Annotated in this window: 53 protein-coding genes, 1 tRNA gene and 1 pseudogene (1 of these 55 running past the window's edge); 11 read left to right on the top strand and 44 right to left on the bottom strand. The window is 27.2% G+C overall.

Annotation, left to right across the window (positions count from 1 at the left end; translation table 11 throughout):
* The 4 genes from H8923_RS14150 to H8923_RS14135 form a co-directional block, all read right to left on the bottom strand.
* On the bottom strand, positions 1-271 hold the beginning of the coding sequence (locus H8923_RS14150; protein WP_153972662.1) for an ABC transporter ATP-binding protein. The gene continues 494 nt to the left of window position 1, outside the view; 271 of the gene's 765 nt are visible here — the first part of the coding sequence; it begins with the start codon at positions 269-271; the stop codon falls past the left edge of the window.
* A gap of 206 nt (positions 272-477) precedes the next feature.
* The gene (locus H8923_RS14145) at positions 478-1,368 is read right to left on the bottom strand and encodes a sensor histidine kinase (RefSeq protein WP_330596678.1); all 891 of its coding nucleotides are present in this window, start codon (positions 1,366-1,368) and stop codon (positions 478-480) included.
* Positions 1,369-1,490: 122 nt separating this feature from the next.
* Positions 1,491-2,162, bottom strand: coding sequence for a response regulator transcription factor (locus H8923_RS14140; RefSeq protein ID WP_153972584.1), 672 nt, complete (start codon positions 2,160-2,162; stop codon positions 1,491-1,493).
* Between the two features lie 112 nt (positions 2,163-2,274).
* Entirely contained in the window at positions 2,275-4,527 is a 2,253-nt protein-coding gene (locus H8923_RS14135) for a glycoside hydrolase family 3 protein (protein ID WP_153972583.1), read from the bottom strand.
* Between the two features lie 147 nt (positions 4,528-4,674).
* On the opposite strand from H8923_RS14135, the gene H8923_RS14130 reads away from it, so the two are divergent.
* Positions 4,675-5,910, top strand: a complete 1,236-nt coding sequence (locus H8923_RS14130; RefSeq protein WP_153972582.1) for a helix-turn-helix domain-containing protein — start codon at positions 4,675-4,677, stop codon at positions 5,908-5,910.
* A gap of 58 nt (positions 5,911-5,968) precedes the next feature.
* Here the strand turns inward: H8923_RS14130 and H8923_RS14125 are convergent, their stop codons facing one another.
* The gene (locus tag H8923_RS14125) at positions 5,969-7,051 is read right to left on the bottom strand and encodes a tetratricopeptide repeat-containing glycosyltransferase family 2 protein (RefSeq protein WP_243139985.1); all 1,083 of its coding nucleotides are present in this window, start codon (positions 7,049-7,051) and stop codon (positions 5,969-5,971) included.
* Positions 7,052-7,274: 223 nt separating this feature from the next.
* On the opposite strand from H8923_RS14125, the gene H8923_RS17550 reads away from it, so the two are divergent.
* Both H8923_RS17550 and H8923_RS17545 read left to right on the top strand, forming a co-directional pair.
* Positions 7,275-7,790, top strand: a complete 516-nt coding sequence (locus H8923_RS17550; protein ID WP_263457713.1) for a type III PLP-dependent enzyme domain-containing protein — start codon at positions 7,275-7,277, stop codon at positions 7,788-7,790.
* Positions 7,778-8,503, top strand: a complete 726-nt coding sequence (locus H8923_RS17545; protein WP_263457712.1) for a type III PLP-dependent enzyme domain-containing protein — start codon at positions 7,778-7,780, stop codon at positions 8,501-8,503. The genes H8923_RS17550 and H8923_RS17545 overlap by 13 nt, the downstream gene beginning before the upstream one ends.
* Positions 8,504-8,574: 71 nt before the next feature.
* On the opposite strand, the gene H8923_RS14115 is transcribed toward H8923_RS17545, so the two are convergent.
* The gene (locus tag H8923_RS14115) at positions 8,575-10,200 is read right to left on the bottom strand and encodes a glycoside hydrolase family 13 protein (RefSeq protein WP_153972581.1); all 1,626 of its coding nucleotides are present in this window, start codon (positions 10,198-10,200) and stop codon (positions 8,575-8,577) included.
* Between the two features lie 193 nt (positions 10,201-10,393).
* Between H8923_RS14115 and H8923_RS14110 the strand changes: the two genes are divergently transcribed.
* Positions 10,394-11,293, top strand: a complete 900-nt coding sequence (locus H8923_RS14110; protein WP_153972580.1) for a helix-turn-helix domain-containing protein — start codon at positions 10,394-10,396, stop codon at positions 11,291-11,293.
* A gap of 61 nt (positions 11,294-11,354) precedes the next feature.
* Here H8923_RS14110 and H8923_RS14105 read toward each other — a convergent pair whose 3' ends face one another.
* Positions 11,355-12,575, bottom strand: coding sequence for a patatin-like phospholipase family protein (locus H8923_RS14105; RefSeq protein ID WP_153972579.1), 1,221 nt, complete (start codon positions 12,573-12,575; stop codon positions 11,355-11,357).
* A gap of 189 nt (positions 12,576-12,764) precedes the next feature.
* On the opposite strand from H8923_RS14105, the gene H8923_RS14100 reads away from it, so the two are divergent.
* Positions 12,765-13,301, top strand: coding sequence for a flavodoxin domain-containing protein (locus H8923_RS14100; RefSeq protein WP_317982882.1), 537 nt, complete (start codon positions 12,765-12,767; stop codon positions 13,299-13,301).
* Positions 13,302-13,381: 80 nt separating this feature from the next.
* Here H8923_RS14100 and H8923_RS14095 read toward each other — a convergent pair whose 3' ends face one another.
* Positions 13,382-14,746, bottom strand: a complete 1,365-nt coding sequence (locus H8923_RS14095; RefSeq protein WP_153972578.1) for an MATE family efflux transporter — start codon at positions 14,744-14,746, stop codon at positions 13,382-13,384.
* Between the two features lie 330 nt (positions 14,747-15,076).
* On the opposite strand from H8923_RS14095, the gene ftsH reads away from it, so the two are divergent.
* Positions 15,077-16,912: an ATP-dependent zinc metalloprotease FtsH gene (ftsH, locus tag H8923_RS14090; protein WP_153972577.1), complete on the top strand. Its 1,836-nt coding sequence runs from the start codon at positions 15,077-15,079 to the stop codon at positions 16,910-16,912.
* Between the two features lie 119 nt (positions 16,913-17,031).
* Here the strand turns inward: ftsH and H8923_RS14085 are convergent, their stop codons facing one another.
* Positions 17,032-17,442, bottom strand: coding sequence for a hypothetical protein (locus tag H8923_RS14085; protein WP_153972576.1), 411 nt, complete (start codon positions 17,440-17,442; stop codon positions 17,032-17,034).
* Positions 17,443-17,744: 302 nt separating this feature from the next.
* Between H8923_RS14085 and H8923_RS14080 the strand changes: the two genes are divergently transcribed.
* A complete protein-coding gene (locus H8923_RS14080) occupies positions 17,745-18,128 on the top strand; it encodes a hypothetical protein (protein ID WP_153972575.1) in 384 nt (127 codons plus the stop codon).
* 62 nt (positions 18,129-18,190) lie between these two features.
* Here the strand turns inward: H8923_RS14080 and H8923_RS14075 are convergent, their stop codons facing one another.
* The 20 genes from H8923_RS14075 to H8923_RS13980 all read right to left on the bottom strand — a co-directional run bounded on the left by H8923_RS14075 (position 18,191) and on the right by H8923_RS13980 (position 37,294).
* Positions 18,191-18,583, bottom strand: coding sequence for a DUF3887 domain-containing protein (locus tag H8923_RS14075; protein WP_153972574.1), 393 nt, complete (start codon positions 18,581-18,583; stop codon positions 18,191-18,193).
* 18 nt (positions 18,584-18,601) lie between these two features.
* Positions 18,602-19,399, bottom strand: coding sequence for a YhfC family intramembrane metalloprotease (locus tag H8923_RS14070; protein WP_153972573.1), 798 nt, complete (start codon positions 19,397-19,399; stop codon positions 18,602-18,604).
* Positions 19,400-19,419: 20 nt separating this feature from the next.
* Positions 19,420-20,532 carry a sensor histidine kinase gene (locus H8923_RS14065; protein ID WP_187127961.1) on the bottom strand — a complete coding sequence of 371 codons (1,113 nt, stop codon included), beginning with the start codon at positions 20,530-20,532 and terminating at the stop codon, positions 19,420-19,422.
* Positions 20,533-20,729: 197 nt separating this feature from the next.
* Positions 20,730-21,446, bottom strand: a complete 717-nt coding sequence (locus H8923_RS14060) for a LytR/AlgR family response regulator transcription factor (RefSeq protein WP_153972571.1) — start codon at positions 21,444-21,446, stop codon at positions 20,730-20,732.
* A gap of 217 nt (positions 21,447-21,663) precedes the next feature.
* Entirely contained in the window at positions 21,664-22,938 is a 1,275-nt protein-coding gene (locus H8923_RS14055; RefSeq protein WP_153972570.1) for an aminotransferase class V-fold PLP-dependent enzyme, read from the bottom strand.
* A 144-nt stretch (positions 22,939-23,082) separates the two neighbouring features.
* A complete protein-coding gene (locus H8923_RS14050; RefSeq protein ID WP_153972569.1) occupies positions 23,083-23,901 on the bottom strand; it encodes an ABC transporter permease in 819 nt (272 codons plus the stop codon).
* Positions 23,895-24,593: an ABC transporter ATP-binding protein gene (locus tag H8923_RS14045; protein ID WP_187127960.1), complete on the bottom strand. Its 699-nt coding sequence runs from the start codon at positions 24,591-24,593 to the stop codon at positions 23,895-23,897. Before H8923_RS14045 ends, H8923_RS14050 begins: the two co-directional genes overlap by 7 nt.
* A 2-nt stretch (positions 24,594-24,595) precedes the next feature.
* The gene (locus H8923_RS14040) at positions 24,596-24,970 is read right to left on the bottom strand and encodes a GntR family transcriptional regulator (protein WP_330596677.1); all 375 of its coding nucleotides are present in this window, start codon (positions 24,968-24,970) and stop codon (positions 24,596-24,598) included.
* Between the two features lie 193 nt (positions 24,971-25,163).
* Complete coding sequence (locus H8923_RS14035; protein WP_153972568.1) at positions 25,164-25,607, bottom strand: hypothetical protein; 444 nt, start codon at positions 25,605-25,607, stop codon at positions 25,164-25,166.
* Between the two features lie 103 nt (positions 25,608-25,710).
* Positions 25,711-27,732, bottom strand: a complete 2,022-nt coding sequence (locus H8923_RS14030; RefSeq protein WP_243139984.1) for an ABC transporter permease subunit/CPBP intramembrane protease — start codon at positions 27,730-27,732, stop codon at positions 25,711-25,713.
* A gap of 1 nt (position 27,733) precedes the next feature.
* Positions 27,734-28,537, bottom strand: coding sequence for an ABC transporter ATP-binding protein (locus H8923_RS14025; RefSeq protein ID WP_153972566.1), 804 nt, complete (start codon positions 28,535-28,537; stop codon positions 27,734-27,736).
* 134 nt (positions 28,538-28,671) lie between these two features.
* On the bottom strand, positions 28,672-28,836 hold the full coding sequence (locus H8923_RS14020) for a hypothetical protein (protein ID WP_153972565.1): 165 nt from the start codon (positions 28,834-28,836) through the stop codon (positions 28,672-28,674).
* Positions 28,837-29,060: 224 nt separating this feature from the next.
* Positions 29,061-30,443, bottom strand: a complete 1,383-nt coding sequence (locus tag H8923_RS14015) for an MATE family efflux transporter (RefSeq protein WP_153972564.1) — start codon at positions 30,441-30,443, stop codon at positions 29,061-29,063.
* Positions 30,444-30,454: 11 nt separating this feature from the next.
* Entirely contained in the window at positions 30,455-30,892 is a 438-nt protein-coding gene (locus tag H8923_RS14010) for a MarR family winged helix-turn-helix transcriptional regulator (RefSeq protein WP_153972563.1), read from the bottom strand.
* A 139-nt stretch (positions 30,893-31,031) separates the two neighbouring features.
* The gene (locus H8923_RS14005; protein WP_153972562.1) at positions 31,032-31,931 is read right to left on the bottom strand and encodes an NAD(P)/FAD-dependent oxidoreductase; all 900 of its coding nucleotides are present in this window, start codon (positions 31,929-31,931) and stop codon (positions 31,032-31,034) included.
* Positions 31,932-31,933: 2 nt separating this feature from the next.
* Positions 31,934-33,355, bottom strand: a complete 1,422-nt coding sequence (locus H8923_RS14000; RefSeq protein ID WP_153972561.1) for an NAD(P)/FAD-dependent oxidoreductase — start codon at positions 33,353-33,355, stop codon at positions 31,934-31,936.
* 227 nt (positions 33,356-33,582) lie between these two features.
* Positions 33,583-34,743, bottom strand: a complete 1,161-nt coding sequence (locus H8923_RS13995) for a M20 family metallopeptidase (protein ID WP_153972560.1) — start codon at positions 34,741-34,743, stop codon at positions 33,583-33,585.
* A gap of 125 nt (positions 34,744-34,868) precedes the next feature.
* Complete coding sequence (locus tag H8923_RS13990; RefSeq protein WP_153972559.1) at positions 34,869-35,681, bottom strand: hypothetical protein; 813 nt, start codon at positions 35,679-35,681, stop codon at positions 34,869-34,871.
* A gap of 33 nt (positions 35,682-35,714) precedes the next feature.
* Entirely contained in the window at positions 35,715-36,389 is a 675-nt protein-coding gene (locus H8923_RS13985; protein WP_153972558.1) for a hypothetical protein, read from the bottom strand.
* A gap of 86 nt (positions 36,390-36,475) precedes the next feature.
* Positions 36,476-37,294 carry a hypothetical protein gene (locus H8923_RS13980; protein ID WP_153972557.1) on the bottom strand — a complete coding sequence of 273 codons (819 nt, stop codon included), beginning with the start codon at positions 37,292-37,294 and terminating at the stop codon, positions 36,476-36,478.
* 174 nt (positions 37,295-37,468) lie between these two features.
* Here H8923_RS13980 and H8923_RS13975 point away from each other — a divergent pair, with 174 nt between their 5' ends.
* Positions 37,469-38,197, top strand: a complete 729-nt coding sequence (locus H8923_RS13975) for a hypothetical protein (protein ID WP_153972556.1) — start codon at positions 37,469-37,471, stop codon at positions 38,195-38,197.
* A 58-nt stretch (positions 38,198-38,255) separates the two neighbouring features.
* On the opposite strand, the gene H8923_RS13970 is transcribed toward H8923_RS13975, so the two are convergent.
* Positions 38,256-39,518 carry a cytosine deaminase gene (locus H8923_RS13970; RefSeq protein ID WP_153972555.1) on the bottom strand — a complete coding sequence of 421 codons (1,263 nt, stop codon included), beginning with the start codon at positions 39,516-39,518 and terminating at the stop codon, positions 38,256-38,258.
* Positions 39,519-39,572: 54 nt separating this feature from the next.
* Complete coding sequence (codB, locus tag H8923_RS13965) at positions 39,573-40,832, bottom strand: cytosine permease (protein WP_153972554.1); 1,260 nt, start codon at positions 40,830-40,832, stop codon at positions 39,573-39,575.
* 529 nt (positions 40,833-41,361) lie between these two features.
* Here codB and H8923_RS13960 point away from each other — a divergent pair.
* Entirely contained in the window at positions 41,362-41,661 is a 300-nt protein-coding gene (locus tag H8923_RS13960; RefSeq protein WP_153972553.1) for a (2Fe-2S)-binding protein, read from the top strand.
* 63 nt (positions 41,662-41,724) lie between these two features.
* On the opposite strand, the gene H8923_RS17405 is transcribed toward H8923_RS13960, so the two are convergent.
* Positions 41,725-42,537 (bottom strand): GH25 family lysozyme, encoded by an 813-nt coding sequence (locus H8923_RS17405; RefSeq protein WP_153972552.1) that lies wholly within the window; start codon positions 42,535-42,537, stop codon positions 41,725-41,727.
* 115 nt (positions 42,538-42,652) lie between these two features.
* Complete coding sequence (locus tag H8923_RS13950) at positions 42,653-43,738, bottom strand: putative NPN-dependent ornithine cyclodeaminase (protein WP_153972551.1); 1,086 nt, start codon at positions 43,736-43,738, stop codon at positions 42,653-42,655.
* A 261-nt stretch (positions 43,739-43,999) separates the two neighbouring features.
* On the opposite strand from H8923_RS13950, the gene H8923_RS13945 reads away from it, so the two are divergent.
* The gene (locus H8923_RS13945; RefSeq protein ID WP_172976744.1) at positions 44,000-45,703 is read left to right on the top strand and encodes an ABC transporter ATP-binding protein; all 1,704 of its coding nucleotides are present in this window, start codon (positions 44,000-44,002) and stop codon (positions 45,701-45,703) included.
* Positions 45,704-45,812: 109 nt separating this feature from the next.
* Here the strand turns inward: H8923_RS13945 and H8923_RS13940 are convergent, their stop codons facing one another.
* The 5 genes from H8923_RS13940 to H8923_RS13920 all read right to left on the bottom strand — a co-directional run bounded on the left by H8923_RS13940 (position 45,813) and on the right by H8923_RS13920 (position 50,876).
* Positions 45,813-47,573: a hypothetical protein gene (locus H8923_RS13940; RefSeq protein WP_243139983.1), complete on the bottom strand. Its 1,761-nt coding sequence runs from the start codon at positions 47,571-47,573 to the stop codon at positions 45,813-45,815.
* A gap of 126 nt (positions 47,574-47,699) precedes the next feature.
* Entirely contained in the window at positions 47,700-48,356 is a 657-nt protein-coding gene (locus H8923_RS13935; protein ID WP_153972549.1) for a pentapeptide repeat-containing protein, read from the bottom strand.
* Between the two features lie 66 nt (positions 48,357-48,422).
* A tRNA-Met gene (locus tag H8923_RS13930) sits at positions 48,423-48,498 on the bottom strand.
* A 116-nt stretch (positions 48,499-48,614) separates the two neighbouring features.
* On the bottom strand, positions 48,615-49,751 hold the full coding sequence (locus H8923_RS13925) for a deaminase domain-containing protein (protein WP_153972548.1): 1,137 nt from the start codon (positions 49,749-49,751) through the stop codon (positions 48,615-48,617).
* Positions 49,752-49,979: 228 nt separating this feature from the next.
* Positions 49,980-50,876 (bottom strand): 3'-5' exoribonuclease YhaM family protein, encoded by an 897-nt coding sequence (locus H8923_RS13920; RefSeq protein WP_153972547.1) that lies wholly within the window; start codon positions 50,874-50,876, stop codon positions 49,980-49,982.
* A 236-nt stretch (positions 50,877-51,112) separates the two neighbouring features.
* Here H8923_RS13920 and H8923_RS13915 point away from each other — a divergent pair, with 236 nt between their 5' ends.
* Positions 51,113-51,952, top strand: a complete 840-nt coding sequence (locus tag H8923_RS13915) for a polysaccharide deacetylase family protein (RefSeq protein WP_153972546.1) — start codon at positions 51,113-51,115, stop codon at positions 51,950-51,952.
* Between the two features lie 186 nt (positions 51,953-52,138).
* Here the strand turns inward: H8923_RS13915 and H8923_RS13910 are convergent, their stop codons facing one another.
* From H8923_RS13910 to H8923_RS17770, 6 genes and pseudogenes are all read right to left on the bottom strand, one after another.
* Positions 52,139-53,047, bottom strand: a complete 909-nt coding sequence (locus H8923_RS13910; RefSeq protein WP_153972545.1) for an SDR family oxidoreductase — start codon at positions 53,045-53,047, stop codon at positions 52,139-52,141.
* A gap of 193 nt (positions 53,048-53,240) precedes the next feature.
* Complete coding sequence (locus H8923_RS13905) at positions 53,241-54,410, bottom strand: cyclically-permuted mutarotase family protein (protein ID WP_243139982.1); 1,170 nt, start codon at positions 54,408-54,410, stop codon at positions 53,241-53,243.
* A gap of 278 nt (positions 54,411-54,688) precedes the next feature.
* Positions 54,689-55,243 (bottom strand): ferritin family protein, encoded by a 555-nt coding sequence (locus tag H8923_RS13900; RefSeq protein ID WP_187127959.1) that lies wholly within the window; start codon positions 55,241-55,243, stop codon positions 54,689-54,691.
* A gap of 317 nt (positions 55,244-55,560) precedes the next feature.
* Complete coding sequence (locus tag H8923_RS13895; RefSeq protein ID WP_317982881.1) at positions 55,561-56,718, bottom strand: ComEC/Rec2 family competence protein; 1,158 nt, start codon at positions 56,716-56,718, stop codon at positions 55,561-55,563.
* A gap of 169 nt (positions 56,719-56,887) precedes the next feature.
* A complete protein-coding gene (bcp, locus tag H8923_RS13890; RefSeq protein WP_153973199.1) occupies positions 56,888-57,343 on the bottom strand; it encodes a thioredoxin-dependent thiol peroxidase in 456 nt (151 codons plus the stop codon).
* Between the two features lie 193 nt (positions 57,344-57,536).
* A pseudogene (locus H8923_RS17770) lies at positions 57,537-57,671 on the bottom strand (NADH peroxidase); the annotation flags it as partial.

The following is a 57,671-nucleotide window of genomic DNA, read 5'->3' as shown; positions in this document are numbered from 1 at the left end:
TGAATCCTAACTCATTACGTCTAAAATTATCTAAGTTTTTTGACTTTAATTTTGTTATATCTTGATTATTTATGATTATATTTCCGTTTGATACTTTATCTATTGTAGATATGCAGTTAAGTAATGTTGTTTTACCACTACCACTTGGTCCCATTATTCCAACAAATTCACCTTCATCTACTTTAAAAGTTATATTATCTATAGCTTTTGTTATATTTTCTTTATTACCATAATATTTTTCTATATTTTCTACACTTAGTATATTTCTCATTATTCTCATTATTTTTCTCCTCACTTCATATTAAAGTTTGTTTTCTATAAACATATTTTATACCTTTTTCATAAAAAAAAAATTACATAATATATAATCTAAGCTTACACTTTCGTAAGAATAGTAAAATTAAATATTAATAATTTATCCAAATATAAAAAGAGCTGTATATATAACTTTTATATACAGCTCAATCTAATAATTATTTATTTTACTAACGTCCTATTCTTATCATATGGAAATGCTAAACTAATTTTAGTGCCTTCATTCTCTTTTGATATTAGATTAATCCCTATTCCAAGCTTATCGCATAGTTTTTTACATATATATAGTCCCATGCCAGTTGATCTCCCAAACTTTCTTCCATTATTTCCTGTAAATCCTTTTTCAAATACTTTCCTTATATCCTTATCCGTTATTCCTACTCCATTGTCTTCAATTGTTAATATTGTATTATTTTCATTTTTTATTAAATTTATGCTTATCTTAGGGGATATTTTTACCGAATACTTTATTGAATTTGATATTATTTGATTAATTATAAACTCAATCCACTTTGAATCAGTATAAACATTTTCATTTATATCATCTAAATTAATACTAATTTTTTTATTTATAAAATCACTAGCATTTTTCCTTATTACATTTTTTACTACTAATTCTAAGTTAACACTCTTTACTATATAATCTTTATTTACATCATTTATTTTTGAATAGTACAATACCTGCTCCACATAATTTTCTATGTTCTTTATCTGTTCCTTTATACCTAAAGGCATAATATCAATGTTGTTTTCAATAAGCAACAATGTAGAAGCTATAGGTGTTTTTATTTCATGTATCCACATCTCTATATATTCTTCATATTCCTTTTGGATATTTTTATAATAATTAATACTTTCTCTCATAGAACGATTTGTTTCACTTAACAAGTCATATAATATCTTTCCTTCTGCAAAATCTGGCTCTTCTATTATTTCTGATAATAGATACTTTTTATCTAAACTATCACATATACTAACTACATTTTTATAGTACTTATTAAATTTTATAAACTCTAAAATAATATAAGATATAAGCGGTAAAAACCATAACATAAAAATTACTATTATAAATTGAATACTAATATTCGTATATATAGAAATGATAAAAACTATAAAAAATAGTATAAGGTTTATTATTAAAAATAGTGACTTATCCTTTATATATTGTAATATTGTCATTTAATCATATACCCCAATCCTCTTTTAGTTTCTATATAATCCTCTAGACCTATTTCACTTAGCTTTTTTCTTAATCTATTAATATTTACAGATAATGTATTATCATCTATGTATATATCTGAATTCCACATATAATTCATTAAAGAATCTCTTGATACTATTTTTTCTTTGTTTTTTATAAGATAAGATAAGATCTTAAGCTCATTTTTGCTAATTTCTAATGTATTATCAAAAGCTTTTATTATACCTCTTGATAAATCTAATTCTAAATCCCTTATACTAAGTATATCTGAGTTTTCCATATCTGCGTAAGCTCTTTTTAATACAGCATTTATATGAGCTAATAATATTTGAGTGTTATATGGTTTTGTAATAAAGTCATCTGCACCCAAATTCATGCTCATTAATTCATCAATTTCACTATTTCTACTTGTTACAATTATTATAGGAGTGCTTATATCTTTTCTTATTTCCCTACAAATATAAAATCCATCAAATACAGGTAAATTGATATCTAATAATATCAAATCTGGTTTTGCTGATTTAATATCATGAATTATATTTTCAAAATTATCTGGTGCTATAACTTCATATCCATATTTTATAAGCAAAGAAGTTAACTCTTCTCTTATCATCTGAGTATCTTCTATTATCATCAATTTCTTCATGTTATATCTCCTTGTGAATTCTTTTTTATAAGTTTATCATTAATATCTATATTATTAAATACTAAAAAAAAATCAAGGTATAATATTCAATTACACCTTGATTTTTATTTAATTATCTCTTTTTATATTTTTTAACTCTATCATCATTAATTACTCCATTAAAATCAAGCCCATATGCAAAATCATATGTATTTCCTAATTCATCTTTATAGCACATCATATCATGCGCTACATCTTCATACTGATTTTCAACGGTTTCCATATTTAAAGGCATATTAAATGGTAATAACCCACTTGGATTAACAGCCCCAGAAATAACATCCATAATTGCTTGAGTTTGAGCACCAAAATCTACAATTATCCCATCAACATACTTTTCAAACTCGGCTACTATTGTAGGGTTTGTTAAGTTTAAGGATATAATCAAAGGCTTATCTCCTATGGCTTTTTTAGTTTCTAATATTATATCTAAGTCTGCTTCATTGCTTGCATAATTTGTTTTTCCTAAGTAAGTTCTATTGTTAGACTTTTCTAATGGGTCTCCTCCTGCTATACTTTCTTTTCTTGAATTTGTAGCAGTATACGGCCTATACTGTAAACTAATTGGTAAGTAACCTTCTTCTTTCGTATAGCCCACAGTCTTTGGAGATTCTATAAATACTATTGAAAAATCTGCTTTGTTTATATCTTCTACTACATTAAAATACTTTTCCACTATGTACTTATTTACTGGTTCTACTTCACTAGATGGGATTATATTTCCAAACCAATCTTTACTTTCCTTTACTCTTCTTTTTGGTATATATACATTTTTTCTTTCTTTTATTGGTAAAAATCTATTTTTATTCTTTAACATTATCAAAGATTTTAGCTGCGCATCATATCCTGCTTCCATGAATTTTGGATTACCTACTATCTCTTGAGATTTATCTGGTTCTACATAAGGGTTTTCAAATAGTCCAGTTCTAAAGATATTAAGAAGTAACCTTATTGCAGACTTTTCAAATCTCTTACGCATAAATTCTTCCCCAAACTCTTTAACTCCCATTTCATAAGCCTTAATAATAGGTAGAACTTCATTATTTCCTCCAAATTGATCCACACCCGCTAATAAAGCCTTGTAATGCCTCTCTTCTTCAGAAAGATTTTCAACACCCCAACATTTACCTGATATAAATGCATCCACTACGTGATTATCCTTAGTTATCATCCAATCTGTACAAACAACACCATCATACTTATACTCTTCTCTTAATAAGTCACTAATTATATATTTATTGAATGAATTCCCTACATTCTCTCCATTTTTCTTATCTTGATTGTAAGAAATTGTGTAATAAGGCATTACTGCAGAAGCTTTTTTAGTTTTTCCTCTTAGTTTGAATGCTCCTTCCGTAAATGGTATTAAATGTTCATCAAAATTATTACCTGGATATACTGCATATTTCCCATAAGCATAATGTGCATCTCTTCCACCTTCGCCGCTACCGCCACCTGGCCAATGTTTAACCATTGCGTTTACACTTTCATATCCCCATCCATCTTTTATTTCATAACCGCTTGATGAGTTTTGGAATCCATCACAGTATGCCTCTGCTAAGTCTCTTGATAAAATTGGATCTTCTCCAAAAGTACCGTTAAATCTCATCCACCTTGGCTCAGTTGCTATATCTACTTGTGGTGATAGTGCAGTAGCTATACCTAAGGCTCTGTATTCTTTTGATGCTATATCTCCAAATCTTCTAACTAGCTCACTGTCAAAAGTTGCTGCAAGTCCAAGGGATTCTGGCCATTTTGAAATGTCCCCCCCAGACCCTGCATTAAATTCGGTATCTGCACTTGTACCATGCCTTGGGTCAGTACTAATATTTACAGGTATGCCTAATCCAATGCCTTCTACAAATGTTTGTACATTATTATTCCATTTAGCTGATATTTTTGCATTATCTACTCTAGTTAACAATACATGCCTTAAATCATCATTTAATAAAAACTCCTTTTGTTGATCAGTTAAATCGCTAATATGTGCATCACTTTCATCTATTTTTTTTCCATTATATGTTCCCGAGAAAGCTTTAGAAAAAAAGTCATTTCCTGTTGAAACAGCTTGATGTGCACTATATAGCATAAGACCTGCTATTTGTTTTACACTCATTTTAGATGCTAAGTCTTTAGCTCTTTCTTCTACAGGTAGTCTCCAATCTTCGTACTTTTCTAATTTTCCGCTTTTACTTAAATTTTTAAATGCAAATCCATCTTTCTCAATTATTTTAATTCCTGACGCAGGTGAATAAGCTATATTTTGCCCTCCATCGTTTATTATAATGTTGTATCCCTCTTTATTTACTTCTTTCCATTTTTTCATAATTTCCCCTCTCCATTTATAACATCTATTTTATTATATAATCTTTTAATATTGCTTTTTTCCTTGCATAAATATTATCATTAATTATAATAGCTTTTTTGTATTATTATTACTTTTTTATAATTATTATGACATAAGGAGATATAAATGGTATCATCAAACAACATTAACCAAAACATAGACTTTATTTTTGATATTATATTTGATACTCTAGGTTTACCACTATATTTTTTTGATAAATTTGGAACCTTAAAATTATCAAAATCTAAATACTACAATATAAATAACGAAACTTTTAGCATATTACCAAAACTATTTGAATTGAATACGTATAACCCTATACCAGTTATTAAGTCTACAATTTATATGGAGAACTTTTTATCTATTAGTATTTTAATAAATAACGAATTTTATGGAACTTTAATTCTAGGACCTTGTCTATACGCTCCAATTACTGAAGAAAATATAAAAAGTATCTTATCTAATAATGTCTCCATCTATGATAAGAATACTTTATTGAAATACTATAGCTCCTTACCTATAAAAACATTTAGTGAATTAGTAAATATTTCGATACTTACATATTATCTTATTTACAATAAGAAACTAAATTTTGAGTCTGTACTTAAAGAAAATTATTATAACGACAATATAATCAATATAATTAATAAAAATATAGAGCTTTCTGCTTCATTATCTAGGCAAAATGACGAATTTCATCATTCAATAGTTCATGAAAAAACAATTATGGATTGCATAAGAAATGGAAATAAAGAAAAACTACTTAGAATAATGAGTGAACCCTCAGAAGGCAACTATGGTATCTTAGCAAAAAACAATCCCATGAGATCTCTTAAAAACTTATTGATTACCTCTGCTACATTACTAACTCGAGCTGCAATAGATGGAGGTATGGATACAGAGATTGCATATACACTTAGTGACTCATATATTCAACTAATTGAAGAATTTAATACAGTCAATGATTTAAATAATTTAAGGATTACTATGTCTTGTGACTTTGCAGATAGAGTAAGTAATTTAAAGTATATTAATTATCCTAAAACTATTACTCATTGTATTTCTTACATTCATAAAAATATATATAATAGTATTTCATTGGAATCTATTTGCAATCATCTTAATTTTAATAGTAGTTATATATCAAGATATTTTAGAAAAGAAGTTGGTGTTACAATAAGTGAATTTATTTTAAAAGAAAAAGTAGAAGAAGCAAAACGACTTCTATTATCAAGTGACTATTCTATCTTGGAGATATCAGTATTGCTAAATTTTAATGATCAAAGTTACTTTACTAAAATATTTAAAAGATTTACTAAAACTACACCTAAAAAATATAGAGATACAAATAAAATTAAATAACTTTATATTTTTTATCATATAAAAATGACGATATAGTAATATACCGTCATTTTTTACTTTATTCTCCTAATGATAGATTAACTTTATCCTTTAGGAACTCTCTATTATTTTTAACATATTCATCATCTTCTTTATATTTTGCTGCCATTTCATTACATATATATGCTTCTTCCATATTTCCCATTCTAGAATAACATACACAAAGTTGAATCCAAGGCAAATAAGTATACACCTCATGATTTATTAAGCTAGCACTTGCATCCTTAGGTGCCGAATTCAGTGCAAGTCTGTACCAATATATAGCTACTTCTAATTTATTTTCTTCTAAAAATTTGTATGCTAACCTACAGCAAAAATCTGCCCTTGGAACATCATATTCAAATGATTTTAAAATGTACTTTAATTCATTTTCTTTATCATTCTTGTACATATAACAATCTGCTAGTTTATAACATGCTGTTTTTACATCCTCTACCCAGCCTTGTTTTGTCTTAATAAATTTTACATACTGTTCTATTGCATCATCATATCTACCATTATCATAAAGCTCATTTCCATAGTATAAGATATCTCGAATACTTAGTTCTATTCCTGATGATATTTTTTTCTCATAAATTTCCAAATTTCTACTAGTGTATTCTTTATCTTTTTTATGGACTATATTTATATCGGATTGAATAATATTACCATATACTTCTAGGTATTCATGCACATATCCAATCCATCTAAAATTTCTACTTCTCTTTACTAATCTATTTCTTTTTAGTGAATATATACTATTTCCATATTTATCTACCTGTAGTACATAATTCATCATAACAGAGTCTACAGACTGATCTAGATTTACTTTTAATTCTTCAAGTTTTTTTACATCATCATCTTCCAAGATATCATCAGCATCAAGCCATAATATATAATCTTTTGTAGCTTTTGAAAACGAATAGTTTCTAGCCTCTGCAAAATCATCTATCCATTTAAATTTATATACTATTGCTCCTAAGTTTTCTGCCTTAGCTACAGTATTATCAGTAGAACCAGTATCAACTATTATAATTTCATCTACTACATTTTTAACACTATTTAAACATCTATCAATAACATTTTCTTCATTCTTAACTATCATACATAAGCTTATTTCCATAATATCCTCCACAATTCAATATCCTTAGTTGGATTTAATCATTATATTATATTCAATTTATATTATATTTTGTTACTCGAAAAATACAGTTTTTTAGGTTTATCTTATATTAAATAATTTTGAAGGTTGAATTATGTAAAATGTAAAGATACAATTATTTTATATTAAATAAATTATATATATTAAAATAATAAAATAAATTTTAATCTGGAGGGAGAGTTTTATGGTGAGTAATTTTAATGTTATTAGTAGTTTAATGAATAAATATGAAAGACCTTTTTATATATACGATGAAAAGGTTATAAACAATCAAATTAATATATTATCAAAAAAATTACCAGGGTTTGAGTTCTTATATTCTATAAAAGCTAATCCTTATTATCCTGTTGTAAATTTTATAGCGTCTAAGGGGGTTGGTGCAGATGCAGCATCATCTGAAGAGGTACTAATATCTCAAAGAACTGGTCTATCTTATGAAAAAATATTATATTCTGCTTCTGGTAAAACCTATAACGACATTGAAAAAACTTTAGATAAGTCAATAATAATAGCAGATAGTTATAACGAATTAGCTATAATTAATAAAATTGCAAAACAAAAAAATATTCATGTAAAAGTCGGTCTAAGAATAAATCCTGATTACAATATGGATATTGGAAAAGGAGAAAGCAGTAAATTTGGTGTAGATGAAGAAACACTTACTAGTAAAAAACATTTATTGAAAGCTTGGATAATATAAGCATAGTTGGAATTCATGTACATATACGTTCCCAAGTTCTTGATTATGATAAATTATATAAGTATTATGAAAACGTTTTTGGGTTAGCTATATTCTGCAAAGAAACAATGAAATGGGAACTTGAATTTATTAACTTTGGTGGAGGACTTGGTATAGTTTACTCATTACTTAATGATAATCCGCTTAATTTAGATGCTCTTAGCTACGAATGTAATTCACTTATATCAAAATTTAAAGAATATCTTAATGTAAGACTTATAATTGAAACTGGTAGGTTTCTAGTGTGTGAATCTGGTCAATATGTTACTCATATAGTAGATATTAAAGAATCTAGAGGCAAGAAATATCTCATAGTTGAAAATGGACTTAACGGTTTTCTAAGACCATCAATTGTAAGCTTAGTTGATACTTATGCCCATGATGACCTTAATCCTAAATCATATGAACCTTTCTTTACAACAAGAGATGCCTTTGATTTTTCTATTGTAGGAAAAGATTCTTCCAATATAGAAAATGTTGATTTAGTAGGTAATTTATGTGCAGCAACTGATGTAATGGCTAAAGATATAATGCTTCCAAAAGCAAGCGTGGGTGACATAGTAGTAGTGTCAAGAGCCGGTAGTTATGCATATTCATTAACACCATTATTATTTACAAGTCACCCTCTACCTTTACAATTTTATTTAGATAGTAATGGTAAAATTTTAAATTAGTTTAAAATTAAAATGGCCTAAAAGATAATCTTTACATATATCTTTTAGGCTATTTTTACTTCTATATAAAATTATTTAACTCTGTACATAATAGCCTCATAAGGTCTTAACTTTAAATTTCTTAAGTTAGTACTAGAATCGCTATAATTACTCAATAATATTTCTAAATCCTCAAAGCCATATTCATAATTAAATTTAGCTTCATTTTCATAAAAGTTACAAACAACTAATATAGTATCATCATTTAACTTTCTAGTATAAGCAAATATATTATTGTCTTCTTCACATAATAAATTATAATCGCCATATACAATAGTTTCATTATTTCTTCTTATTTCTATTAGTTTTTTATAGTGATAAAAGATAGAGTTTTTATCTTCCAAGCAATTCTTAGCATTTATATATTTATAGTTTTCATTTATATCTATCCATGGTTTTGAATTTGAGAATCCTCCATATTCACTATCATCCCATTGTATTGGGGTACGAGCATTATCTCTTCCTTTTGCATAAATAGATTCCATTATTTCTTCATGCTTATACCCCTTTGCTATTCTTTCTTTGTACATATTCAAACTTTCTATATCGTTATAATCTTTTATACTATTAAATTTCACATTAGTCATTCCAAGTTCTTCTCCTTGATATATATAAGGGGTTCCCTTCATACCATGTAAAAGTGTAGCTAACATTTTTGCACTTTTAACTCTATACTCTTTGTCATTTCCCCATCTTGAAACTATCCTTGGCAAATCATGATTGTTCCAAAATAAACTATTCCAACCTTCATCTCCTAAGGCTGTTTGCCACTTAGATAATGCTCTTTTCAAATCTAGTAGATTTAATGGCTTTAAATCCCATTTTTCTTCTCCTTCTTGATCTAACATTATATGTTCAAATTGAAATATCATACTAAGCTCATTTCTAGCTTGATTTGAGTACATTTTTCCTATTTCTGGAGTTGCCCCCCAAGTTTCTCCTACTGTCAATAAGTCTTTATCCTTTAGAGATTCTCTATTCATTTCTTGTATATATTCATGTAATTTAGGTCCATTTGCGGTTATTTTATTATCTGGTAATTTACCAATCAAATCTATAACATCCATTCTAAAACCGCCTATACCTTTATCAATCCAATAATTCATCATTTTATAAACTTCAGTTCTAACTTTAGGGTTCTCCCAATTCAAATCAGGCTGTTTTTTACTAAATAAATGTAAATAATATTGATTAGTTTCTTTATCTAGCTCCCATGCACTTCCACTAAATATTGAATCTAAATCATTTGGTTCTTTATCGTTAAAACCATCTCTCCAAATATAATAGTCTCTATACTCATTATTTTTAGACTTTTTAGCTTCTATAAACCACTTATGTTCATCTGAAGTATGATTTACAACTAAATCCATTACAATTTTTATTCCTCTTTTATTCCCTTCATCTAAAAGCCTATCCATATCATCCATAGTTCCAAATTCATCCATTATGTCACAATAATCGCTTATATCATATCCATTATCGTCATTTGGAGATTTATAAACTGGACTTAACCATATTACATCTATACCAAGCTCTTTTAAATAATCTAATTTTTCTATTATTCCATTGATATCTCCAATACCATCATTATTACTATCTTTAAAACTTCTTGGATATATTTGATAAACTACTGAACTATGCCACCACTTTTTTTCCATAAAGCATCCCCCTTTTTATTACTTATTTAAATTTAAATAGATTCCATACATTCTATTTAATAATTAAAAATGTAATATATTGAAAATAGTACAATATTAACTTACAATCATATTATATAATTTATATTAAGTATAATACTTGCACTATTTTATTTATTAATAACATTATTTTAACTTGTTAAGGAGATTAAATATGAATATAGAAAATCTTAAAGAGAACTCAACACATGGAGACACATTTTTTCCTTTACGTGTTTATTATCAAATTGATACTAAAGGTGAGTTTTCAGTACAATATCATTGGCACGATCAAATTGAGATAATTTATATAGAAAAAGGAGAATTTAATATTACTGTAAATAATAATGATATTATAGGTAGACCTGGTGATTTATACTTTATAAATAGTGGAGATTTACATGAAATTCATGTAAGAGAAAATAAACCCTCTCTACATCATGCTATCGTTTTTAAACCAGAAATATTATCTTTTGAACTATTTGATCATTGCCAAAGTTGCTATATTACACCTATTTTAAATGGTAAATTAAAATTTCCCATCTCAATTGATCATAATGAATACGTAAAAAGTAAAATAATATATGAATTTAATGAAATTGCAGAAAATTATGATAAAAAATCTTTAGGCTGGTCAATTTCTATAAAGGCTTCTCTTCTTAAGATTCTGACTTTCTTAATCGAATCAAATTGCCTAATTGAAAAAGATAAATTAAATTCTAATAATAAAGATAAATTTAATATATTAAAAAAAATAATTTATTATATACAAGAAAACTATAATAGTAAAATAACAATAGATGAATTAGCTAAAATAGCAAATATGAGTCCTCAATACTTTTGTAAGTTTTTCAAATCTATGGTTGGTAAAACAGCTATAGAATATATTAACGAGTATAGAATAGAAAAAGCATGTAAAATATTAAAAACTGAAGATGTTAAAATAATGAATGTTTGCTTCTCTGTTGGATTTGATAACTTTAGTTATTTTATAAGAAAATTCAAAGAATATAAAAAATGTACACCATCTAAATATAAATCTAACTTTGAACTTAACATAAAAATAGGGATGTAAGATAAAATCACCTTAAATCCCTATTTTTATACATTATATATTATATGCATATATTTTATAATTATTTGGTTTTAAAATTTTCTATAGGTAAAGTATCTAAGACTACGTATGCTAATTCATCTAACATATGGCTACCTAGTAACTCTGAAACCAATTTTTTGAGATCTCTTAAATGCCTTCTTTTTCTTTCATCTCTACTTTCTATTGGTGAAGTCTTTTCTATTGAATCTATAAAATCATTTATTGAATAAATATTATATTTTTCAACACTTTTCTTCTCGGCAATTACTTCTAATAAACCTATAAATATTTCTTCATGGGTTGCTGTATTTGGTAATTTTAGTAAATCTGCAATGGTTGGAATAATTTTTTCAAATAACATTCTCTTACTATCCATCTTAGGTACTTTTAAAGTTTCTCCCATCTGTAAAATAACATTTTCTGGTATATTATTTAATATGTTAAGAAATAACTCTGCATCAGATGATTCAATATAATATTTTCGCCCTTTTAAATTTTTTATCATTCTTAGAGCATCAAAATAGCCTAAGGTAATATTCCTTCTTATCAAGTCATTATCAAAAATCAAAGCATTTCCTAAATCTTCTGAAGCTAAAATACTTCTTATTTTTGTGTCTTTATTTACTATATTTGTAAATTTATCGCTTTTAGATGTTCTAATTGCAATTATATCATTATATCCTTTTCTAATTAATAGGTTTACTGGACAATTATCATAAATTCCTCCATCAATATAGTATTTTCCATCAATAGGATATAACTTAAAACCTGGGAAATTTGCACTTGCCATTATGTAATCTCTTATCTTACCAGCAGGTATATTCTCTTTATATACTTCTACAGGATTAAAATCAGGTATTGATACTGTTACCATTCCAAAATCTATATTAGATGCTCTTAACTTATACTCATCTATATTGTCATACAATACTCTTCTCATCTTACTTGTATCTATTCCTCTATTTTCAATAAGATTTATAGTTTTGCTAGATATATATTTTATAGTATCCTTGGTGATTCCATTGTGAACAATATTTCTCATATATTCGTCTTCTATATCAAATAACATGGATGGCTCCATATTAATCCATAAATCATAAGCCTTTTCAAAATCTCCTTGACATATCAGTGCTCCATTGAATGCTCCAATAGATGTCCCAACTACTCCATCAAACTTGTATCCATTTTCCAAAAGAGCCTTGACTGCACCTATATGAAAGGCCCCTTTTGCCCCTCCTCCTTCTAGTGCTAATCCTAGCATTTGGTTACCTCCCTATACTATAATTCTTGTATTTATTTTATAGTATAATCTATATAACAAATTAATTACTAAATTTTAAAAATCTTTATTAATTTTAATTTCTTTTTTGTAGCATTTGAGATATTCTTTATATATACCATAATATATCTATTAATTTTCTTCTTAGTTTCAGCTGAGTTTTCAAAGGGGGTGTTATCTATAGAAACTATAGTTATATATAAATCAAAAACTGGGTTTACTAAAAGATATGCTGAATTCATAGCCGAAGATTTAGATGCAGAAATATATGAATTACAAGAGATAAAAATTGAAGATATAAATAAGTACGATACAATAGTTTATGGTGGTGGATTATATGCTGGCAGTATAAATGGTATTGACTTTATAAATAAAAATATTGATAATTTTAAAAAACATAAAATTATAGTTTTTGCTACAGGCTTATGCACTGGTAGTGATGATGAAGTTAATAATATTAAAGATTCCAATTTTAATAAAGAACAAATAAAGAATATCGACTTCTTTTATTTAAGAGGAGGATTTAATTTTAATACTCTTACTATATTAGATAAAATTCTGATGATATTGATGAAGTTGAAATTAATGTTTAAGAAAAATTTAAATAATGATGAAAAAAGTATGTTAAATGCATATGACCATCCAGTTGATTTTGTAGATAGAAAAAATATTTCTAAATTAATTAATTCTGTGACTATCAAAATCTAACTTTTTAATTTTACTTATGATAATTTATAGTTACTTTTATATAACAATGTCTCAGTATAAATTTACTGAGACATTTTATTTTATATATCCTTTATAACATTATAATAAATGCGTTTTAAAAAAATAACACACAATACTACTGATGCCATCTCTGCTATAGGAAATGCCCACCAAATCATATTTAAATTCCCAGTCTTTGAAAGCAAATAAGCTACTGGTAATAAAACAACTAATTGTCTTGCAATAGAAACAAACATACTAAGTACACCTTTTCCTAAAGCCTGGAATACTGAACTAACAATAATACAAAAACCTGCAAATAAAAAACTTAAACTTATAATTTTAAGTGCTGGTATTCCTATTTTTTGCATTGATGTTGAAGCATTAAATATTGACAAAAGACTATTAGGATAAATTTGTATAATAATAAAACCTATAATCATTATACAAACTGCATATATTATACTTATTTTCATAGTATCAATCATTCTTTCTTTGTTACGAGCACCAAAGTTGTAAGATATTATTGGTACCATTCCATTATTTATTCCAAATACCGGCATAAATACGAAACTTTGTAGTTTAAAATATACACCAAATACGGCTGTAGCTGTAGATGTAAATACTAATAAAATTTTATTCATTCCAAAAGTCATTACTGATCCAATTGAACCCATTATTATAGAAGGTATTCCTACCGAATAAATTTTCTTTATAGTTTCAAAATTTGGCTTAAATCCTTTTATTCTTATCTTTATTTCATCATTTTTAGAAATATTGTAGTAAAAAGCTAATAACATAGCAATAATTTGGCCAATTATAGTTGCTATAGCAGCACCTGCTATACCTAATTTAGGAAACCCAAATAGCCCAAATATTAATATAGGGTCTAAGATTATATTAATTATTGCACCTAATCCTTGCGTAATCATAGTATAAAATGTCTTTCCTGTGGACTGCATAAGCCTTTCAAAAACAACTTGCCCAAATAACCCAAAAGAACAAGTAGTGCAAATCATTAAATATGAATATCCACCTTCTATTATCTCTGTAATATCAGTTTGACATTCGTAAAAAAACCTTGTGAAAAATACCCCAATTATTAAAAATAATATATAACTTAGCACAGCCAAGAATATACCATTATTTGCAGCACTATTTACCTCATCATATTTTTTTTCACCTAAAGCCTTAGATAAAACCGCATTTATTCCAACACCAGTTCCTGTACTTACTGCTATCATAAAATTTTGTAGTGGAAATGCTAATGATACGGCAGATAAAGCATTCTCACTTATTTGAGATACGAACATACTATCTACCACATTATACAAAGCTTGAACTAACATTGATATTATCATGGGCAAAGACATAGTAATTAATAACTTATTAATAGACATAACGCCCATCTTATTTTCTCTGTCTTGTGTTTGGTCAATTATCATAAAGTTAATCCTCCTAATAAAGTTATGCATAAATTTAGTTGTCCTTGCAACTATATTTTTAATATATAGGTATTACAATTATTTAGTAATAATTGTAATACCCTCTTACTTATAGTGTATATACTATTTATTCTGTTATCAATAAATATATTATATTTATATATCTTACTTTTTTTATTTATATTTATGATAAACTTATATAATATAATGTGTTTATATTGTAAATTTACATAAAATATATTATGATATATAACAATAAATAGATTCAATTTCAAATAATTAATCATTGCAATATTTTAGTATAATCATTATTTTAAGGAGATTAAAAATATGGATGATAATAAAAAACCAAAAAAGCCACTGATTTATTATTACATAACGACTTTATTAATAGTAATGCTTCTAAATGCTTTTTTCTTCCCAAGCATGAGATCATTACATACAGAGGAAGTTGACTATGGAAAATTTATTACAATGCTTGATAAAAAAGAAGTCAAAGATGTTGAAGTACAAAGCAACGAGATAGTCTTCACTTCTTCAAACCCAAAAGATAGCAAAATATACATTACAGGTAAAATGGATGACCCTGATTTAGTTAATAGGCTAGAAAAAGCTGGAGTAACATTCTCTAAGTCAATACCAAAAGAAAGTTCTCCAATAGTAAATTTCCTACTAACATGGATAGGTCCTATTTTAGTTTTTGCATTACTTGGGCAAATGTTCTCTAGAATGTTAGCTAAGAGAATGGGTGGACCAGGTGCAATGCAATTTGGAAAAAGTAATGCTAAAATTTATGTAGAAGCTCAAACTGGTAAAACGTTCAAAGATGTTGCTGGTCAGGATGAAGCCAAGGAGGCCCTTACTGAAATTGTAGATTTTCTAAATAATCCTGAAAAATACAAGGAAATAGGTGCTAAGATGCCTAAGGGTGCTCTTTTAGTTGGTCCTCCAGGTACTGGTAAAACGTTACTTGCTAAAGCTGTAGCTGGTGAGGCTAATGTTCCGTTCTTTTCTATTTCGGGTTCTGAATTTGTAGAGATGTTTGTTGGTATGGGTGCTGCAAGAGTAAGAGATTTATTTAAACAGGCTCAAGAAAAAGCTCCATGTATAGTATTTATTGACGAAATCGATACTATAGGTAAAAAACGTGATAATGGTAGCGGTATGGGTGGAAATGATGAACGCGAACAAACACTAAATCAATTACTTACAGAGATGGATGGTTTTGATGGTGGATTAGGAGTTGTAATACTAGCTGCTACTAATAGGCCTGAAAGTTTAGATAAAGCTTTACTTAGACCAGGTCGTTTTGATAGACGTATCCCTGTTGAAATGCCTGATTTAGCTGGACGCGAATCTATATTAAAGGTTCATGCTGCAAATGTGAGAACTGAAAATGATATAGACTACAATGTAATAGCAAGAGCTACTTCTGGTGCATCTGGAGCTGAGCTTGCAAATATTGTAAACGAAGCTGCTATAGCAGCTGTTAAGGATAAAAGAGATTTAGTATCACAAAGAGATCTTGAAGAAGCTGTAGAAGTTGTAATAGCAGGATATCAGCGAAAAGGAGCAGTTATATCTAATAAAGAAAAAAAGATTATTGCTTATCATGAAATAGGTCATGCGCTTGTTGCTGCTATACAAACTAATAGTGACCCAGTTCACAAAATTACAATCATACCTCGAACTTCTGGTGCTTTAGGATATACTATGCAAGTTTCTGAGTCTGAAAGTGTACTTATGTCAAAAGAAGATGCTTTTAACAAAATAACTACTTATACTGGTGGCCGTGCTGCTGAAGAAATAATCTTTAATATTGTTACTTCTGGAGCATCAAATGATATAGAACAAGCAACTAAAATTGCACGTGCTATGGTAACTAGATTTGGTATGAGTGAAAAATTTGGTATGGTTGCCTTGGAAACAGTAAATAATCCGTACCTAGGAGGAGATGCATCATTAACATGTTCATCTGAAACTGCATCTAAGGTCGATGAAGAAGTTTTAAATATAATAAAAGAAGCACATATAAAAGCTAGCAATATTTTAAAAGATAATATAGATAAGCTACATGAGCTTTCTCATTATCTCCTTGAAAAAGAAACAATAACTGGAGAAGAATTCATGAAGATTTTAAATAACGAAGATTTGAATGAAAAATAATAACTAAAATAAATTAAATAAAAAGAGCTTATTTTGATTTTAATTAATCTAATAAGCTCTTTTTATTTATATTCACTGTAATATATACGACTCTCTTTAATACGTGATTATATCTAAAATCATTTGTACATCTTATCTTCTTTATTCATTATACTATCTGTATCAATATTATATTTTATAGCTTTCCCAATAGCTTCCTCTACAGTTTTACCAAAAGCCATAAGACTTGTTGTATTATAATTTATCTTATCTAATGTTCCAAAGCAAAATCTACATCCAGTTGTAAAAGCCATCAAAGTATAATGTCCATCATATTTTTCCTTTGATATATAATCAGCAATAATCATAGCTTGAATCAAGTCCATATTCTCCATACCTTTAATAAATGATAAATACTTCTTCATTACTATAACTTTTTCCGTAGAATTATCTAGCTTTATAATTGCCTCCTTAGAATTAACTTCATGCAAGTATACACCTAAAGATCTATAGTCTTCACCATTATATAAAACTCTATCTCCAAACTTCATAAAGTACCTCCCTATACAAATAACTAACTTATTAAGTAGAACTTAAATTTATATAATGACATCTTAGTAATACTATGTGTTACATAAATTTTATATACTAAAAAGAATACTTATGTTTATGCAAATATAAATTAATTATTATGACTTTACTACATATTATTATAATTATATATAAAAAGAGCTTGTCCTTATTGATTCATTCTTTTCGTTTTTTATTAAATTTTATTTATTAATGAGATTTTATAGTATAATATATGTTATATTCATATACTATACATAAATTTAAGAAAAAAGGTGATTTTATGGAATTTTTACAATTTGATGATTTAAGTTTATTCTCTAAGATTGGACTTGATGAAGAAACATTAATGATACATAGTAAATGTGGTAAATATAGCTTTTACATTAACTTTAAAGACGAAATAAAAGGTGTAGACTACTATGATTTAGCTATAGCTACACAAAGTTCTAATGGATTTATAAATAAATCTGGAGATGCTAAAACTATAAAAAAATTAGTATTAGATACTTTATCTGGAAAAGAGATAAAAGATGATATAAAAAATAAAGTAGGTAAGCCAAAAGTTACAGCTAAAAATACTAAACCAAATGCACAAGGAAATAAACCTCAAGGTAAAACTCCATTTTATGCTAATGCACAAAAGAAAAGACGTAAGTCTAAGTAATTAAATAATAAGCACATGTTAGATGACTAGATTTTCATTTAACCTGTGCTTATTATTATATATTATTTAATATAAAAACCAGTTAGTTCCATATCTTCATTGTATGATATAGTAAATTGAACTTTACCATTTTCAAATTTAGTTATTGTTACAACTGTAGCTTGATTGTCCTTACCTACTACAGCTTCCTTTTCATATGAATCAAAAGCTCCTAATTTTCCTGATACCGTAGACCATGCATCTTTTATTTGCTGCGTTGCTCCTGCATCTTTTAACTCTTTACTCATATGATCTTCTATTTTGTCATATTCTTCTTTGCATAGCATTTGAATTATTTCTTGTGAAGTAGTTTTTAATTTTGCCTCGTCAAAAGCATCACTAAGCTTACTACTTGAACAACCTATTAATCCTACACAACCTAAGACAATTACTAATAATAACTTTAATTTTTTCATTTACTTCTCCCCCATAAATTAGTCTTTTATTTGTGATTCATATTTCAAGTCATCTATATTTTTATATAAATCTTTAATTTTCAATATAAAATATAAAAATAGTAAAGACCATATGAATACATATATTTCCATGCCCACTATATTTAAATTAAATATTTGAGGCAAAATTACTACTCCTGCGTCAACAATTCCATGAAGTAATATTGCAATAAATAGATATTTAATTTGCTTAGATTTTACTCCATATAATACAATCATAGATAATGCTACATGTATGCTCATTGTAAACATTCTCTCTAGACCCATTGCAAAAGCATTTACTGTAGTTATCGATGCAGATTGATTAAAAATTATATTTAGTAAGTTAGAACTATTATAGTCAACTCCACTTTTAATTGCTATTATACCACCAAGGAATAAGGCTGCATTTACTCCCACTATCAGTAACGCTTCTACTCCCCAATGACCAAGTCCAAAAGATATACCATCTATATATCTATGCTTTTTCTTTAATAAGTACTTAAATCCGATATATCTTCCAACTTCTTCGAATATTCCTGCTGTTAATCCTAAGAATATTCCATACAAATATGGATTTGTGCTTAGTTTAATATACCAAATTTGATTTGGTAATATATAAGATATAATAGGTATTCTTAATACAATCTGAGATATAAAAAATACTAAAGCACCTATAATAAAAGGCTTTAATATTTTTTTCTTTGAAAAAATGCAGTAAACAAATATCCCTAAAGGTAATACTAAAGCTGATAGTACACTAAATGCCAGACCCATTATAACTGAATTTTCTATCATACACTTACTCCTTTAAATTATTAAATTGGAATTACAACATTAACTTTAAACTCGTCTTCTGTATAATCAACAACCATAGTTCCTTCGTATTGTTCTAATGTTTTTCTAACATTTTCAATACCAAGTCCTTCATGATTTTTTTTAGTAGTTTTAAATCTATTATTTTTGTTAATTGGTATATCTTTCATAGAATTTATTATCTTTATAACTACAAAATCATTAAATTGATTTACATAAAAATTAATAAATCTATTTTTTTCAACTTTACTTGCTGCTTCTATAGAGTTATCTAAAAGATTTGCAAAAATTGTAGTCACATCTATCTCTCTTATAAAATCAAGATTTACATCTCCTATTTTATAATCTAATTTTATATTAGCATTTTTTATGCTTAGAAACTTATCATTTAAAATTACATTTAATACTCTATTACTTGTATAATATTTTTGGTTTAGTTCATTAAGCATCATATGTATATCATTTGTATATTCTTTTGCTCTATCATTATCTTTTAATTCATATAATCTTTCAATTGATTGTAAATGATTTCTAATATCATGAATTAATTTTCTAGACTGCATATACTTACTTTCTAAATTATCATAGTATCTATGCTGCAACTTACTTTGTTGATGATATAAATTAATTTCATTTTGTAGAATATTATTTTTTGATATAGCATCAAATATATGAGTAACATAAATATTTAATATTAATATTAGTACTATATTAACTATTAACAATACAGACTCTTGAAATCCGGCATAAATTTGTAATATTGAGACTAAAGTCAATATATAAACTACACTAAATACAGGTATTACTAAAAATCTTAAACTTTGTACTATGCTTATTTTCTTTGCTTTTCTTCTATTAATAAATGTTATGAATAATAATATATAGACATACTCTACTATCCTAATTATAAAAATAACAACAATTTGTAAATATGCTATACTAGTAAAGTATGCTCCAGTAGCTAAAATACATACTTGTATCACTATTGTTAAGAGTATATCTATAAGTAAAAAACAAATTGAAAATATACAGTAATATAGTAAATAAATTTTAGAATCATTATATAAAAAATGTCCTATTACTACTATTCCACACGTAAATCCTATTATATTCATAATTAACTTTCCTGACATAGCAGTAAATAATAGTACAATATTAAAAATAATAAATGCAATCAAATATAATATTTTATGTTTGTATATATTTCTATCTACCTTTTTCATAAAATCAAAACAAGCATAAACTATAAATATGCTTCCTATTATAGGTAGTATTAAAAAAGCAATTATATCGATATAATTATTTATGATACTTACCCCCTTATGTTTTTCTCAATATGATTACTAAGGTAGATATTGAGAGTATTTCTAAATTCTGTAGATTTCTTTTGTGATAGTGGAATTACACTTTCATCCATCATGAATATATCATAACCTTTAATAGATTTTACATTGTATAAATTTACAACAAAGCTTTTATGCGGCATTTCAAATCCATGAATTTTCATTCTTGAACTTATATCTGATATTTTTTCTTTAAGAGTATATATCTTATCATTAGTTTTCATAAGAACTTTTCTTGATTGATATTCAAAATAATATATTTTATTTAAATTAATTCTAACTAAGCCTTCATTAGTAATAAATTCTACTAACTCTTCTTTATCTTCTTTCATATAAGAAAGAGCTTCATTAAGCTGGTGATGCACATCTTCTAACTTCAAAGGCTTTACTAAGTATCCAAATGCATGAACACTAAATGCCATAGGTGTATAGTCCGTATAGTTAGTAACATAAATTATTTTTACTCTTTTATCATAAACTCTTATCCTCTTTGCAGTTTCAATACCATTAATACCTCCCATATCTATATCTAAAAATATAATATCAAATTCGTTTCTACTTTTTAGTAACTCTTCTCCGCTACTATAAGTTTTTATATTAAACTCTTTTATCTTATATTCTTCAATCAATTCCTTGGTATTATGTAAAGTTATCAAATCATCATCGCATATAGCTATATTAATCATTGGCCAATTCCTCTTTCTTACGTCTTACTTGCTTTCATTATAAACTATTAAAGAATTAAATAGCAATGATTCTACCTAATGTATGGTAAAATTTACATAAAATACAGAAAAGCATAAGCTCAAATCCATTTTCTTGCAAATTAACTTTGCTAAAAATGAAATTTATGCTTATGCTTATGTGTAATATTAATTTTAAGAATTTAATATTTTATTTCTTTTAGTTATTTGCGATTAATTTTAATTCATCTATAAATTTACTAGCTTCTTCAATTGTATTATATAACCCCAAACTAACCCTTATCATTCCATAATTTTGCTCACCTGATACTATATCCTTATATGCATCTTCATCACTTACACCTAACAATCTATTTACATATGGGTGTGCACAAAACTTACCACATCTTAAAGAAATACCTTTTTCATTGGCCATTTTAACAGCAACGTCTTCATAATTCTTACCTTTTACATTAAAGGTTATTACTCCTAATCTATCACTTGTATTATTTATATCTCCATATAATATAACATTTTCAATCTTTTTCATTTCCTCTATTAGATAATCTTTAATTTCTTTTTCATGTAATTCTATATTACTAAAGCCAAGTTCCTTTAAGTCTTTTAATGCTTTTGCCATAGTTATAACACCAAAGAAGTTTGGTGTTCCTGCTTCAAATCTTTCTGGAATAGGAGCCCAAATTACACTTTCATCAAATACTCCTGCAACACACCCTCCTCCAGATAAAAATGGTCTAGAATCTTTTAAATATCTTTTTAAGCCTACTATTGCACCTCCACCAAATGGAGCATATGCTTTATGAGCAGAAAAAGTTAGAAAATCTATTTCTTCATCTTTAGAATTCCCTTTCATATCTACTTTTACATGTGCAATAAGCTGTGCTGCATCTACTATTAACTTAGCATTATACTTGTGAACTATTTTTGCAATATCATGAATAGGATTTAAATATCCAGTTACATTAGATGCTCCAGTTATAGTTACTAGTTTTATTTTTCCTTCTGCTCTAATAAGTTCTTCTTCTATATTATTTATATTTATTCTTCCTAAATTATCTACATCTATATAAACAACTCTGCCTACACCTCTAAATGGTAAATCATTTGCATGGTGCTCCATTCTAGTTGTCAAAACCATATCATATTTATTTTTAACCAATAAATTTGCCAATATATTTAAAGATTCTGTATCAGACTTTGTATATATAACAGTATGAGTATCACTTTCTTTTAAATTAAAAAAATCTAATATAGTTTCCCTAGATTTTGCAAATTCATTAGTACAAAATTCACCTTTTGGACCTACGCCCCTTGCTATTGGACCATAATTCTTTATATTATCTTGAATCAATTTTGTTACACTTTTTAAAGGTGGTGTAGTTGCTCCATTATCAAAATTAATAGGGGATACATAAGATCCATCGATCAGCTTAATTTTCTCATCTATTCCGTCAAATAAATGTCTGTAATTCATAAAACACCTCCTCAATCTATATTATATGTATTTTTTACAAAAAGTTTCTATAATCTGCATATTCCACTATATTACAAAAGTTATATTTTATTCAAAATAAAAAGACATGTACTAAATAAATTTTAATACACGCCTTATTAAATATTACTCTAAATTAAGTTTTTTATCTAATATATAAGTAATCCCAAAGAATAATATAACTGCAAATATAACATGGATCACTATATTATATATAAAAATTGGAGAAATCATATTACCAAATTCTGACAGTAAAACATTAAGATCCGATGATTCACTTATAGAAATATTCACGAAATAATCTTCTAAGCTACCTCTAAATAACATTGATACTAACTCATATAATTTTCCTACAACTATATTTATAACAAAAAAGCTTATGAATGCAACTATATTTCTATGTTTGTTAAATATCGGTAACTGACCCATAGATACCGATAAATATAAAGTTAAAATAAAAATTGTATATAATATAAAAGCTAAAATTACAGTATATATTAATATATCTTGTACAGGTGATAGTTCTGATAACGATCTAGATAAATCATACCATAAATCACTAAAAGAAATGCTATCTATACTTTGAATTAATACAATAATAATAAATGATAATACAGAAACTATACTACTTAATATTGTATATATAAGTGCTACACTGTATTTAGAAAATATTAATTCCTTTGACGTTACAGGTAAGGTAAACATCAGATATCCTTCATCATCTAATAAATTCCTTCTAAATCTTTGTATAGTAATCATTATTGTTAGAACACCTAAAGCAACAAAAAGCCCAAATAAAACTATTGTTGCGAGACCTGATATTTGGAATATTCCCATATTCATACTAAGTCCAGCAATTACTGACATTAATAATATTGCTCCATATAGTGGTAAAAATGTTCTTCCACAAGCCTTTAATTCATACTTCATTAACTTCCCTAGCATTTAAATTCCTCCCTAAATAAAGCATCTATCGACTTACCTTTTTCTTCTCTTATTTCATCAACTTGACCTTGTAAAACTATGTTTCCTTTTGAAATAAATATTACATCATCACATATATTTTCTATTTCACTAATTAAATGCGTCGCTATAAGAAGTGTACTATTTTCATTGTAGTTAGTTAATATTGTTTTTAAAATATAACTTCTCGCTGCTGGGTCAACTCCTCCAATAGGTTCATCTAGTATATAAATATCTGCTTTTCTAGACATAACTAATATTAATTGTACCTTTTCTTTTGTTCCTTTAGACATGGTTTTAAGTTTTTCATTTGTGTCTATTGAAAGATCTTTTAGCATTGCATTGGCTCTTTCCTCATCAAAATCTGCATAAAAATCTTTAAAAAATTCTATTATATCTTTTACTTTCATCCAGTCATTTAAATATGTTCTTTCTGGTAAGTATGATACTATTTTCTTACTTTCTTTAGATGGTTTTATTCCTTTTATTAAAACTTCCCCCTCATTTGGAGTTAATAAACCATTTATAAGTTTAATCATGGTGCTTTTGCCACTTCCATTTGGCCCTAGTAACCCTACAATTCTCCCCTTTGGTATTTCTAAGTTTATATTTTTTAAAGCTTCTTTATTTCCATAGCTTTTTCTTACATTATTGAATGTTACTATATTCTCCACTATTATTCCTCCTCTAAATTTTGCTTTATAAGATCTATAATTTCACCTTGGCCATATCCTAATTTTTTTAATGTTTCTTTTAAAGAATTTATATGTATCTTTGCCATTTCATCTCTCATACTTTCTATTTTCTCCTTATCATCAGTTACATATCTTCCACTAGTTCTTTTACTAAAAACTAATCCTTCACGTTCTAATTCTGATAAAGCCTTTTGCATAGTATTTGGATTAACTTCTGCATCTTGAGCTAAAACTCTTACTGAATCTAACTTGGAACCAATAGGTATCTCTCCTGAAATTATTTTCAGTTTTACTTGCTCTAATAACTGTATATAAATAGGTTTATTATTATCAATTTCCCAGCTTATCTTAATCACCTCTTTGTATTATTAACTTAATACAATAATATAATAATACAATTTATTTTGCAATATATTTTTTTATTAAATACACTTTTTGTAATCAATAAGTTAAAATAAATACTAAATTTAAAATAAAAATTATCCCAATATAATAAGTTTAAATAAAAAAATACCTAGAAATTTCTAGGTATTTTTTTATTTAAATTTATTATCTATTACAACATCCACAGTTACATCCATTGGAATTATTTAAGTTACTTACTGTACCACCAAAGTCTTCTACGTTACACCCTTCTACATCTTCATATAAGTTAGAATAGCATTCTACGCTTTTAGCTAAACATGCTTGGGCTTGTTGCATTAAACATATACCTTCATCTGCTAATTGATTATATTGATCCCAAAGTTCGTTAGCTCTTTGACATTCTTCAATAGCTTGTCGTTTTAAGGCTTCTGCTCTTTGCTCTGCAGCTACTGCTTGTTGAGCAACTTTATTCGCTTGACAGTTTAAACGTTCTGCTCTTTCACATTTTTCATTTGCTAATTGCTTGAATTGACTACAAGTATTAGCTGGGCTAACAGAATTTGATGAGTTACATCCACAAGATTTTTTATTATTTTTATTACATAAACCTCTTCTATTATTTTTCATAAATATCTATCAACCACCTTTTAATATAATATTTAGAGAAATCTCTCTCTTAATATATATACTATTCAAGGTTATCTAAAATGCGACAATTTTCTATATTATTTTATATGCTTTTCCCTTCTGAAGGTCTATTTTTATCTTTGAATAATCTTGATCCTATAAAAATAAAAACTAAACCTACAACTAAATAAATTAATACTTGCCCTATACTCATTCCAACTGATGTTGTTGCTACTTCTGTTTGCTCTAAATTATTTGCAAAATGACTAACTACTACGGCAAATCCATTATTTAAGAAATGCATAAACATACTTATATATATTGAATTTGTCTTACACACTGCATATGCAAATGAAATCCCAAGTAAACCTGTTGGTATCATTCTTATAAAGTCCATATGCATAAATCCAAATAAAATTCCTGTAAATATTATTGCACCCTTGTATGATTTTTTACTATTCTTAAATGAACTTAAAAGAAATCCTCTAAAGAACATTTCTTCACATATAGCTGGCATACCAGCTACTATAAGTATATTTAATATTAGATTATCTTTTATAAATAATGCATCATTTAGTCCTTCTACTACTTCCATACTGTGTGGGAATAAGTATAATAAGATTTGAGTTATAATCATAACCACAACATATGTTCCTATCCAAAGACTTATAGCCCCAAATATATGTTTTACTTTTGGTAAATTCAAACTAAATACTTTTTTAAAATCTGATTTTATATAGTATGCAAATAGTAATGGTAGGCCTATAATCATTACTTGAGTCATAGCTATTCCAGCCATACCAAACTTTAGTTGTATTAAGCTTCCAACATATATAAGTAATACTAATCCAAATGCGTATAAAATTATACCATCACTGATACTTGGCATCGTTCCTTTTTTAATGTTAGATCTTTTTTCTAAGAATGAGAAGCTTCTACTACTTCCAAATAAAATTTCCTCAGAGTTAAACATCTTAGATAAAAGAATTACTGCTAATATAACAAATGTAAAGTTAGATATAAATACCATTGCTACTAAACTAATATTGGCATTAAAGCTTAGTACACTTTTGATAAGAAGTGATATATTAACTACTGGTATTATAGCTGTTATACCATTTAGCTTTATATTTGGTATCATAGATACATATGAAGGTATTAAAACTAAGAACATAACTGGTGTTATATAGTTCTGTGCATCTTTAAAACTTTTTGCAAGAGAACACACACACATACTTACTGCTGATATTACCATAGCAAATAAACATACACATATTAATGTTATTATTAAAGGAATTATTAGTTGCCCTGCATCAAAGCTTCCCATAGATATTCCTTCTACCATACCCCCACTTGCTAATAAAAATCCTAGAGTTAGAAGAATTGATAAAATATTTAGTATTGCTGTTACTATTGCACAAAAAGATACTGCCATATATTTACCCATTACTAATTCTAGGTTAGTTATTGGTAATGTAAATAAAGTTTCTAGAGTACCTCTTTCTTTTTCTCCCGCCATAGAGTCTATTGCTGGATATATAGCACCTAAAAGTATTCCTATAATAAGTATTACTGGTAAAATTTGACCCAAGAAAAATCCTGCTATCTCCTCTGTTTTAGCTACGTCAACAGTTTTATATACAATAGGATTTAAAACCTCATTAATATTTAGCCCTTCTGATTCTAACTTTGCTTCGGTAATATTTACTTTATATTCATCTAAAATTTCTTCTAATTTATCTACAACAGTCATTGAATTCTCTTTTGATGAGTTTATATAAATACTGTAATCTTCTAATTTATCATTTTCCTTTACTTCTATATAAGCATCTATTAAGCCATCTTCTAATTCTTTTTTATAGTCCTTAGATTCAATAATATTAATTTTTCCTGTCTCATCATCTGAATAATCTTCTATGGCTGAAATTAAATTTGAACTTGGATTTTTGTCAAAAGCTATATTTATATCTTGTCTTTCTATATTATTCATAGACGCTGATAATATTTGAGTCATTAAAATCATAAGTACCGGATATAAAATTATAGGAAGTACAATTCCCATAAACAAAGTTTTCTTATCTCTAAGTATATCTATCATTTCTTTTTTAAATATTGCTTTTATCATCTTAATCCTCAAGTAAATCACCTCTTTGGCTTGCAAGATTTATAAATATGTCTCTTAAATTATTTGTATTATACTTTTCCTTTAATTCTTCACAACTTCCACTAGCAATAAACTCACCCTTATGAATCATATATATTTTATCGCATAATGTTTCCGCTTCTTCCATGTAGTGAGTCGAATATAATACTGTTTTACCTTTATCTCTTTCACTCTTCATAAAGTCTATTATGGATTTGCTACTTATTACATCAAGACCTAGGGTTGGCTCATCAAATATATAGACTTGAGGTGAATGTATAAGACATCTAGCGATTGATGTACGCTGATTTTGACCTGTTGATAAGTTTTCTATTCTATTATCTATAAAATTCTCCATGTCCATAACTTTTATTATCTCTTCTATAGATTTTTGGATTTCATCTTTTTCCATATTATATAAACTTCCAAAAGTAGATAAAAGTTCCCTTGGTGAAAGTCTATTATATAACTTCGTATTACCTGATAAGTATCCTATTTCTTTTTTAGCTGCATTTTTATCCTCAGAATAATCATATCCAGCTATTTTTATCTCACCTGATGTTGGAGTTAAAATACCGCCTAACATCCTTAGTAATGTAGTTTTACCAGCTCCATTTGGACCTAGTATTCCAATTATTTCTCCTTTACCACATTTAAAAGACACATTATTTACTGCTAAAAAATCTTCTTTCTTAGTTTTTAACTTTATATTTTTACTAATAGTTTTTTTGTTCTCATCTTTTACTACTCTTGTAAATGATTTACATAAGTCTCTTACTTCAATCATTATTTACTCCCTTCCGAATTATTGTGTTTTTAATACTATAAATTATAGTATACTTCTATCTATTTTAGTATATGAAAAGAGAGAATCCTTACTTTCGTTATAATTCTCTCCTTTATAGACTGAATACTATATTCTTATAAAGTCTTACATTTTCCTCCACATTCAAGACAAATAAGATCTGGATTTTTATTTTCACTTATTTGCACTGATACACTTTTACACTTTTCACATTTAAGTTTATGTACATGACCATTTTTTAATAATCCTCCAATTAGCTTATTATCATTGTTATTGCTCATCATATTCCTCCCTTTTATCTAGTTGTATAGTCATTAAAACTTAATTTCTTATAGCTTTTATTTTAATATATAATACCATAAATTGCCTTAATTATATATTATAGATATAAATAAATGCATAAAAAATTTACCTCTTGTTCAACTAATGTAACAGGAAATTATAACCTGATTATAATTAAAAAGGATATGAGTTTAATTTAAACTCATATCCTTTTCTTTTATGATTATACAGCCTCTACTTCTAATTCATTAGCTTTATTGTTATCTTCTTTGTAACTTCTTATTTCCTTAATTAATACTATAGCAGTAATTGTTGAAGCAATTATATCTGCAGTTGGCTGTGCAAACCAAACTCCATTTAATCCTAAAAACTTAGGTAATATTAAAATCATAGGTATTAATATTATAACTTGTCTTAATAAACTTAATACCATAGCAACTTTTGCTTTTCCTGATGATTGTATATAGTTTGTTCCCACTATAGAAATTCCTATTATAGGTAATGCAAATGAATATTTTCTTAATCCATTTACAGTTATATCCATAAGTTGAGGATCTCTATTAAACATTCCTACTAAAACTTGTGGTACAAATTGTATTAATAAAGCACCTACTATAAAGAATACACTTGAAGCTAATAATGATAATTTAAAAGTCTTAATAGCTCTATCATAGTTTTTAGCTCCATAGTTAAAACCTACTATAGGCTGCATTCCTTGAACTAAACCAAATGATGGCATTAAGAATATCATTACTATTGAACTTATAGTTGCCATAGCTCCGATTGCTAAGTCTGATCCATAAGCTCTTAAGGCATTATTACTAATAACTTGCACTAGGCTTGTTGCTAATTGCATTGCAAATGGTGCTGAACCTATTGCAAAAATCATTTTTACTATATTCATATCTAATTTTAAACTTGATTTTTTGAACTTTAAGTTAGATTTTCCTTTTAAGTAATATGATAATCCCCATATTGCAGTAAGACCTTGAGATGTTATTGTAGCTAATGCAGCTCCTTGTATTCCCATATTAAATCCGAATATTAATACCGCATCTAATACTATATTAGTAGCACATCCTACAGCCATTATTATAGCTGATAACTTTGGATTTCCATCTCCTCTTATTATATTATTAAATACCATTGCACTTATACTAAATACTGTTCCAAGTAAAATTATATTCATATATGATTTAGCATAAATTAATGTACTTTCACTTGCTCCGAATACCTTTAGTATACTGTCTGAGAATATAGTTCCAACAACTGTTAATATTACTCCTATAATTAATGCTAAAGTAATTGAGTTTCCAACTATATGCTCAGCCTCTTCCCTCTTACCTTGCCCTAATTTTATTGATATATTAGTTGTTGCTCCTATACCAACAAGCATACCAAATGCAAGTATTATTGTCATTATTGGCATTGTTACTCCAAGTCCTGTTATTGCCATTGGCCCAACACCTGGTATATTTCCTATAAACATTCTATCTACAACATTATATAGCGCATTAACCATCATACCTATAATCGCTGGTACTGAATATTTTATAAGTAATTTTCCAATAGACTCTGTTCCTAAAATCTGTTGACTCTTATTCATAATCTTCCTCCCTATAAATTTATATTGTTACATACTTTCATAAGTAATTTTTCAACTATATCTTCTTCTTCTTTACTAAGGCTTTCTCTTAATTTTTTATTCCACTCATCTAGAATATCATATACATTTTCTTGTACATCTTTAGCTTTTTGTGTTAAATAAATTTTATTAGATCTCTTATCACATTCATCTTTTAATCTAGTTATAAACCCCTGCTCTTCTAGTTTTTTTAAAGCTCTTGCTGTTGTACCTTTATCAATTTTTAATCTTTCAGATAATTCTTCTTGATTTCTTCCATCTTGTATATAAAGTTCTAATAAGAACATAAATTGACCTGATCCTATTCCGTAATTTGATAATTCTCTATTTATAAATATGCTCCCTTTTCTATGCAAAAGTGATATATATTTACCTATATGTCTATTACTATTACATTTTATCTCATTCATAATCATCCCACCTTTTATTAGTTGTGTATGCAACTAGTCTATTATATCATAATTAATTGCTTTTGCAACTATTTTTTTTCAATAAAAAAATATGATGTAATAGATACTTTATTCTACCAACTACATCATATTTTTAATTTTATTTCAGATTAGTTACTAACTCTATACATTCTTTTTCTATTTCTTCTATACTACTGTGAATGAATATTCCATTTCCACAAGCATATATATTTTCTCTTGACGTCATATAGTTTTTGTTTACTTTTGCACCTGTAGTTTCTGGATTTAAAGCAATATTACTTCTCATTGCTACTACTCCGTCTGAAAGCATTGGCTGAGCAAAAATCAAAGTATCACATTCTACATATATATTTTTTCCATCTTTTGAAAGAGTTACTTCTGAAACTCTACCCTCTCCCCTTATTGATGATATTTCATAACCTTCATATATATCAGAAGTTAGATCATAACTTTTTACCTTATCTATGTTTTTGCCATTACATACAATTCCTACTATATTTATATTAGAATTTTTTAACTCCTCTTCAATCATATAAATAGTGGCATCTCCTGATATTAAAATATTTTTCCCTGGTATTAATTTTTCCATATTAAGTATTTTTTTTGCCATTCCTACTGTAAGAATTCCCGATGACCTATCTCCTACCATATTAACAACTTTTCTTGAAGTTTCTTTTCCTCCATTACAAAGTATTATTTGATTTCCTTGTATCTTTTCAATTCCATTCTCAGTACTTGTGCAAATTACACCATTATCATCTTCTATTTTTAATACCATAGTATTAAGTTTTATTTCAATGTCAAAAGAATTTAGTTCCTTTATCAATCTCTCTTTATATTGTTTTCCAGTAATAAATTCATTTTCTGATATATTATAGTTTCCACTACTTAGCATCCCTCCAAGCATTGGATCTTTCTCTATTATTAAAATATTATTTATACCTCGTTTTTTCCCTTGTATTGCACATAAAATACCTGCTGCTCCTCCACCTATAATAATTAAATCATACGAATTCATACCTAATCCTCCTTATATCCAACTACTACTGAAGATTCATTATTTTTCTTTATATCGCTTATACTAATACCTAATTCTCTACTCAAGATATTAGCTATAGTCAACATGCATCCAATTCCTTGACATCCACCCATCATAGCTCTAGTTCTTCTTTTAACTCCATCTACTGTTGTAGCTCCTAGTGGTCTTTTTATTGAATCTATAATCTCTCCCTCAGTTACTAATTCACATTTACAAACCATCTTTCCATAAGAAGAATTTTCTTTAATAACCTCATTTTTTTCTTCTATATTTAATTCTGAAAATCTAAGTATACCTTTTCTATTTTCTTTAAAATTATCTTTTTCAGTCAAATTTACTATATCTGAAACTAAAGATGCTACATATTTTCCAATAGCAGGAGCCGATGTTAATCCTGGTGAATCTATTCCTATTACATTTATAAAATTAGGATTGTCTTTTGAGCTTTTTATTATAAAATCGTCTATATCAGTTTTAGGTCTAATTCCACTAAAAGCAGTTAAAATTCTATTTAAAGGTAAGTCTTCAATTGTCTTACTTCCATTTTCTATGATTTCATCTATTCCTTCTCTTGAAGTTGTTGCATTTTCATCTAATCTAGCATTAGGTCCAAGTAAAAGATTTCCATCTACTGTTGGAGTCACTAATACTCCTTTACTAAGTTTACTAGGAACTTGGAATAAAGTTCTTTTACAAATACCACCAGCAACCTTATCAAATAAACAATATTCACCTTTTAAAGGATTTATTTCATATTTTTCTTCGTTTACTAGATTATTTATAAACGCTCCATATAAACCAGCGGCATTTATTACTATATTGGTATTTATAGTTTCTTTATTTTCAAATATTAATTTAAACCCACGATCTTCTTTTTTAATATCTATAACCTTATACCCTAGTTTAAATTCTACTCCATTTTCTGAAGCATTTTCTCCTAAGGCAATTGTCATTTCATATGGATTTACTATTGCAGATGACTTTGCATATAATGCACCTACCACTTTAGAACTTATATTTTTTTCTAAACTTAAGACCTCATCTTTATTCAAAACCTCTAAAGCTGGAACTCCTAATTTGTCTCCATTAGCTTTTAATTCATGAACTCTTTTCATTTCATCTTCACTAAAAGCTAGTATTAGAGCTCCATTCCTTTTAAAAGGAAAATCTAACCTTTTCGCTAATCCATCAAATAAGTAGTTTCCTTCTAAATTTAACTTAGCCTTTAATGTGTTTTCTTTTTCATTATATCCAGCATGGACTATACCACTATTGCCTTTTGATATTCCTTCAGCTACATCATTATTTTTATCTACTACACATATATCTAAATTATATTTTGACAATTCTCTAGCAATCGAGCATCCTATAACACCTGCTCCTATTATTACAATATCCTTCATCAAAACATCTCCTTTTACTGTTGTCATATTTTACATTTTTATATTAAATATTATATTTATATACTATTCATAAGTAAAATTAATAATTATAATGGTATTGATTAATATTTTTAATATATTAGTTCATACATTATTTGTTTATTATCTCCAAATATCAGTATAAAATAAAAAGCTATATTCTATTTTTTAGAATATAGCTTTTTATCAATATTAATATTTTATAATTATTAATTTAGATACTCAATTGCATATTGTGCATGAAGTGCTGCACCTATTTCTAATGAATCCTCATCTATATCAAAGTTTCCATGATGATTAGGATATATGCATCCTTTGCTTTCATTTTTTGATCCAACTAATGCTATTACACCCGGAACGATATTTAAGTACTCCGACATATCTTCTCCTATAGTCAGCTTAGGCATAGAGTTTATTCCATCTTCTCCTAATATCTTTTTTACTGCTTCTTTTGCTAGTTTTGAGCATTCTTTATTATTGATAGACACTGGCATTCCCCAAGTATATTCTAAGCTAGCTTCTGCTCTATATGTTTGTGCTGTATGGTTTATTATTCGTTCTATAATTTTAGGGATTTCTTCTCTTAATTCAGGATTAAAGCATCTAGATGTTCCCTCTAAAACTGCTTCACTCGCTATAACATTAAATCTTGTTCCTGATTTTATTGATCCAATACTAATTACTACTGGATCTATTGGATTTATTTCTCTACTTGCTATTGTCTGTAAATTCATTACTATTGCAGATGCAACAACAACAGCATCTATACCTTGATGTGGTAGAGATCCGTGTCCACCTTTTCCTTTTACTTTTATTTTAAAAATATCTGCTGCAGACATTACGGGACCTTCTTCAACTGATACCTTACCACATTCTAAATCTCCCCATAGATGCATTCCAAATATACTATCAACACCCTCAAGAGCTCCTTCTTCTATCATAGCTTTCGCTCCCTGAGCTACTTCTTCAGCTGGTTGGAAAATTAATCTTACTGTTCCACTTATATCTTCCTTAATATCATTTAGTAATTTTGCTGCTCCTAGTAACATAGCTATATGACCATCGTGCCCACAAGCATGCATCATGCCATCTACTTTAGACTTATAATCAACATCATTCTTCTCTACTACTGCAAGGCCATCTATATCAGCTCTTAATGCTATAGTTTTTCCTGGTTTACTTCCTTTTATTGTACCTATAACACCTGTAGTTGCAACTGATTTATAAGATATCCCCATTTTTTCTAATTCTTCTTTTATTTTTTTAGAAGTTTTTACCTCTTCATTGCTCTTTTCAGGATATTGATGAAAGTATCTTCTCATTTCTACTATATAATCTTTATATTTTTTTATTTCTTCTCTTATATCCATTAAATTAATCTCCCTTTTATCAAATTAGTTATTATATTTATAATACCATTCTAAGCACATACATTTAAATAATTTTATAAATTATTTAAATGTATGTATTCAGTATTAATTCTCATTTTTATATTCTATCTTTTAATAAAGCTAGATATCTTACAAGTAGGTATTCCATAATATAAAGTAGGAGTAAGTGCATCTGAGAATATAGCTATATTATTATCTACTGCTACTAAGAATAAATTAGTTAATGTTGCTGCTTTAGACAAAGTTTCATTTGTACTTATTTGAAGTGTGTCTTTTAATCTAAGAGTATATGTTCCTCCAAATCCGCTAAAACATAAGGCTTCTGCAATTTCTTCGTTGCATTCACAAGAACATTTTTTAATAAATTTAAATGTCTTTTTAATATCCTGATTTTGATTATTAGGCTCAAAGCTAAATGCTATAAGAGATACAGCGCATAAGGATGTTACTATATTACTTGATTTTACTATTTCATTACATATCGATGCATTTTGTATTTGTATTAAATTTATAAGTGATATAAGTGGTGTAGATGCTGGATTTGGTGTAAATAAGTTATTCTGCTCTATTATTAGATCACCATATAAATATGCTTGTATTGAAGTTATTGTTGTTTCTAGTGATCTAGTCTGAATAAAATCTAGTAATTTTCTTACTCCTTCTACACAACATTCTTTTATAGTATCTTTTTTACAACAACACATATTTACACTTAAATTACTCGTATTATTGCTAGTATTTCCCGAAGAACTTCCGCCTTGAGAAGTACTTCCTTCTATATTGGGACTTGTAGAATTATTTACCGTTATTGGATTGTAGTCTGGTGGGCAAGTTTGATAGTCACATCCTAGATTAGAACTACAAGAGCACCCACTACAACTTTCATATTCACTACCGTATCCATTATAATTATTCATATTGACATCTCCTTATTGATAATAAATTTCTTATTATGACTTACAACTAGAGTTATTTTTTATATAATAGTGATCACAATAGTCATTTAAATAATCTAACTTTTTATATATGCACATTCTAGATGTTGTACAATTAATAATATTTTTTGAAGCTATTTCTAAAACCAAATATGCTAGTTCTGATACTTCTCTTTCAAATTCTACTATCTCCTCTGCTAAATCGTAAATAACACATTCTAGAAGTTCACATTCACAGCATAAATCATGTTTACATAAACACTCTATATTATTTATCTTAGATATAATATCGGCTATTAATTTTATTATTTTAAATAGCAAAATTAATACTTTAGGTACTAAATCACAGTCTTTAAATTTCAAACACTTAAGTTGACACAATATTCCTTTTAAGTTATCTAATATACATTCAAATCTATCAATTTGTACTAAATACTCATAATTCTTTTTCCAACAAGTACATTCCTCTATTTTTGAAATAGTCTTTATCAATAATGTTATTAAATTTATACATTTTGCTTTATCACAATTTTTATCTCTTTCTTTGCAAAAATTTTCTTTTAGTAATTCATTTACTAAGTTATTTACAAGCATTTCTTCTTTTTTTAAATAATTATCTTTACAAAATAAATTAAACTTTATATCATTTAATATTTCATAAATAACTCTTAAGTTATGATTATCATTCAATTAAATTTCCCTCCTAGTCTAGTAAAAGATATGTCCCCGTATAAATAGTTTATCTATATTGAGACATACACTTTTATAAGTTCTATTTACTTCTTACAGCAACAACCTCCGCAATTATATGGTCTATTAAATCCTCCATTATTCATCATATGAGGTGGACAAATCGGTCTTAATTTTTTAGGTGTAGATTGTGTTGTATAGCAAGGTGTGCACATTTGCATATCACATGTTGCAAATCCAACTACTATTGCACTTAATTCAGGAATTAATCTTTCAAGTTCACATAAATTATTTATAAAATCACATAATAAACATTCAAATAATGAAGCAATTTCCTTATTTCCAGTTGATGCATTTATATTACATCCTGAATAATATATTAAAACTGCAAGCTTAGAAACTGCAGAAATTAATTCAGTTAATATTTGTAACAGCAAACATAATAAATCTCCTATTATTTCTGGGCATTTATTGTTGCAACTTACAGAGTCTATTCTTGTACTTAGAGATTCAACTAGGCATAAAAATCTTTCTAGCTGTGCAGCGAATGCATGATTTATATTAGGTGTGTTAACTAATGTACATCTAATTGTTTGAAAAAGAATAGGTAGTAATCCTTTTGTATCATTTGGATTAGAATTTATATCTATTAAATCATTTTTTATTTGTGTCCATTGTACGCAGTTAAAAACTTTTGCATTTCTATTATCAGTTTCCTCAGAAGTTGTACAGTTACAATTATCGTCAGTAGTATCAAAAGGTGTTCCAGGTAATTCATTTGTTAATATCTTGTCATTTATAATATAAAGCAAACCTTCAGTAACATATTCTAAATTTCCTACATATTGTCTTTTATATTCTCCACAATTCATCGGTGTATTAGAATTTATACAATCAAAACTCAATTTAAATCACTCCTTAATAATTTATAAAGAGACACTCCCTCTTTGTATCAGTATATGCGTTACCTCATATTTTGACATTATCATTCATATTTTTCATAGTTATTTTATTTTCTAAAATAACTTTTTTATCTTATTGTCATATTATAAATATATACTTAATAGGAGGGAATATTTGTGGATATACAGCAAAGTTCTAACATCATAATATGTCCTTTCAAGGTAAATAAAATACTTGATAGTACTACCACTATAAATAAATTAAGCTCTAATTTACCTATAAAATTTGATATTCTAGACAACTGTACTTTACCTTGTAATGCTAGAATAGAAATACTAGAAAGTAAATTAGAGTACGATATATGTAAAATAAATAAAGAAATACTTGTAAACGGGCATAAATTGAAAATTAAGTCATCTTCTCTTAAAAGTTCATTTTATATAGATAAAAATTATGTAAATATAATTGAAGAAAGTTGTAATGATTTACTATTAAATATAACAGAGTGCCTTAATATAGAATTTCAAATAAGTGTAAGAATAAAGGCAGTAGCTCATGTTAATAAAAATCAAAAAATATCTATTGAAGCTTTAGGAAAAACTAACGATTCTATTCAGACTATATTGATAAGCAATGTTTATGTACCTAATTATAAATGTAATATGGAAAAAGTTTTTATAGATTTTGAAAATGGTATAAAAATATGTTCAAGTCCAGAATATATTTTTTTATCTCCAATATACGACTATAATTGTAATATGAATGCTTTTTTAGGAAATGTATTTTTAAATTATTGTATAAACTTAAATTTGTTGTCACTTTTACCTACTAATATTTCATTATTTAAAAGATCTTTAGAAAATAAATTTACTGACATTAATACTAATAATGCTATTTTCTTTTAAATTTATAGATAAAAAAGCTGTTCTAAATAATTACTATTTTTTTAGAACAGCTTTTTTATTACTTTTTAAAATCTACTATCTCTTTTTTACCAAAATCTATTGTTGTTTCACTTAAAGTAGTATGTGCTATAACTCTACCTTCTCTTATTGAGTAATGTATAGGTACTTGTCTTCTTATAGCATCATATCCATTTTCAGCAGGTAGTATTATCATATTACCTGGCTTTCCAACTTCTATCCCATACTTATCTTGTATATTAAGTGTTCTTGCACTGTTGTTTGTTATTAAATCTATTGATTCATTTATTTGACTATATCCCATCATTTGACATACATGAAGTCCCATATGAAGAACTTGTAACATATTACCTGTTCCCATCGGATTCCAAGGATCAACTATATCATCATGACCAAAGCATACATTTATTCCTGCTTCTACCATTTCCTTTACTCTTGTTATACCTCTTCTTTTTGGATAAGTATCAAACCTACCTTGAAGATGTATATTTACAAGTGGATTTGCTATGAAGTTTATTCCGCTCATTTTTAAAAGTCTAAATAATTTATAAGTGTATGCTCCATTATATGAGTGCATAGCTGTTGTATGACTTGCTGTTACCTTATGTCCCATGTTGTTTTCATATGCTCTAGCTGCAAGTACTTCTATAAATCTAGATTGCTCATCATCTATTTCATCACAGTGAACATCTACTAATACATCATACTTTTTAGCAAGTTCAATAATCTTATTTATACTTTCTACTCCATACTCCCTTGTAAATTCAAAGTGAGGGATAGCTCCTACTACATCTGCTCCAAGCTTTAATGACTCCTCTAATAATTCAAACCCATTAGGGTATGAAAGTATACCTTCTTGTGGGAAAGCAACTATTTGTAAAGTTACGTAGTCTTTTAATTCTTCTCTTAATTCTATCATAGCTCTCATTGCTGTTAGCTCAGGGTCTGTAGTGTCTACATGAGTTCTTATAAATTGTATTCCGTTAGCAACTTGCCACGTTATAGCTTTTCTTGCTCTTATTTTTACATCTTCTATACTTAAAAACTCTTTTCTTTCTGACCAGCGCTCTATTCCTTCGAATAAAGTTCCACTTTCATTCCACTTTGGCTCACCAGCTGTTAATGTTGTATCTAAGTGGATATGAGGTTCTATAAATGGTGGAACAACTAAAAATCCATTTGCATCTATAACTTCTTCATTTTGAACATCTATATTGGCTTCAATTTTAGTTATTATCCCATTTTCTATTAATATATCTACTAAGTTGTCATTATTTCTTAATTTTGCATTTTTTATTAACATATTTATCCTCCTAAGATACTAAAAGCTATTTTTAAATTTATTATTTAGATTTAATTATGCAGCTATTTTATCTTCTAACTCTTGTCCTTTTTTAGAAGTTAATTTAGTTAAAACTACATAAGTTAATATCGCTGTAGCTACTGAGTTTATAGGTGTTATTCCAGGTATTGTATACGCTCCTACAACTCCTGCTATCCATGCTATTATAGCATTTATATTTACTATTTTAAATCTTGCTGATTTAAACTCTGCATATTTTCCTTTGTTTATTATAAAATAATCAGCTATTATTACTGCTCCAGTTGCTGGTATAAATGAGTTTAACATATTTAACCATTCCATAAAGTTATTATATAAGAACATTGCAAGTAATGTACCTATAATACCATTGATTATAACCATTCTACTTTTTGGTTGCTTTGTTATATTTGCAAATCCAAGACCTGATCCATATAAAGCATTGTCATTAGTTGTCCATATATTAAGACCTAATATTATTATTGCTGGTATTATTAATCCTTGTGCAAACATTACTTCTGATATGTCAGCATGTCCTGTAGCCATAGCTCCGATTGCACCAAATGCTAACATTAAAGAGTTTCCTATTAAAAATGCTATTACTGTAGTGCTTACTGCTGTTTTTTTGCTATTTGAGAACCTTGTAAAGTCTGGTGTTAGTGTACCACCACTTATAAATGTTCCTACAACTGCTGCAAGTGCTGCACTCATAGTAATTGTCCCACTTGGCTCTATTGCAAGTAATCCTGCTAATCCACCCACATCAGCTATAGCTTTTCCTGCTGATATACTTCCAAGAACTGCAATTGATGGAACTGCTACCATACTTAATATTGTAAGTGACTTCATTCCAAAGAATGCTGTTGCAGTCATTAATAATCCTGATACTATCACTAACATCCATACATTCATTCCTGTTACTTTTGCTACTGGTATTGCAAACATTGCAACCCCTACTCCAAACCAACCAACTTGTGTCGCTGATACTAAGAATGATACAAGATATGAACCTTTTTCACCAAACGAATATCTTGCAAGTAAGTGTGTTGAAAGTCCTGTATCTCCAGCCATATAAGCTAGAAGCCCTGTATATATACATAATATGATATTTCCAAATAATACTGCTTTTACAAAGTCTCCCATTTTAAGACTTGTACCTAAATCTCCTCCTGCTAGCATACTTGCTGAGAAGAATGCAAATCCTAGCATAACTACTAACATTGAGAAAAATCCTTTTTTAGCATTTTGAGGTATTGCCTCTAACGAATAGTCGTGATCTTGATGTTGTTTACTCATGTTGTCTCTACCTTCCTTTTTAGTACCTAAAAAGAAAAGCTCCCTGCAAATGCAAGGAGCTTAGAAGTTTTATTAAGATAAAATTATATTTAGTATTGCTCTTAACTACCATTAAATTTAACTAGATATAATTAATCTCAATTTTACTTATTTTTCTGCCGAAATCCTTGCCAGTTTCTCTGAACTGAATTAAAGGTACTATATAAATTTGTTATACTTAATTTATCATGACTGTCGATTTTTGTAAATAGTATTTTCTAAATTTTTTACATTTTATAATTTATATTTCAACATATACTACTAGTCCTTCATCATTTTTAACTACCACTGAAGTTGTTATATATAATTTAACTTCTGGTACTATGGCAATTACTTTTTTTATTAATTACTATATCCTAATATTATTTCTGCTAATTATTGTATACACCATGGTAAGAATAGATAAAATATAATTGAATATTATCTAAAAATCAACACAAAATAATACAGTTAATAACTATCTAAATAATAAAATTATGGAGGGAAAATAATGGCTATAATAACTGACGATTACATAAAAATAAGAAATGCAATGGCAAATGGTGCTCGAACTATAGAAGATATAGAAAATATGACTAACATAACTGTTGAAGATGATAATCATGCAAAAGAAATACAATCAATACTTGAAAATGCGTGTAGATGTAAGAATGTATCTATTGAAGAAGTCGTAAATGCTGTTAAAAACGGAGCTGATACTGTAGAAAAAGTTTCTAATGCAACTTCAGCTGGTACTGGTTGCGGTAGATGTAAAGGACTAATAAATAATATAATCGATAATAAAAGATAATAAAAAACTCTAGTCTTATAACTAGTAATCTTGGTTATATGGCTAGAGTTTTTTATATTTATATTACTTTATTTTCTTTATTTTCAAAATTTGATTTACATATATTAAATTAACATTAGATATTTTATTTAAACTTGCTATACTACTTACTGTCGTATTATATGTCTTAGCTATTTCTGACAATGTATCTCCTGGCTTTACTTTATAATTTATATATTCTTCTTTTTTTATACTGTCATCTATTAGATTTTCATCAGAATAATCTTCATTTTCTAACAATATATCCGATGTAAATTCATCTAAATCTACGTTTCCTGGCATACCTCTTACACTACCTGATTCTGAATACTGAAATCCTATCCAATTGTCCCATATACCATTATTTCCAGGAGTTTTAACTCCATAATGTGCTACCCATAATGGATAAACATTAATTTTTTTGTTGAAATTTTCTTTTATAAAGTAAGTATATGTGTATACTACCACATCTAATCCTGTAAGCTTTTTAACTTCCTCTAGAAATTTTATACATAAATTCGTTATAGTTGATTTACTTAATCCATTACTAACTTCTATATCCAAAGCTAATCTACAATTTGATTTATAGCCTTTAATTGTATTTACGAAGTGATGAGCTTCTTCAAGTGCATCTGATTCATTACTTGGTCTAAAAAAATGATAAAATCCAATTAATAACCCTTGGGCTTTCGCATTTTTATAATTAGTATTAAGCATTGGATCTACATAACTTTTTCCCTCACTAGCTTTTATATAAACTATATCAATTCCACTATCAGAAACACTTTTATAGTCAATATTTCCTGACCAGTGGCTTACATCTACACCTTTATAATTTTTTGAATTTCTACTTTGCATAAATCATATTATCCTTTCTAGTAACAATGTCACCAGTATATAATATGATAATTTTGAAAAATAGTTTATAAAAAATACATACTTAATTGCTTCTTTAAATTAGTAGATTATATAGTTATTCTAAATTATCAGCTAATCTTTGTAAGAAATCTTGAGCATTAGAAATCATAGTTATAACCTCTAAACTTCCTCTATCTCTTAATTTATTAACAGCAAACTCAGAAGTATCTATAGTATAAAAATACAATGGTCTTACTTTGCCATCAACTACTCTAAATGAAGGAGTCATATTACCAGTAGCTATTGTATGTAATTGAGTTGCCATGCATATTACTGTTGTTGCTTTTCTTATATGCTTTCTCATTTCATCTTGTGCCTGGTATACATCTCCTATTACTATTGGAAGAGGTCCATCATCTCTTATAGATCCACCTAATACTACTGGTACATTATTCTTATAACATGATTGAATTAATCCAGAACTTATATTCTCTTCTTCTATTAATTTTTGTACTGAACCATATTTCCTTGCTTTATTTAATAAATCTAAATGACAATAGTGACCATTTCTTATAGACTCTTGAGTGTATATATCTTGTCCTAGTGCAGTGTGATATATTCCAGCCTCTAAGTCATGAGTTGCTACTGCATTTCCACCTAAAAATGCATCAACGTACCCAGAATTTATTAACTTAGTAAGGGAATTTCTAGCTCCTTCTGAAAATACTGCAGCTGGACCCATTACCCAAACCACATATCCATTTTCTTTTTCATGTTTTAAAAGTTCATATAGTTTGTCATAATCCATAGTTTGAGAAGTTTCCCTTGACCTTCCTCCCCTAAAAGCAAAAACATCCTTATCTTGTACTTCTTTTTCAAATCCTGATGTATGTAAGTATATCCCCTCACTAGCATCTTCTGTTCTTCCTACAATTACTTTATCTCCAACTCTTAAAGCTCTAAATTCTACTATTTCTACTTTTCCTTCAAAGTTAATTCTTGGAACACAGTCCATTCTTGTTTCTTCAGCTAATATCCATTCTCCATTTATTTTGAAGTATTCTGGAAATATAGACATTGCATGATAATTATCTGGTGCTACTCCATCTTTTTCAACTATCTTGTACTCTGCATTTGGTGCAGATAAAAATATTTCTTCATCAAATTTTGGATGATTATATTTTGGAAGTTTAAACTCCATCTATCTTTCCCCCTTGGTAGTTATTTCTATCTTTTTTAATTATATCAATTTTCATATCATATGCATAATGTTTACAATGATTTAGAAATTCTATCTATTTAAATAAAAATACTATTATAAACTAACTCTATTTGCTCAAAACATTTTGTAATAAGATACATTTTATATATAATTATATATATCGTAAGTAATAAAGTATATCTACTTTTATTATTTATTATTCTTTTCAATAAAAATATGTTAATAAACAATGGAGGTATTATGAAAAAGTTTTGGAATTACATTTTCAAATACAAACTATTATTTTTTGCCAGGATAATTACTATATCCTTAGCAGCTTTATCAGTTATAGCTTTTGACTTTATAATGGGATTTATAGTTGATATTTTTGCAAATGCCGAAATCCATAAGTTTGTACCAATTATAATAGCAAGTATTGCACTTATAATAATCTTATTTATCACGGAATATATAGATGGATGTGTCATGTCATCATATATAAAAAACACTGTTAATTATCTTCGAACAGATATTTTCTCTAAAATACTTAATAAAGATATAAAAGATTTTTCTCTAGATAATAGTGGTAAATATATATCTATTCTTTATAATGATTTAAAAATAATTGAGGATAGCTTACTGAATAATATATTCCAAGTTATTTCATCTTTTATATCCTTTACAATCTCTTTGGCATTTTTATTTTCAATAAGTCCAACTATTGTAATCTTTATAGCAATATTTGGTACATTAGGGTTTGTAATACCTAACGCACTTTCAAAAAAATTAGTTATTGAAAAAAATAATTTTTCTAATAATTTAGAAGATATAACTTCAGTTACTAAAGATTTATTTTCTGGCTTTGAAGTAATAAAAGGGTTTAATATAGGACATAGAATTAATACAATATTTAAGAATTCTTCTAATGCAGTTGAATTTAGTAAGAAAAAGTGTTCTATTCTAGAAGCTATAATCAGAGGATTTTCACTTTCATTTAGTGTAACTATCTACTTAGGAGTTCTAATTTTAGGTGGTTATCTTATGAATAAGGGAGAGATTTCTGTAGGTACTGCAATAATAATTATTCAACTTAGTACTCACATTGTAGGACCTGTAAAGATTAGTATTTCTTTAATAAACCAAATAAAATCTGTATCACTTATAGTAGATAAAATAGATGATATACTTTCTGATTCTTCGAGTGATATTGAAGAGCTTTCATTGAAAAAATTCGAAAAAAATATAGAGGTAAAAAATCTAAATTTTTCTTATTCAGATGAAAGAAAAGCTTTAAATAATATTAATATAAATTTTGAAAAAAATAAAAAATATGCTATTGTTGGAGAAAGTGGTTCTGGTAAGAGTACATTAATAAAGTTGCTTATGAGATACTACAAAAACTATACTGGTGATATTTTAATTGATAATAAAGACCTTCAAAAAATTTTTAGTTATGATTTATATAAAAATATTTCTATGATCCAACAAAATGTATTTATGTTTGATGATTCAATAAAGGAAAATATAAAACTATACTCAGATTATAGTGATGAAGAAGTGCTAGAGATTTGTAACAGATCTGGGCTTTCAAATTTAATATCATCACTTCCTAATGGAATAAACTCATCAGTTGGCGAAAATGGTAATAAGTTATCTGGCGGAGAAAAGCAAAGAATTGCTATTGCACGTTCACTTATTAATAATACTAATCTATTAATTTTAGATGAATCAACATCTGCTTTAGATAATGAAACTGCTTATAATTTAGAATCTTCATTGTTATCTATTAATGATTTAACTTTAATTGTAGTTACTCATAAACTTATAAAAAATATATTAGTTTCTTATGATGAAATAATCGTAATGAAAGATGGTATGATAATTGAAAGAGGTAAATTTGATGACTTAATTGATCTTAAAGGATATTTTTATAGTTTATATTACCTTCAAAATGAGAAAGTATAAAAATATATATTGATAAAGCATTCATTTACATGCAAAAGTTCTACCCCCCAATAAGATTAGATATTTTATTATTACCTAATCTTATTGGGGGGTATTAGTTATTATTTTCCTATATTGAATTTAAATAATCAAACAATGTAAATTTATATTCATTTACAAAGCTATCCAATCTATCTTTAGCTAAAGCTATATACCAATCTTTATCTAATTTTTGAGGCACTTCTTTATCTATAATATTGCTATTATCTATAAATACCCTATCTGGAGTGTAGCTAATCTTCTCTAGTTTATTATCTGATTTCATTTTCATAATAGGGTTATCTAAACTAGATTTACTAGCAAATACCCTAAGAACCTTTAAACTAATATTCTCAATCCCATATACAGCATGAGAGTACTTTCCTGTTATTTTTACACACTTTTGAAAATCTATAAGATTGTTGCTATTATTTATGGTAGTTTCTACATCCACATCATTTATTAATTTTTCTTTAATAGCTTTATTTACTATTGGTAAATCATTATCTATTATACTTAGTTTTTTAACGTAAGCACCCTTACTTTTTACTTTTCCATCTTCTTTTATATAAACATAATTATTTACGTCTTTTTGTATTATCTTTTTAATAAAATCATGTTCAAGATTCATTTTAGTTCTTTTACACCATTCATTACAAATTTCTATATATCTATTTACTGCCTCTTTAGAATTAAACTTAAACATAACTCCATCAGTATTACCTTGAATAAATTCTGCTTCTTCCTTAAATTCTAATTCCACCTTTTCTATTAAATCTAATAATAGTAACTGTCCATTTACACATATAGACATACCTTGTCTTGGATCATAAAGTTCATTATTAATATCCATACATGCACCATATGCACTATTTAAAACTAATTTAAGGGATTTTTCTATAGGATTATTATCTTTTTTAAACTGTATCCTTGTATCTCTTATTTGACTGTATTTAGATGGATCTTTTACATTTCTACTCAATAAATTATATTCTATCATTATAGATGGATAAAAAGAACTTACATCTGAATTTACAATGAAATCATTAGCTTCGTATTTTTTCCTAGCAGAATGAAGTCCACCCCAACCAAAATCAGTTTCAATTCCATATACATTTGTTCTTAAGTAATTTTTTAAATCTCTATTGCTATAATCTAAATACCAATCTTTTATATAATTATATTTACTAAGATTTATATTCTCTATTATTTCGAAGTTTTTTGAGTCATCTCTATCATAATTAGGCTTTTTTGCACCTAATATATATGCACTTAGCTGAGCTTCAGTTTTATTAATCATACTGTCATCTAAGTTAAAGTACTCTATTAATCCTAATTGAGCTTCATATTTGTAATAAACTTCCTTAAACACTTTATAAGTCATTCTTACGTCGTGTAAGCAGTAACTTGTTAGTTCTTTTATCTCTTCCTCGGTTGGATATCTATCTAAATCAAAGGGAACAGTACTTTCTCTTATATCTTCCCCCATAAATAATTCCAGCTCCTTCAAGCTACGAAAGCTATCATTTATCTCAAATATATACATCTGCATTTTATTTAAACTTCTATCTATTTTCCATCCAGACATCTTTTTTTCAATAAGACTATCTGATACCTTACATGGATCAAGGCCCATTATTATTGATTTAAATATCCATTGATCGTATCCTTTTATGTTATACCCTATCCATACAGAATCTTTATTTTTATTGTATACTCTTAATAATTCATCCCTATCATTTATTATGATGTGTTCTTTTTGAGTTTTGTAATCTTTCATACAACACATCCAAAATTTAGCATTTGATAAAACTTCAAAATCTATTATTATACGTCTTTTGTCTTTTTTCATAATCATTATTCCTCTATATGTTGTATTTATCTTATTATACCAATAAATATATAAGGTTAAACTATGAAAATATAAAAAGTGCCCTGACTATGTAAATAATCATACTGGGCACTTTAATTAAACTATTTATAAAATTCCTTGAGATTCATAACTCTTTAAGCTCTTTATTATATAACTTAAAGTACAAAACTCTTTGTCAATTTTCTCACTTAAAAGCGTTAATCCTTGTACTAATCTATGTTCTTTAAAGTTATCTAAAAGTATCATTATACTGATATTGTTTATACTACCATCTTTTGTATCTAATGTTCTTGATTTTTTAATATATACATTTTTCATAGCTAAATTAATAGCATTTTCAAGTTTTTCATTTATTTCTAAGTTTGGCATTTCATCAAAAACTTTAACTTCAGATTCTTTAATATTAATATTTTTTGCTTTAGAAATATCAGTATTTAAAAATATTGTGTTTTTAAATGTTGCTCCGCTAAAATCTACATCTTCAAGATTTACTCCCTCAAATACAGTATTTTCAAATTTAGCTTTTGTAAATCTACTCTTTTTTAAATTACTACCAATAAATTCTGCAAATGTAAATGTACACCCATAGAAGTTACAAGATTTAAAATGTGCTCCCCTTAAGCTTGTAAAATTAAAGTTAGAATTAGAAAAGTCACTGTTATAGCAATTACTTCTTTTTAAATCTTGGTACATAAAATTTTTATTCATTTTTTGTACTTTATTATATTTTAACCCTGTTTCTGATTTCTTATTTGTTGTCATGTTATCCTCCATTAAAAAAGCTCTTATATCATATAGATATAAGAGCCATATATTCATACTTATAATTGGTTGCGGAGGCAGGACTTGAACCTGCGACCTTTGGGTTATGAGCCCAACGAGCTGCCAACTGCTCCACTCCGCGATGTTATTATTTTGTATATATATAATAGTAGCATATACAAATCCTATATAACAACCTTTTTATAATTATTAACATATATATATTTTTTTATACGTAGTTTTAAATAATTCCCTAGCTTAATTTTCGCCATATCTTTTGATATATTTAACTTGTACTTTTATATCTGGATGTTGTCTACAAAACTGATTGATTACATAATAGCAACTTGGACAAGGCTCCCATTTGCTATATAAAGTAAGATTTCCCTTGTTATTTAGCTTTTTAGCTTTAATTTGCTTGTGAATTTCTTCAAATATCTTTTTTTCACTATCATTAACTCTATTATAACCTGTTCCTAATTTTCCTAACTTGTTAACTTTATTGCTCTTAAAAAATTGTTTTTCTAATGGTGGTGCTTTACAATAATCATTTATTTCATTACTACCACTTATTGCCTTAAACTCTTTATTATCATATTCTACTACCGCTATATTTATAGAGTCTTGTAATGCACTACTTTGATTTATTTTAAAAGTTAAATTATCTTTTTCATCAATTTTAATATACTTATTCATATTTTTTACTAGGCGTTTCATTCTTGGTATATTGTTACTCAAGTGCTGATGGTACTCTACACTGCCCTTTAGTGGCTTGATATAATTATTATCTATTTCTTTAGGTATGTCTATTGATATTGTTTTAACTTGAGTTATTTCATTATATTTTTCATCTACATTTTCTTTATTTATCATAATCATTTTTTTTAATAATTCAATATCCTTAGCATAAAGATAATTTTTGCCTATTTCATTTTCTAAATATTCTAATCTACATTTTTCTTTTTTATTGATTACTCCAGATATACCATCTTTTATTTCTTCTATAGCTTTAAGTATATGTTCAACATTATCTTGAGAATTAGGTTTTCTTTCATATTCAACTCTATCTATTCGTAATTTTTTAATCTCACTTATTTTTTCACATAACCTGTAGTGTTCTCTTTCAAACAACACCATTTTTTCCATGTAATCAATAAAGTGACTAACATTGTTAGCTCTATAAGTTATTTCTTCTTTATCCATAGATTTGTATAAATGTTCTATTACAGTATTATCCACTTTAAAAATATTTATAATATCTTCTTTGAATTTTTCTTCATCGTAATAATTTAAATTATATCCTTCTTTTTTTAATTCTTTTTTAAAATCGTATATATTAGAAATCTTTATTTTTTCTTTTTTCCTAACTTTTATGTCTATATTCCTTGTTGTCATGTATACCTCATTTTTTATGATAATTTAATGATATTTTTTATAGCATTTAATTATTTTATCATATTTTGAAGTTAAAGTTTAAATTAAAATTATACCAGTAATGCAATTATAAAATTTTACTCACAGCAATTTTAGAGATAGAACTTTACTCTACCTCTAAATATCTCATACATAAATTATACTAAATTAATAGTTTATTTCTTATCTTTTTTATGTTTACTCATAAACTTAGAGATAAAGCTTAGTTTCTATACGTTTATCATATTGAGACCATGTGTTATCTCTCGTATTTTCTCTTATTTGCTCTATTTTATTCATAGTGGCATCTACAGTATCTGCATAGTTTAATATAATAGATTCTTCCATATTAGCTTTTTTAGGTGATCCATACTCAAGTTTACCATGATGCTGTACTATGCAACCTTTTATCCTTCTAATAAAATCTTCATTAAAAGGTACTCCAGCATTCATAACTGCTCTATCTATCATCTGTACTCCTATAACAATGTGACCCTCTAATTCTCCTTCAAGAGTGTATTTAAAAGGACCATTATACTCAAGTTCATAAATTTTACCTATATCATGAAGCTTTGCACTTAATACTGCAATTTCTCTTCTTCTGCAATCATACCTATCACAAAGAACTTTAGTCAAATACATTACATTAAGAGTATGTTCAGCCAATCCTCCTATATAGTTATGGTGCATAGATACTCCACCTATCCCTTTTTTAAATTTTTCAAGAAAACTTTGATCTTTAAAAAAATAATCATTTAGCTTTATAGCTTGTGGTGAAGTAATACATTCTTTTGTTATTTCATCTATATCTTGCATTATATCTTCAATAGGTCTTTTTACAGTTGCAAGATAGTCTTCAAGTTCATAATTTTCAATTACGTTTAAGTAAGAAACATCGATAACAAAATCCTTAGTCCCTTCTATCTCTACTACCTGACCTGGTTCTAGCTTTAACTTTGGTGCTATTCTTGCATTTATGTATCCACTTTTATCACTTAATGTGTATAAAACCTTATTTCCATCTTTATATAATTTCTTCATTATCATAAGAGATATTTTTACATTTCCGTCTTTTAAATCCTGAAGAAAAACTTTTTTATTGGCCATGACTACTCTCCTTGTTTTTTCTTTAATCTGTAAACCACTAGTCTGATAGCTTTGCGACGTTATTTATATATTAACCATCAACTATTATATTATTACACTAAACTAGTAATCTATTTTACTAATATCTATGAGTTAGTTAACAAACTATTACATTGAAATATTTGAACTAAAATTTATTTAAATGGTATAATTAGGAAAATAATTGGGATTAAATACAGAATAATAAGGAGATTTTTATGAAAAAGTTAAAAATTATAATTCCTATTATTTGTTGCTTAGTATTTGGTATTGGATGTAGCAATAATCAATATATTGATAAAACAGATAATAGAAGCACTAATGATGATATTGTTGAAGTTGAATCAGAAGAGGAAGTCATAAATAATATTATAGAAAAATATGACTCTATAGAACCAACTGAATGGGGAGAAAAAGTTAATGGAGTAGTAAATAAAATTAATACAAAGGAAAAAATAATATCTTTAACATTTGATGCCTGTGGTGGTAAATATGGTAGTGATTATGATGAGGATTTAATTCAATATTTAATTGATGAACAAATTCCAGCTACCCTTTTCGTAAATCGTAGATGGATAGAAGTAAATAAAGATAAATTTCTAGAATTGGCTAATAATGATTTATTTGAGATAGAAAATCATGGTTATGAACATAGACCGCTATCGGTAACTTCTAATTCTATATATGGAATAGATGGTACTGGTAACATTAAAAGTGTTATAGATGAGATAAAACTTAATGAAAAAACTATATATGAACTTACAGGAAGAACAACAAAATACTTTAGATCAGGAACTGCTTATTATGATGATGTGTCTATAAAAATAGCTTTAGATTTAGGATATAAAATAGTAGGTTTTACTGTTAATGGTGATGCAGGAGCTACTTTTTCTAAATCACAAATAGAAAATGCTTTAAGTAAATCTACATCAGGAGATATTGTAATTTGCCATTTCAATCAACCTAAAAAGTATACTTACGAGGGATTACAATACGCATTAAAAGAGTTAAGAGATAAAGGTTATAGTTTTGTAAAATTAGAAGATACTAATATTTAAAAACTTATATAGTGTACATCATACTTATTATTTTCTAACATATCTATCTGTATAATATAGATGCGTAAAATAATACTGTATTTACAATATATGTATAAAAAAATACCTAGCTTGAACTAGGTATTTTTTATTATTTATTTGATATATTAACTTTAATAAATTTAAATAACTATATCTATTACCAATCTAAGAACCAACTATAGTTCCACCATTAGGGTGAAGAATCTGGCCGGACATATATCTAGAATCATCACTTGCTAAAAATACAAAACTTGTTGCAACTTCAAATGGCTGACCCGCTCTATTCATTGGAACTTTACTAGTTCCACTGCCAAATGTCTCTACTTCCTTTGCTGAATAAGATGATGGAATTAAAGGAGTCCAAATAGGACCTGGAGCTACTCCATTTACTCTTATACCTTCTTCTATCAAAGATTGTGATAGTGATCTTGTAAATGCTAATATAGCTCCTTTAGTTGCACTATAATCTATAAGTAATGGTTCTCCTTTATATGCAGTTATAGAAGTTGTATTGATTATACTCGATCCTTTTTTTAAATATGGAAGTGCCGCCTTTGTCATATAAAAAAATGCATATACATTAGTTCTAAATGTATCATCTAATTGTTCCGCACTTATATCTAGTATACTTCTTTGAATAAATTGCACAGCATGATTATTAACCAAAATATCAATTTTGCCAAAGCATTGTATCGTTTTTTCAACAACTACCTTAGACATCTCTTCATCTCTTAAATCACCTGGTATTAATAAACATCTTCTTCCCAAACGTTCTATATTTGCCTTAGTTTCATTTGCATCTTCTTCCTCACATAAATAAGAAATAGCAATATCTGCTCCTTCTTTAGCAAAAGCATAAGCTACAGCTCTACCTATTCCACTATCTCCACCAGTAATAATAGCTACTTTGTTAAGTAATTTACAACTTCCATAATAATATGGATTATCAGATATAGGTCTAGGATTCATAAGGTATTCTAAACCTGGTTGACAATTTTGATGCTGAGCTGGAAATAATATCTTTACTTCTTCACATTTTTCTTTTGTGCCTATACTTTTATAAACTGGATACATATACAACCACCTTTAACTATTAATTTATAAGTATAACACTTGCCCAATATAAATTATATTAATGTTTGAATTTACTTATTACATTATATAGTTTATTAATACTTTTTAGGTTGATAAGTACTTAATCTCTTCATATCTTTGAGGCTTTAGACACATAAAAAAGTCTTCAGATTTCTGAAGACTTTTTTACGTATTATTTATCTAATATTGTACCAACATAAGTTCTATTAGTTCTAGTTCCAGGTTTTATTTCTCCATTTATTGAATATATCTTTTCACCATCTAAAACTACCCCTGCTCCACATGGTGCATCAAACGGAACTTCGCCAATAGATTTCCAGCTATTACTCTTTGCATTATATATTAATATCTTCTTATTCCATCTTAACTCAGATGGGTCTGCTCCAAAATACCCTTTCCTAAATTCAGATAATTCTTCATCTTTCAATGTATTTAGTTTTTCAACGGCATAGTCATAAACTGTTTTATCAAACCCACCTACAACTAACATTTCTTCGTTATTAAGTTTAACTGAACTAGCACCTAATAAAGATATTTCTTTTCCATCTACTTTAACATCTGATACTTTTTCCCATTTATTCTTTTTCATATTATATTTATATCCATCTGTGTAAGCTACTTTATCTCCACCACTAAATACATATATCTCATCATTTAGTATTTGAGCAACTGCTTGGTTTCTAGTTGCTTCTCCTGGTACGGATGCTATTTCCTGTGTTTTTTTTGTTTTTAAATCAAATTTATACATTTTATTACTTGCCTCACCATTTTGCTTTCCTAATCCAACATATATATAATTACCATGTTTAACAGCTATTCCATCACTAATTGTAAAAGGTAAATCTCCTATAAACTTTTCTTTTAACTTTCCTTTTTTATCAACAGAGAATAGAGTTACATTATTTCCTTCCTTTTCCTCTGGACTTCCACCTATATAATAAACACCATCATCATCAGTTATTGAGCTTCCATACCCTATTTCATATTTTAATTTTGTATGCTTAACTTGCTTTAATCTTCCATTTTCTTGTTTTAATACATAAACATCAGGATAATGTTTTTTAGTCCCACCATCAGCTACAGACTCATCAGGAAAGTTAGCTCCACCACCAGCTATTATGTATCCATCTGACTCTCCTACAAGTAATCCTGCTGTACCTATATTTTTATCTTGTCCAAATTGTGCTTCTAAATCTCCTGCATGTTCCCAAAGTATTCTTTTTGCAGTTATTTTTTCACTACTAGATGCCACTGCCTTACCACCATATCCTAAAGAACCTATCCCAATAATAAATACTGATGCTATTGCAATTACCATTGCTTTAGTTTTTTGTTTTCTCATAAAAATCCCCCCTCATTATTTTTATGTTTCTAATTAAATGTTATATGAAAATCGTTTTCCTTTCAACGGATTATTTATTCTGATTTTACTTTCATTATTCTATATATTAATAAATTTTAGATGATTAAATAAATTAGAAATTTAGTAATATCTGAAACTAATTTCTTATTTACGATATTATCTCAAAATAAAAAAATACCTCAATAACATATTGTTATTGAGGTATTTATAAATGTTAAAAAATGTTAAAATTTATTTATATAATAAGAAGCTTATTATTAGTTTTGCTTTCCAAAATGTCTTTCTAATAATCCTAAGAATGCTTTACCATGTCTAGCTTCGTCTTTACACATTTCATGAACTGTATCATGTATAGCATCTAATCCTAATTCTTTAGCTCTCTTAGCTAATTTTAATTTTCCATCAGTTGCACCGTACTCAGCTTCAACTCTTACTCTTAAGTTTTCTTTAGTATCAGCAACAACTACTTCTCCTAATAATTCAGCAAATTTAGCTGCATGTTCTGCTTCTTCAAAAGCTATTCTCTTGTATGCTTCTGCTACTTCTGGGAATCCTTCTCTATCTGCTTGTCTACTCATTGCTAAGTACATTCCTACTTCTGTACATTCTCCAACGAAGTTTGCTCTTAATCCTTCTATTATTTCTTCATCTACACCTTGTGCTACACCTATTCTGTGCTCATCTGCCCAGTTTAATTCTCCTGACATTTCTTCAAACTTGTCAGCTCCTACTTTACATACTGGACATACAACACCTTCTATAGTTTCTCCTTCGTGGATGTATCCACATACTGTACATACGAATTTTTTCATAACTTTCTCTCCTCCTGAATTTTCATTGATTGATTTATATATATATTAAATAGTTAATTTACTTTTTTATTATGGTATATATATACCACTAAAATCTGACTTTAAACATTTTTTATTTTTTATTTTATTTATTTTTGAATCAATCCATATCTTATATATAACTACTTAATACCCCTAGAATATTTTCCCTAAACAAATTTTTAATAAAATTTTTATATTTTATTTAATTTTTTCAATTGTATAATAAATTTTCAATACATTCATAGTTATGAACTATAAAATCTCTTATACTCCTAAGGAGATATTTACTAGTATTGTTAGTTGGAGATACATCTATCGCATGGGTCATATTTTCCAGACTCAGCCTGTGTACCATAATCTATAGTTTTACTTCTACTTAAAGCAGGACAAGATTTAGTTGAATGATATGACTTCCCGTTGGGAGTCCAGTAAACTATATCATCTTTAATACTATTATCTACTACAGGTTTTGTAATAGGTTTTTTCTCTGGTTTATCATTATTAGTATTATTATTTATACTTTGGGTATAAGTACTATCCTTACAGTCTACACTTAATCCATTACCACTAGACTTAAATACTATATGTCCACATTCGTCACTTCTATGTATTTCTATATTTTTACTAACTAAAGTATCCATAGTTTCCTTATGAGGGTGATTATACTTATTGTTAGCACCAACTAATATTACTGCATATTTTGGATTTACCTTATCTATAAAAGAGCTACTTGAACTACTTCTTGATCCATGATGTCCAACCTTTAATAAATCTACATCATTTACATCTAACTCACGCTCTATCTTTTCTTCTGCATCTCCCATTAATAAAACTTTATCATTTCCATTGGTATACTCTAGGACTAGAGAATTATTGTTTGGGTCTTTTTCATTTGCTGCTGAAATTACCCTAAACTTACCATTTCCTAATTTGAACTCACTATTTAATAAAGGAACACTTGGACTTAACCCTTTATTCGACATAGCATATATAAAATCTGAATAAGTCTTAGAATCAGAATCACCATTACTAACATATACTTTTTTAACTGGTATTTCATTTACTACCGCATCTAATCCACCAATATGATCTGAATGCGGATGTGTTGCAAATATATATTCTAACTCTTTAACACCTTGATTTTTTAGATATTCTACTACTCTTTCTTCATCGTCATTATCTCCACCATCTATAAGTGCAAATTTATTATTGTTTTTTATCAAAATAGCATCAGAGTTTCCTGTATCTATAAAATGTAACTCTGATTCATTTAATGATGATATTTCACTAGTTTCTTTATTTGAGCTTATACTGCCTTGAACATTATTTATAGAGTTGTTACTTGTACTACTTTGTGCATCTATATCTTTAACAGTACATGCTGACAAGCTTAAAAGTATTAATACACTGGATATTATTACTAGTACTTTTAACTTTAAGTTATATATTTTCACAATTTATCCCTCCTATTTTTACATATATTCCTAAATTATAGCATAATAACAGTTTGTTCTTGCTAATTTTATTTTTATTATTCCATAATAAAATACCTCAAGATATTTATAATATCTCAAGGTATTTTATTATATTTATTAATTAATTGACTTCTGTAAAAATAAGCGTTTATCCTAAATACTCAAGTATTTCAGCTACATTTTTATCTGTTTTAACTTTATCATATACTTTTTCTATCATACCATTTTCATCTATAATGTAAGTAGTTCTCACAACTCCCATACTTACTTTTCCATATAACTTCTTTTCTTGCCATACATCATATAACTTGATAGCTTCAAGTTCTGGATCAGATAATAATATAAATGGTAAATCATTTTTTTGTGCAAATTTTTCATGAGACTTTGCACTATCTTTGCTAATACCTATAACTATAATGTCTTTTAATTTAAAAGCATCATAATTGTCCCTAAAAGAACATGCTTGCTTAGTGCATCCTGGAGTATTGTCTCTAGGATAAAAATATAAAACTACTTTTTTATTTTTAAACTCTGATAAACTTACTAAATTACCATCTTTATCTTTTAATTTAAAATCTGGTGCTTTTGTTCCTACTTCTAACATATATACACTCCTATAATTTAATATTTTATTACATATTATACCAATAATTATAAGTTTAAATCTTTTATCTCAATTTTTTTACTTTTATCTCAATTTCCTTGCAATAAAAAATACCTTTAGATATTAATATCTAAAGGTATTTTTTATAAAGGTTAATAAAATTTATATTAATTTATTTAATATGAGCTTATTATTAGTTTTGCTTTCCAAAATGTCTTTCTAATAATCCTAAGAATGCTTTACCATGTCTAGCTTCATCTTTACACATTTCATGAACTGTATCATGTATTGCATCTAATCCTAATTCTTTAGCTCTCTTAGCTAATTT

The sequence above is a fragment of the Romboutsia faecis genome, assembly GCF_014323405.1.
GTDB lineage: Bacteria > Bacillota > Clostridia > Peptostreptococcales > Peptostreptococcaceae > Romboutsia_E > Romboutsia_E faecis.
This window is presented reverse-complemented; position numbering and strand designations above follow the sequence as displayed.

Bases quoted from the DNA above. Each gene is read 5' to 3' on its own strand.
- H8923_RS13915 (WP_153972546.1), top strand. From the start codon at position 51,113: ATGAAAAAGTTAAAAATTATAATTCCTATTATTTGTTGCTTAGTATTT.
- H8923_RS14050 (WP_153972569.1), bottom strand. From the start codon at position 23,901: ATGCTAGGGAAGTTAATGAAGTATGAATTAAAGGCTTGTGGAAGAACA.
- H8923_RS13960 (WP_153972553.1), top strand. From the start codon at position 41,362: ATGGCTATAATAACTGACGATTACATAAAAATAAGAAATGCAATGGCA.
- H8923_RS14080 (WP_153972575.1), top strand. From the start codon at position 17,745: ATGGAATTTTTACAATTTGATGATTTAAGTTTATTCTCTAAGATTGGA.
- H8923_RS14105 (WP_153972579.1), bottom strand. From the start codon at position 12,575: ATGCTAGGATTAGCACTAGAAGGAGGAGGGGCAAAAGGGGCCTTTCAT.
- H8923_RS13920 (WP_153972547.1), bottom strand. From the start codon at position 50,876: ATGGCCAATAAAAAAGTTTTTCTTCAGGATTTAAAAGACGGAAATGTA.
- H8923_RS14030 (WP_243139984.1), bottom strand. From the start codon at position 27,732: ATGATAAAAGCAATATTTAAAAAAGAAATGATAGATATACTTAGAGAT.
- H8923_RS14140 (WP_153972584.1), bottom strand. From the start codon at position 2,162: ATGAAGAAATTGATGATAATAGAAGATACTCAGATGATAAGAGAAGAG.
- H8923_RS14000 (WP_153972561.1), bottom strand. From the start codon at position 33,355: ATGAAGGATATTGTAATAATAGGAGCAGGTGTTATAGGATGCTCGATT.
- H8923_RS13950 (WP_153972551.1), bottom strand. From the start codon at position 43,738: ATGGAGTTTAAACTTCCAAAATATAATCATCCAAAATTTGATGAAGAA.
- H8923_RS13905 (WP_243139982.1), bottom strand. From the start codon at position 54,410: ATGAGAAAACAAAAAACTAAAGCAATGGTAATTGCAATAGCATCAGTA.
- codB (WP_153972554.1), bottom strand. From the start codon at position 40,832: ATGAGTAAACAACATCAAGATCACGACTATTCGTTAGAGGCAATACCT.
- H8923_RS13970 (WP_153972555.1), bottom strand. From the start codon at position 39,518: ATGTTAATAAAAAATGCAAAATTAAGAAATAATGACAACTTAGTAGAT.
- H8923_RS14110 (WP_153972580.1), top strand. From the start codon at position 10,394: ATGAATATAGAAAATCTTAAAGAGAACTCAACACATGGAGACACATTT.
- H8923_RS14135 (WP_153972583.1), bottom strand. From the start codon at position 4,527: ATGAAAAAATGGAAAGAAGTAAATAAAGAGGGATACAACATTATAATA.
- H8923_RS14005 (WP_153972562.1), bottom strand. From the start codon at position 31,931: ATGAATTCGTATGATTTAATTATTATAGGTGGAGGAGCAGCAGGTATT.
- H8923_RS14115 (WP_153972581.1), bottom strand. From the start codon at position 10,200: ATGGAAAAAAAGTGGTGGCATAGTTCAGTAGTTTATCAAATATATCCA.
- H8923_RS14130 (WP_153972582.1), top strand. From the start codon at position 4,675: ATGGTATCATCAAACAACATTAACCAAAACATAGACTTTATTTTTGAT.
- H8923_RS14125 (WP_243139985.1), bottom strand. From the start codon at position 7,051: ATGGAAATAAGCTTATGTATGATAGTTAAGAATGAAGAAAATGTTATT.
- H8923_RS14070 (WP_153972573.1), bottom strand. From the start codon at position 19,399: ATGATAGAAAATTCAGTTATAATGGGTCTGGCATTTAGTGTACTATCA.
- H8923_RS14085 (WP_153972576.1), bottom strand. From the start codon at position 17,442: ATGAAGTTTGGAGATAGAGTTTTATATAATGGTGAAGACTATAGATCT.
- H8923_RS14020 (WP_153972565.1), bottom strand. From the start codon at position 28,836: ATGAGCAATAACAATGATAATAAGCTAATTGGAGGATTATTAAAAAAT.
- H8923_RS14075 (WP_153972574.1), bottom strand. From the start codon at position 18,583: ATGAAAAAATTAAAGTTATTATTAGTAATTGTCTTAGGTTGTGTAGGA.
- H8923_RS13940 (WP_243139983.1), bottom strand. From the start codon at position 47,573: ATGAAAAAAGACAAAAGACGTATAATAATAGATTTTGAAGTTTTATCA.
- H8923_RS13990 (WP_153972559.1), bottom strand. From the start codon at position 35,681: ATGAATAATTATAATGGATACGGTAGTGAATATGAAAGTTGTAGTGGG.
- H8923_RS14060 (WP_153972571.1), bottom strand. From the start codon at position 21,446: ATGATTAATATAGCTATATGCGATGATGATTTGATAACTTTACATAAT.
- bcp (WP_153973199.1), bottom strand. From the start codon at position 57,343: ATGTTAGAAGTAGGAACAAAAGCACCAGATTTTAAATTAAAAGATAAA.
- H8923_RS14055 (WP_153972570.1), bottom strand. From the start codon at position 22,938: ATGAATTACAGACATTTATTTGACGGAATAGATGAGAAAATTAAGCTG.
- H8923_RS14145 (WP_330596678.1), bottom strand. From the start codon at position 1,368: ATGTTATGGTTTTTACCGCTTATATCTTATATTATTTTAGAGTTTATA.
- H8923_RS14010 (WP_153972563.1), bottom strand. From the start codon at position 30,892: ATGAATGAGATAAAATGTAATAGTAATAGACATATAGGTAAATATATA.
- H8923_RS13910 (WP_153972545.1), bottom strand. From the start codon at position 53,047: ATGTATCCAGTTTATAAAAGTATAGGCACAAAAGAAAAATGTGAAGAA.
- H8923_RS14095 (WP_153972578.1), bottom strand. From the start codon at position 14,746: ATGATAATTGACCAAACACAAGACAGAGAAAATAAGATGGGCGTTATG.
- H8923_RS17550 (WP_263457713.1), top strand. From the start codon at position 7,275: ATGGTGAGTAATTTTAATGTTATTAGTAGTTTAATGAATAAATATGAA.
- H8923_RS13900 (WP_187127959.1), bottom strand. From the start codon at position 55,243: ATGAAAAAATTCGTATGTACAGTATGTGGATACATCCACGAAGGAGAA.
- H8923_RS13935 (WP_153972549.1), bottom strand. From the start codon at position 48,356: ATGACAACAAATAAGAAATCAGAAACAGGGTTAAAATATAATAAAGTA.
- H8923_RS14065 (WP_187127961.1), bottom strand. From the start codon at position 20,532: ATGAATATAATAGGATTTACGTGTGGAATAGTAGTAATAGGACATTTT.
- H8923_RS13995 (WP_153972560.1), bottom strand. From the start codon at position 34,743: ATGGATATAAGAGAAGAAATAAAAAAATATAAAGATTATATAGTAGAA.
- H8923_RS14035 (WP_153972568.1), bottom strand. From the start codon at position 25,607: ATGAAAAATAATAGAAGAGGTTTATGTAATAAAAATAATAAAAAATCT.
- ftsH (WP_153972577.1), top strand. From the start codon at position 15,077: ATGGATGATAATAAAAAACCAAAAAAGCCACTGATTTATTATTACATA.
- H8923_RS14015 (WP_153972564.1), bottom strand. From the start codon at position 30,443: ATGAATAAGAGTCAACAGATTTTAGGAACAGAGTCTATTGGAAAATTA.
- H8923_RS13925 (WP_153972548.1), bottom strand. From the start codon at position 49,751: ATGACAACAAGGAATATAGACATAAAAGTTAGGAAAAAAGAAAAAATA.
- H8923_RS14025 (WP_153972566.1), bottom strand. From the start codon at position 28,537: ATGATTGAAGTAAGAGACTTATGTAAATCATTTACAAGAGTAGTAAAA.
- H8923_RS17405 (WP_153972552.1), bottom strand. From the start codon at position 42,537: ATGCAAAGTAGAAATTCAAAAAATTATAAAGGTGTAGATGTAAGCCAC.
- H8923_RS13945 (WP_172976744.1), top strand. From the start codon at position 44,000: ATGAAAAAGTTTTGGAATTACATTTTCAAATACAAACTATTATTTTTT.